Source organism: Duganella sp. HH101 (genome assembly GCF_001758795.1).
GTDB classification, from domain to species: domain Bacteria; phylum Pseudomonadota; class Gammaproteobacteria; order Burkholderiales; family Burkholderiaceae_D; genus Rugamonas; species Rugamonas rivuli.
Genome location: NZ_LRON01000012.1, coordinates 57,139 through 111,104, shown reverse-complemented (window position 1 = coordinate 111,104; position 53,966 = coordinate 57,139). Strand labels below are relative to the sequence as shown.

Sequence of the window (53,966 nt, the reverse complement as noted above, 5' to 3'; positions counted from 1 at the left end):
CGCCTACATGCAGGACGAGTTCGAGTCCAGGCTGCGCAACCGCCTGCGGATCAGCCGGGACGCGGGCTGGAAAACGCTGCGCCTGAAGCTGACGCTGACCGGCGCCAAGTCAAGCACGCGCTTCCTCAGCACGGTGACGCGCTTCGACCTGGTCGGCGGGCCGTACAACATCGTGCAGAGCATACGCGGCAAGGAGGGCACGTTCACCGGGTCGGTGAGCTACGCGGTGGAGCTGTACGACGCCAGCACCAACCTGCTGGTGAGCGCCTATGTCGCCAAGCAGTACCCCAGCCCGATGAATATCTCGGCCAGCCTGGGGCCGATGGACGCGTCCAAAGCCGGCATACAGAAAGGCGCGGACGAGTTGCTGGCCGCGTTCAATTGAAAACCACTATACTTGCCGTTTGAAAAATTGAGGACATCCGATGCCCATTTCCCCATCATTCCGCCTCTTCGCCGCCGCCGGCGCGCTGGGCCTGGCCATGCAGGCGAACGCCGACAGCTTCGTCTCGTCGGCGTCGAGCGCCGGTTCAGCATCCAGCGGCAGCATTTCCGATTCGCTGAACGGTTCGAGCAACAGCTCGCACGGCGACAAGCGCAAGGTCGCCGACGGCGAGTACCGCATCATCCAGATCGCCGCCACGCCGGACCGCGCCGACCGCACCCGCATCACCATGCAGGCCAATGATCCGCAGCAGCGCATCGTGCTCGATCTGCCGCAGATCACCTTCGACAAGCAGCAGCTCGTCGTCGGCGATGCGATGTATGCGCAGAACCGCTCATATGGCATCGAGTTCGGCCGCAGCGACAAGCATCAGCCGTTCTACCTGGTGCTGGCCGATGAGTGGTACGGCGAACTGGCTTCGCGCCCCGTCAGCCTTTGACGCCACACCGCGCGCTGGCACTGGCCGCGCTGACCTGCGCGGCGCTGGCGTCGTCGGGGGCGGCGCAGGCGGGCAGCGTGGCTGGGTCCTCCGGCGCCTCGCGCTTCTGCGACCGCGGCCAGCCGCTGACCGCCGCCGAGCAGGACCGCCTGCTACGCTTTGCCGCCGTGCTGCGCGAAGAACTGGCAGGCGTCGATGACGGCGTGGCGCTGGTCAGCCGTTCGGGGTTGGACTTGTCGCGTTTCGATATCCGTTACTCGCACGCGGCGCTGGCCTGGCGCTCGGAGACCGGCGCCTGGTCCGCGCGCCAGCTGTACTATGCCTGCGATGAAAGCCGGCCGCGCATCTTCGACCAGGGCCTGGCCGGTTTCGCGCTCGGCACCGACGATCCGGCCATGGGCTATGTCTCGGTGGTGCGCTTGCCGGCGGAGGCGATCGCCGCATTGCGTCCTGCGCTGCTCGATGGGCCGCGCGTGCAGCATCTGCTGGCGTCCCAATACAGCGCCAGCGCCTACGCGTTCAGCGTGCGCTACCAGAATTGCAATCAATGGGTGATGGAGATGCTGGCCGCCGGGTGGGGCGAGCTGCCCGACGGCGACGACCTGCGCGCACGCGCCCAGGCCTGGCTGCGCGATGCCCGCTACGCGCCGCAACCGGTGCAGGTAGGCTCGCGCTGGCTGATGCTGGCCTCGCACTTCGTGCCCTTGCTGCATCTGGACGACCATCCGGACGAGGACCGTGCCGCCATGCAGCTGCGTATCAGTCTTCCTTCAACGGTGGAGGCCTTTGTGTACCAGCGCTATCCGGCCAGCACACGCGTCGAGATGTGCCACGACGATGAGCGCATCGTCATCCATCGCGGCTGGACGCCCATCGCCGCTGGCTGCAAGCCGGGCGAGGGCGACCGTGTGGTGTCGCTGCGCGATTAAGCGATTTCGGTGATCAGGTTCTCGCGCGAACGGCGCACCTTCTTCAGGTTGACCAGCCAGTCGCCTTCAGGCTGGCGGTAGCCGATCGGCAGGATCACCACGCTGCGCAGGTTGCGCTCTTTCAGCGACAGGATCTCGTCGACGGCGGCCGGGTCGAAGCCTTCCATCGGCGTGGCGTCGACGCCTTCGAAGGCTGCTGCCACCATTGCCACACCCAGGGCGATGTAGGCCTGGCGCGCTGCGGAGTCGAAGTTGGCCTTTTCGCCCCGTGCGGCCACGATGCCCAGCAGCTGCTTGCGGTAGGCTTCCCAGCCTTCGTTGATGAAGCCGCGCTGTTCGTTGGTCAGGTCGAACATCATGTTGACGCGCGCTTCGGTGATGTTGTCCCAGGCCGCGAACACCAGCAGATGCGAGCTTTCCGTGATCTGCGCCTGGTTCCAGCCTACCGCCTGGATCTTGGCGCGCAGTTCTGGATTGGTGACGACGAAGACTTCGAACGGCTGCAGGCCGCTGGAGGTCGGCGCCAGGCGGATCGCTTCCAGGATGCGTTCCAGTTTTTCGGCGTCCACCTTCTTGGCGGTGTCGAACTTCTTGGTGGCGTAGCGCCAGTTAAGTTTGTCAATTACTTCGGTCATGGGTGAGCTCCAGTGAGAAATCGTTATGCGGCCCCGGTCAGCAAGCTCCAGGGTACCACTCTATAATAAGTTTCAAGTCAACTTGAGAGTCAAGGCAGAAAATGAAAATAGGTGAACTCGCCCGGAAATCGGGGTTGACCCCATCGGCTATACGGTTTTATGAGGAGCAGGGCCTGCTGGCGCCCATTTCGCGCACGGCTGCGGGTTATCGCGAATATTCCAACTATGCGATGGAGCGGCTGCATGTGATCCAGGTGTCGAAACGGCTGGGATTCTCGCTCGATGTCATCAAGGGCATGTTTGGCGAAAACGGCCAATGCCTCAAAACTGAGATATTGCAGCGTACGGAAACCCGCTTGCGTGAAGTCGAGGAGCAGCAGGAGGCGCTGGCACGCCAGCACCGGGAGTTGCTGGCGCTGCGTGCCATATTGCGCGACGAGAGTGTCAGCCGGCCGTTTTGCGAGAATCTTGCTGTGAACTGAGCGCCATCGCCAGCGCATCGTCGAGCCGGTCGTTCCCCCAGAACATGGCATCGCCGACCAGGAAGGTGGGCGCGCCGAAGATGCGATGGGCCTTGGCCTGTTCGGTGCGCGCGCGCAGCCTGGCCTTGTTGTCGTCCGCCTGTGCGGCGCGCAGGATGGCTTCTGCGTCCTGGCCCAGTGCGGACAGGATCTCCGACATGCATGGTTCGCTGCCGATATCGCGGTCGTCGGCGAAGTTGGCCAGCATGGTGCGTTCGCAGAAGTCGAGCATCCACGGCTGTTCCTCGCACAGGATGCCGATGCGCGCGGCCAGCAGCGAGTTGCGCGGGAAGCTGGACGGTTGCCGCCACGGCAGGCCGTACTTGGCGCACTGGCGCGGCATGTCCTGCCACACGTAGGCGCCTTTGTCCTTCTGCAAGACGAAGGGCGAGTTGTTCCAGCCGGCGTCCTTGAAGATGGGGCCGAGCAGGAAGGGGCGCCACACAACATCCGTTTGCCCCAGCTGGCGCAGGCGCATCACGCTCAGGTAGCTGTAGTTGCTGGCGAAGTCGAACCAGAATTCCAATTTCATTTTCATCTCCCCTTGTAAATCAACAGGCAGCGGATTTCGATGCTTTCCCTTGGCGGCGCGTCGGCCGGTGCGTCGGGATGTTCAAAGGCTGCGTGCGGCGTGTAGCGGGCCACCGGGCCTGGCGCGGAATCGAACTGCTTGAACACCAGCACCTCGTCGCGCATCATCGCCGGGAAGTAGGACCATGCATGGTCGCTATTGTGCACTGCCTGGTAGATTTCGCCGTTCCGGTCGGGATAAAAAATATCGCTGGCCACCAGGTCGGCGGGCGTTGCGCTGCGGGCGTCGCACACGGCCAGCGGCGCGTCGAGCACGGGGTGGCGGATCGAGCGCCACAAGTTGATGATGCTGTAGCGTTGTACGTGTTCGGTGTCGCCGTGCAGCTCAAGTTCCAGCCGCCGCCATGCCGATGCTGGCGTGAAGTCGCAATGCACGCGGCCTGCTGCGCCGGGACGCTGGCCTTCGATGCGGCCGAAGGCTTGCGGCACGCCCGGCATGCGCTTGCGCAGCAAGTGGTCGAACACGAAGGCCTGGCTGGCGCCGGTCAGCGCCAGGGCCAGTTCGGCTACTTCGGGGTAGTAGCGGCGGATGACTTCTTCCTTGTCGCTGAAGTCGCGCACCGCGCTGGGGGCGTGGCGCAGCAGATAGCCTTCGCGGTCCAGCGACAGGGCCGTGTCGGCGCGGGCGTCGCGTATCGTCACCGGCACGCGATGGTAGCTGGCGTTCTCCCATGGCTGGCCGTCGGGCGGCGGGTACATATAGGTGTGGGGCCGCTCCGGCGTCGGGCGCAGATACTCCAGCGCGGCGGTGGTGGTGTGTGTCATCGCTTCCTCCCTGAAAGCTCCATTGAACCCGATCGCCCTGCCGCGCTCAAACGATATCTCCGGTGGTTTCACATTCCCAATTCGCATGCGTGATACATTGACGCCATGGCTAATCGACTTCTGGATCTTCCTCCGCTGGACCTGCTGCGCAGCCTGGTCGCAGTCGGCAGGTGCATGAGTATCACGCTCGCCGCGCAGGACATGTGCGTGACGCAATCGGCGCTCAGCCGCCAGGTGCAGGCGCTGGAGGCGACGCTCGGCTATCGCGTGCTGGTGCGCGGACACCGCTCCGTCGAGTTCACGCCGGAAGGGCGGCGGCTGTTCCGCCACGCCGATGCGATGCTGGAGCAGCTGGGCGAAGTGGTCGCCAGCCTGCGGCCCGAGCGCGGCCATGCGCGCCAGGCGGTGACGATCAGCGCCAGTATCGGCGTGACGGCCTTGTGGATCCTGCCGCGCCTGAACGCCTTTCAGCAGGCGGCGCCGCATATCGATGTGCGCGTGGCGGCCAGCAACCGCTTCGTCGACCTGGAGCGCGAGCAGGTGGATCTGTCGTTGCGCTACTGCCGTCCGCAGGATGCACCCGACGGCGCGCTGCGCTTGTTCGGCGAGGCGCTGGTGCCGGTGGCCCATCCTTCACTGCTGGTGGATGCGATAGAAGATCCGGCGCAGCGCAAGCGCCAGGTGCTGCTGGAGTTCGACGACGTATCGCGCCCGTGGCTGCAATGGCCGGCGTGGCTGCGCAGCGCCGGTGCGGGGCGGGCAAAGCCGAAGGGCGTGCTGAGTTTCAATCAATACGATCAGGTGGTGCAGGCGGCGCTGGCGGGGCAGGGTGTGGCGCTGGGCCGGCTGGAACTGGTGCGGTCCTTGCTGGAGCAGGGACGGCTGGCGCTGGCCAGCGCGCTGCCGCCAACGGCCAGCGATTATGGGTACTGGCTGCTCACTTGCGAGGCGCTCAGCGCCGATGCGGCCGTCGTTCGCGATTGGATATGTGAGGAAGCGGCGCACAGCGGCGGTGCGCCGGATGCCCGTCGTGCCGCGCGTCGCAAGGCGCGCGCGGCGGCGGGCTAAGGATCAGGCGAAGCTCTGGCCTTCGAGCGGGAAGCCCTTGATGAACTCCGCCGCCGGCAGGCGCTTGCCGCCCGGTTTTTGCAGTTCCGTCAAACGCAGCGAACCGCTGCCGCAGGCGACCACGATGCCATGCTGCGCGTCGGCCGACAGTACGCGGCCCGCCGGCCCTTTGCTGTCGGCTTCCAGCACTTCGGCGCCCCACAGCTTGACGTTGACGCCGTTGACCGCCGCATGCGCGCCGGGGAAGGGATTGAAGGCGCGGATCTTGCGGCCGATCTCCACCGCCGATTGCGTGAAGTCCAGCGCTGCTTCTTCCTTGCTGATCTTGGCGGCGTAGTTGACGCCCGCTTCCGGCTGCACCACGGCTTCCAGCTGGCCGTGCTGCATCTTGCGCAGCGCTTCGACGATCATCTTGCCGCCCAGCGCGGCCAGCTTGTCGTGCACGATGCCGGTGGTGTCCTGCTCGCCGATGGCGATGCGTTCGATCAGCAGCATCGGGCCGGTGTCCAGGCCTTCTTCCATCTCCATGATGGTGATGCCGGTCTCGCTGTCGCCGGCCTCGATGGCGCGGTGGATCGGCGCGGCGCCGCGCCAGCGCGGCAGCAGCGAACCGTGGATGTTCAGGCAGGGCTTGATGTCCAGCGTGGCGCGCGGCAGGATCAGGCCATAGGCCGCCACCACCATCACGTCATATGGCGTGGACAGCAGGCGCGCATGTGCTTCCTTCGCCTGCTCGGCGCGCACCGGGTCTTTGCTGTCGGTGCGCAGCGACAGCGGCTGCAGCACCTCGATGCCCTGCGCCAGCGCGTACTGCTTCACGGCCGACGGTTGCAGATGCATGCCGCGTCCGGCCGGCCGGTCCGGCTGGGTCAGCACCAGCGGGATCTCGAAGCCCGCCTCGTGCAAGGCTTGCAGCGCCACGGCGGCAAATTCCGGCGTGCCGGCGAAGATGACTTTCATGCGGGTTCCCTGTGCGGCTTAGAAGCGGCGGCCGGCGGCGCGCAGCTGGGCTTCACGCGCCATGCCGCGTTCTTCCTTGACCAGCTTGGCCTTGATACGGTTGCGCTTCAGCGGCGACAGGTATTCGACGAAGACCTTGCCCAGCAGGTGATCCATTTCGTGCTGGATGCAGACTGCCAGCAGGCCGTCGGCTTCCACTTCGAAAGGCTGGCCCTTGACGTCCAGCGCGCGCACCTTGATCTGGGCGTGGCGTTCGACGCCGTCGTAGATGCCCGGCACCGACAGGCAGCCTTCATCGTAGACCTGCTTCTCTTCGCTGGCCCAGATGATTTCCGGATTGATGTAGGCGACCAGCGCGTCCTTGGTTTCGGAGATGTCGATCACGACCAGCTGTTCGTGCACGTCGACCTGCGACGCGGCCAGGCCGATGCCCGGCGCGTCGTACATGGTCTCGGCCATGTCGGCAACCAGCTTTTCCAGCTTGGCGTCGAAGACGGTGACTGGCGTGGCGACTTTGTGCAGACGCGGATCGGGGTAACGCAAAATATTTAAGATGGCCATATGCTGTAACTGTGTTGATAACTAAGTGAATGCCTTGATAACGCGGCCGCGCAGACTACGCTGCCGCCGTCATTTTCCCGATCAAAAATGCAACAACCGCGCGGGCTTCCGTTGCGCGGTTTCGCTTGCTAGTTCAGGGTTTTATGGGCAGAATTTGATTCAATTTAGCAAGCCTTTTCCATTGATAGGGCGCCTCTTGCTATGGTGTGCCTGCGCAATTTACGGCGCAATTACTGGATCTACTAATGAAAAATTTTAGCACAGTCGGCACCCGCTTAGTATTGGCGGCGCTTTTTTCGGGCTGGACGGCGGCCTCCGCGGCTCCGCTGAAATGTGAATTCCGTGCCGATGCGCCGGACCAGCATCTGGTGGTCAAGGGCGATACGCTGTGGGATATCTCCGGTAAATTCCTCGAACGCCCGTGGTGCTGGCCCACCGTCTGGGGCATGAACCGCGAGGAAATCGCCAATCCGCACTGGATTTATCCGGGACAGATCATCTGGTTCGACCGCGCCGCCGGCCGCCTGCGCCTGGGCAATAGGATCGAGGCCAGCGGCGAGGGCGGCGCCGGCAACCTGCGCCTGAAGCCGCAGCTGCGCACCGAGGGCCTGGGCAAGGACGCCGTGATGTCGATTCCGGCCGGCGTGATCGAACCCTTCCTGACCCAGCCGCTGATCATCGAAAACGACGAACTGGCCGGCGCTCCGCGCGTGGTGGCCACGCAGGATGGCCACGTGTTCCTCGGCAAGGACGACAAGGCCTATGTGCGCGGCGACCTCAAGGGCGGCAGCTCGTTCCAGGTGTTCCGCCCCGGCAGCCCGCTGAAGGATCCCGTCACCAAGGCTGTGATCGGCTACGAGGCGTTTTACCTGGGCACGCTGAAACTGCAGGCCGAGGCCCAGCCCGGCAGCGGCAGCGATGTCCACACCTTCCTGGTGGCCAGCGCCAAGGAGGAGATGGGCAAGGGCGACCAGCTGCGCGCGATACCGCCGATGCCGATGCAAAACTATGTGCCGCATCCGCCCGAGCAGAAGGTGGGCGCGCGCGTGGTGGCGATCTACGGCGGCGTCACCCACGCCGGGCAGAACCAGGTAGTGAGCATTAATCGCGGAAAGCTTGATGGACTCGACATCGGCTCCGTGCTCCAGTTGTACCATGCGGGGAAGACTGTCAGCGACGCCACGGCCGCCAAGAGCTGGATGGGCATGCGCGAACAGCAGGTCAAGCTGCCGGACGAGGAAGTGGGCAGCTTGTTTATCTTCCGCGTGTTTAAGCATATTTCCTACGGCTTGATCATGCAGGTGTCGGCGCCGGTGGAAGTGGGCGACGTCGCCAAGTCGCCGGAGTGAGCCGCGCCGTGCAAGCCACGGATATCCCCAACGTTCCCATCCAGCCAGTCGGCGCCGCCGCGCTGGCCGGCTGGCTGCGCTTGCAGATGACGGACGGCGTCGGCCTGATGACGGCGCACCGGCTGCTGCGGCGCTTCGGCACGCCCGAGGCGGTGTTCGGCGCCGACCGCGCGGCGCTGCTGCGCGAGGTCAAGCCCGGCCAGGCCGATGCGCTGCTGCAGGCGCCGCCGGACGCGCTGGCCGCCCTGGTCGACGCCACGCTGGCCTGGCAGCAGCAGCCCGGTAACTCCGTGCTGAGCTACGACGATCCCGCCTATCCGGAAGCGCTGCGCAACATCGCCGCCGCGCCGCTGATGCTCTACCTCAAGGGGCGGACCGAGCTGCTGGGACGAAAGTCGCTGGCCGTGGTGGGCTCGCGCAACGCCAGCGCCCAGGGCATGCTGAACGCCGACCGCATGGCGCAGGCGCTGTCGGAGGCGGGACTGACCATCGTCTCCGGCCTGGCGCTGGGCATCGACGCGGCGGCGCACGCGGGCGGCTTGAACGGTCCCGGCAGCACCATCGCCGTCATTGGCACCGGGCCGGACCGGATCTACCCGGCCCGCAACAAGCAGCTGGCCCGGCGCATCGCCGAGGAAGGCTGCATCGTCAGCGAGTACGCGCTGGGAACGCCGCCGCTGCGCGACAACTTCCCATGCCGCAATCGCGTCATCAGCGGCTTGGCGCGCGGGGTGCTGGTGGTGGAGGCTGCCGCCAAGTCCGGTTCGCTGATCACGGCGCGGCTGGCGGCGGCGCAGGGCAGGGAGCTGTACGCGGTGCCCGGCTCCATCCACGCCACGCTGGCCAAGGGCTGCCACACGCTGATCCGCGAGGGCGCCAAGCTGGTGGAAACCGCTGCCGATATCCTGGCCGACCTGGAACTGTTGTCGCCCGAGGCTCCCGGCGGGCGGCCGTCGCCGGACGACAGCTTCGTCGACCGCGTGCTGGAGGCGCTGGGCGAGGATCCGGCCGGGGCAGATGTGCTGGCGTTGCGGTTGCAGCAGTCCGCCGCCGAGCTGCAGGGCCAATTGCTGGCGCTGGAACTGGCCGGCCTGATCGAGCGTTTGCCCGGAGGCATGTTCCAGCGCTTGCGGGCTTAATCCTGTGAAAATTGCCTGAAAAACAGGCGATCTGTGCGGCACTTGTGCCCGATCTGTTTTAACTGATAGAGTAGAGCCATGTTCGACATCCTTGTTTACCTCTACGAGACTTACTACCGTCCCGATGCCTGCCCTGAACCGGCGGCCTTGGCCAAGAAACTGTCGGCTGTCGGTTTTGACGATGTCGAGATTTCCGAAGCCCTGGTGTGGTTGACCGACCTGACCGCCATGGCCGGGGTGGAACATACGCTGACCGCGTCCTCGACCGGCACGCGTTTCTACGTCGAAGAAGAACAGGATGTGCTGGGGCCGGGCGCGATCGGCTTCATCCAGTTCCTGGAGTCGGCCAAGGTGCTGTCGCCGTTGCAGCGCGAAATCGTCATCGAACGCGCGCTGGCGCTGGAAGAGGCGCCGGTGTCGCTGGGCAAGCTCAAGGTCATCGTCCTGATGTTGCTCTGGAGCCAAGGCAAGGAGCCGGACGCGCTGATGTTCGACGACCTGTTCGGCTCGGACGAAGACCAGGCGCCACGCCTGCTGCACTAATATATACAGGCCGCTGCGGCCTGTATTTCCCTTCGAGCATTTATTTAAGCAACATTCGGCGGCGTGATACGCTGTATTGTGCTGTTTGCTTGCAGTCTGGTCGGCAACGCGCTTATCATTGGCGCTTTGACAAGACTGTGACGCCTCGGCCTTGCCATCCGCATCGCAAAAGTGCAGACTGCGGCGCGATCCATGTATGATGCGCATGCTGCACCCATCCAAAGTGTTAAAAAACGAGATACAAAATATGACCAAAACCCTCATCATCGCCGAGAAGCCTTCTGTCGCGAACGACATCGCGAAGACGCTTGGCGGCTTTACCAAGCACGATGAGTACTTTGAATCCGACGAGTACGTGCTGTCCTCCGCCGTCGGCCACCTGCTGGAAATTGCCGTACCGGAAGAACACGACGTCAAGCGCGGCAAGTGGAGCTTCGCCCACCTGCCGATGATTCCGCCGTACTTCGCGCTGAACCCGATCGCCAAGACCGAGGCCCGCCTCAAGGTGCTCAACAAGCTGATCAAGCGTAAAGACGTCACCACCCTGATCAACGCATGTGACGCGGGCCGCGAAGGGGAACTGATTTTCCGGTTGATCGCGCAGAACGCCAAGGCCAAGCAACCGGTCAAGCGCCTGTGGCTGCAATCGATGACGCCGGGCGCGATCCGCGAAGGCTTCACCCAGCTGCGCAGCGACGAAGACATGATGCCGCTGGCCGACGCCGCCCGCTGCCGCTCGGAAGCCGACTGGCTGATCGGCATCAACGGCACCCGCGCGATGACCGCGTTCAACTCGAAAGAGGGCGGTTTCTACCTGACCACCGTGGGCCGCGTGCAGACGCCGACGCTGTCGATCGTGGTCGAGCGCGAAGAGAAGATCAAGAAATTCGTCTCGCGCGACTTCTGGGAAGTGCGCGCCGAGTTCGTGTGCGCCGCCGGCGTCTACGAAGGCCGCTGGCTGGACACCAAGTTCAAGAAGGACGAGACCGATCCGGAGAAACGCGCCGAGCGCCTGTGGAGCAAGGCCGCGGCCGACTCGATCGCGCTGGCCGTGCGCGGCAAGCAGGGCGCCGTCACCGAGGAAGCCAAGCCGACCACGTCGATGGCGCCCGCGCTGTTCGACCTGACCAGCCTGCAGCGCGAAGCCAACTCGCGCTTCGGTTTCTCGGCCAAGAACACGCTGGGCCTGGCCCAGGCGCTGTACGAAAAGCACAAGGTGCTGACCTACCCACGTACCGATTCGCGCCACCTGCCGGAAGATTACATTCCGACCGTGATGCAGGCGCTGGAAGTGGTCAAGGAAAACCCGAACTACCACCAGTTCGCCAAGCAGATCCTGGACAAGAAGTGGGTCAAGCCGAACAAGCGCATCTTCGACAACACCAAGATCTCGGATCACTTCGCGATCATTCCGACCACCATCGCGCCGAAGAACCTGTCCGAGCCCGAGCAGAAGCTGTACGACCTGGTTACGCGCCGCTTCATGGCCGTGTTCTTCCCGCCTGCGGAATTCCAGGTCACGACCCGCTACACCGAAGTGGCCGGCCATCAGTTCAAGACTGAAGGCAAGGTCATGACCAACCCGGGCTGGCTGGCGATCTACGGCAAGGAAGCCTCGTCGGACGACGACAAGGAAGGCAACGCCAACGGCAACCTGGTACCGGTCGCCAAGGGCGAGAAGGTGCTGACCGACACGGTCAACGCCAACGGCCTGGTGACGAAGCCGCCTGCGCGCTACACCGAGGCGACGCTGCTGTCGGCCATGGAAGGCGCGGGCAAGCTGGTCGAGGACGATGAGCTGCGCGATGCGATGGCCGGCAAGGGCCTGGGCACGCCAGCGACGCGCGCCGCCACCATCGAGGGTCTGCTGACCGAGCGCTACCTGCTGCGCGAAGGCCGCGAACTGATGCCGACCGCGAAAGCGTTCCAGCTGATGACGCTGCTGCGCGGCCTGGGCGTGAACGAACTGACCGCGCCGGAACTGACCGGCGAGTGGGAATACAAGCTGTCGCAAATGGAGAAGGGCAAGATCTCGCGTGACGAGTTCATGCGTGAGATCGCCCAGATGACGCAGGTCATCGTCAAGCGCGCCAAGGAATACGACAACGATACGATCCCGGGCGATTACCACACCCTGCACACGCCGTGCCCGAACTGCGGCAGCGTGGTCAAGGAAAACTATCGCCGCTTCGCCTGCACCAAGTGCGAATTCTCGATGAGCAAAACGCCGGGCAGCCGCCAGTTTGAAATCGAGGAAGTCGAGCAGCTGCTGAAGGACCGCACCATCGGCCCGCTGCAAGGTTTCCGCTCGAAGATGGGCCGTCCGTTCGCCGCCATCCTGCGCATCGTGCGTGACGAAGAGATCAAGAACTTCAAGCTGGAGTTCGACTTCGGCCAGAACGACGATTCGGAAGATGCGGAACCGGTCGACTTCACCGGCCAGACCGCTCTGGGCCCGTGCCCGAAGTGCGCCGGTGGCGTGTACGAGATGGGCCTGGCTTATGTGTGCGAGAACAGCGTCGCCAAGCCGAAGACTTGCGACTTCCGCAGCGGCCGCATCATTCTGCAGCAGGAGATTTTGCCTGAGCAGATGGCCAAGCTGCTCAACGACGGCAAGACCGATCTGCTGCCGGGCTTTGTGTCGCAGCGTACGCGCCGTCCGTTCAAGGCCTTCCTGACCAAGGGCAAGGACGGCAAGATCAGCTTCGAGTTCGAGGAGCGCAAGGCCAAGGCTCCGGCCAAGGGCAAAGCTGCCGCGGTAGCGGACGAGGGCGCGGAAGCTGCGGAAGGCGCGGCGCCGGCCAAGAAAGCGCCGGCCAAGAAGGCGGCGGCAGCCAAGGCTCCGGCCAAGGCGGCGGCAGCCAAGAAGCCTGCGGCCAAGAAAGCGCCAGCCAAGAAAGCGGCGCCTAAAAAAGCTGCCGCGACCGCCGAGTAGTCTTCGGCAGCGCCAACAAAAACGGGACCTTGATGGTCCCGTTTTTTTATTTCAGCCGGCGATGTCGGCATTTACGACACAGTCCAAACCGCGTGTTTCCATAGTCGCAGCCTTATGTTAATGCGTGCAGGGTTTTGGGCCGTATGGCGGCCGATGTGCCCGATTCCTCATTTTGACAATATTGTTTATTCTTTCGACAAGCGCTACGCTTTCCGGTTGAGCTTCCGGTTACGCTGCTGCATTCGCGGTGCGGCCGGAGCGATTGAGGAGAGCAATATGAACAGTACTTTTCGCAAGCTGACTTTGGGCGCCCTGATGGCCACCGCTTCCTTCGCCCAGGCGAGCACCTTCATCGACACGCCGGCGTTCAGCATTTCGTACGTGGATGGCAGCAAGCCATGGCAAGGGAACATCGGGCTGAGCAGCGCGACGACCGGCTCGGCCACCTTCGACCTGGCTACGCTGAACCGCCAGCTCGGCAATGTCTACGCCGGCCCGAACGGCACGCTTGAGAACGAAGCCACTGCCTACCACTACAGCGTCTTCCACATCGATGTGCACGCCGGCTACCAGATCAGCAATCTGACCTTCTCCGGCGTGGCGGACGGGCAGCACCATTCATATTGGCAGCCGGGCGAGCAACCGGGCTTTGCCGACAACAGCCTGGACCTGCGCTGGAACGTCACCGGCGCGGAAGGGGGCAACCGCGTCCTGCTGAGCGAGAAATCCCTCGACGGCAATCACGGCTTCGGTTCGCAGTTCGGCGCCATCAATTACGGCAACTCCTTCGATGTGTCGTTCAACGGCTGGACCTGGGCCTACGTTGTGCAAAGCGCGGACGGCAAATGGGGACCGACGTCGCTGGCGACGGCAGGCATACGCAATGCCGCGCTGCAGATCGACTACGCCGAAGTCAAGGCGCCGGTGCCGCTGCCGGTGCCGGAGCCGGGCGCCGGCGCGATGCTGTTGGCCGGCCTGGCGATCGTGGCGGCCGTCATGCGGCGCCGGGCCGTCGCGATGAGATAGAATCGCTGGTCGCCAACCAGAGTGGATTCCGTGTCCAGACGCGAGGAAATATCATGAGCTTGATGTACGCAGGCGCGCGTCCGCGCCGCTTCCTTGCCCTTATCGGTTTTGTCGCCGGGATGGCCGTCGCCACGGTTGCCGCCGCGGCGGACCCGGCGGCCGAAGTCGACCGTTATCTGGGCGTGCAGATGAAGCGGCTGGCCATCCCCGGCATGGCCGTGGCGGTCGTCAAGGACGGTCAGGTCGCGCTGGTCCGGACGTACGGCAGCGCGAGCGTGGAGTTCGGCATTCCCGTCGCGGACGACACGGTGTTTGCCATCAACTCGATCACCAAGGCCTTTACCGGCGTGGCGGCGATGCGCTTGGCCGAGCAGGGGCGGCTGGACCTGTCGGCGCCGGCGGGACGCTATCTGGCGGACTTGCCGGAAGCCTGGCGCAAGGTCACGCTGCGTCAGCTGCTGAGCCATATGTCCGGCTTGCCGGACATGATGCGCGCTCCGACCGTCGAAACCGATGCCGTCGCCGCCTGGGCCTGGGTCCAGGCGCAGCCCCTGCGCTTCCCACCAGGGACGCGCTTCGACTACTGCCAGACCAACTACACGCTGATTCAACGCATCGTCAACCAGATCGAAGGACGGCCGCTGGATGCGCCGCTTGCCGACGAACAGTTGCGGATGGCGGCCATGAACCGCACCGCCTACGGCGACGCCACCACCGTCATCCCCGGCAAGGCGCCCACCTATCGCTGGGCCCTGGGCGGGCCGATGATCGCCGGCTACCGCGCGGCGGCATCGACGACGCCGGGTACTTTGGCGGTCAGTGCGGAGCGCTTCCTGCCTTTCCGGCGGGCGTCCTCCGGCCTCAACAGCACGATCGGCGACATGGCGCGCTGGTTGATCGTGCTAGAGAGCGGCCGCCTGCTGAAGGCGGACAGTCTGGCGGCGCTGTGGACGCCGGTCGCTTTCAATGACGGGCGCCTCGGCCAGTGGGGGCTGGGATGGCAGGTGCTGACGCGGGGAACGCATCGCGCGGTGGGCATGACCGGCGGCGGGCGCGCGGCGGCTTATCTTTATCCCGAAGACAAGGTCGGCGTCGTCATCCTCACCAATCTGGCCGGCGCGTTCCCGGAGGACATGGTCGACAAGATCGCGTCCCTGTATGCGCCCGGGCTGGACCTGTCCGGGGTGCCGGCGCTGCGCATCGCACTGGAAGAGCAGGGCTATGAGCAGGTGCGGGCGGCGGCGGACAGCATCGAGCGCGCCCATCCGGGGATGACCTGGCCGGAGCTGGAGTTGAATGATTGGGGCTATCGTTTGCTCAGCACGGGCAGGGCGCGCGATGCGCTGTCGGTGTTGCGCTTCGTGGCCGAGCGCTTTCCCGACAGCGCCAACGCGCACGACAGCCTGGCGCAGGCGTCTCTGGTGAACGGCGATAAGGCGATGGCGATCCGGCACTACCGGCGTGCGCTGGCGCTGGACCCCGCTAACAGCGGCGCGGCGCGGCATCTGGCCGAACTGGTCGCGCCCGGCAAGTCGTAGGCAAGGGGGGGATGCTTGCTTTTTCGCATCACGGATGTGAGCGATCACGCGTGCGGCGTCGACTATGTATGATCGCCAGACAAAAGACTTATGGTAGGTTAAACCCGCCAGGCTACTCCCGGCGTCATGGGTGGCTCGACCAGATCGCCGGCCTGCCATTGCAGCACTTGTTCCTTGTCGAGTGCGACGGTGGGCGCTGGCGTGGAGAAGTTGCTGGCGATGGCGATCCATTGCCGCTGCTCGCGGCGATAGACGATGATCTCGCAAGCACCGTTCGGGTTGCCGCAGGCCCAGGCCATCCAGTCATCGCTGATCAGCAGGTAGGCCAGTTGCCCGCTGTGGGGATCCTCCAGTCGCACACCGTGCATGGGACCGCTTGGCTCGCGGTACCAGTCCTCGTCGTAGCTGTTGTCGAGGCCGGTTTCGTGGACGTGGTCGGCATCGTCGAAGCGCATCCAGCCGGCGTCGAGCTCGCCGCTGAGGGCGGGGTAGGCGATGGCCGGATGCCAGGTGCAGCGCGTGCCTTCCACCACGGTCTCGCCGGCGAAGCCGTTGATGCCGACGCGGTCGACCGGAATGCGCAAGTCGATGTGATAGCGCGCCGCCTGGAACCACCACACTTGCGTGCTCAGGTCGCTGCTGCCGTTGCTGCGCCAGATGCCGCTGCGGCGCCACAGGCCTTGGTATTCCGCTGGAACCATGTCACTTCAAATCGTCGGTGTAAAAGTAGACCGTACCACGAATCGCGCTGGCGGGCACGTGCAATGCGGCGGCCAGCGCCGCCGCCTGCGGTTGCCGCAGCGCCTGCTTGTTCAGCGTGACGGCGGCGGTCGATGCGCCAGCCGCCGCCGCGTAGGAAACAATGTGGTCGAAATCAGGCCGGCTGTCGATCTGCTTCACCAGATAGCGCTGACTGCCCGTGCCGATCTGCACGTAGCTGGCGTCGTTGCTGGTCTTCTGCGTTGGCGGCAGCTGGCGGAACATCAGCACCTTGTCGACCACGATGGTGGAAGCGGCGAACTGCGTCTTGCCGCCTTGCTCGAAGTGGCCCTGGACCAGGTCGGCCTTGAACTGCCGCAGCGGCGCCGCGCTGGCCGGCGCCAGGCGCGACAGTTCGAACTTATCCGGCGCGATGGTCCACAGCGCGGTCTTGCCGTCGAGGCGGCGGCGCAGCGCCGCATCGGTGGCGGCATCGGCCACGTGTACTTGCAGTATCACCTGGTAGTCATGCGGCGCATGGAACATCGGCAAGTGCGATGCATACAGCCCTTGCTGGCCGCCGAACAGCGCCATGCCGTGCTCGCCATAGGTGGCGTCGGCCGCAGCGGCGCCGCCCGCGATCAAGCTCAGGGCCAGCAGCGCGGTCCTCATGCCTTCACCAGCAGCTTGCCGCGATGCTCGCCGGTGAACAGCGCGTTCAGCGCGGCCGGCAATTGCGCGAAGCCGTCGATCACGGTTTCCTCGAACACGATCTCGCCCGCCTTCACCCATGGAGCGACGATGCGTATCATCTCGTCCATGCGGTGCAGGTAGTCGCGCGCCAGCATGCCCTGGATCGTGGCGCGCTGGTACAGCATGTGGTGCAGCAGGCGCGGCCCCAGTTCCGGCGTCTCCAGGCCGCCGCTGTACTGGCTGATCTGGCCGCAGATGACGATGCGCGCGCGGCGGTTGATGATGGGGATGATGGCGTCGGTCGCCATGCCGCCAACGTTGTCGAAGTACACGTCGACGCCGCCGGTCAGGCGCTTGATCTCGGCGCCCAGCGTGTCGGCGTCGGCGTAGGCCTTGTAGTCGATGGCCCAGTCGGCGTCCAGCGTGTTGCGCAGCCAGTCGCACTTGGCCGGGCCGCCGGCGATGCCGAGCACGCGCGCGCCGTGGCGCTTGGCGAACTGCACCACCAGCGAGCCCACCGCGCCGGCCGCGCCGGACACCACCACCACTTCGCCCGCATGCGGCTTGCCCGATTCGGTCAGGCCGAACCAAGCGGTGCGGCCTGGCATGCCGAGCACGCCGAGCGCGGTCGTCACCGGCGCCAGCGCCGGGTCGATGCGCTTCAGGCCGCTGGCGTGGACGCGCGCATGGGTCTGCCAGCCGGTGTAGCTCTGCACCCAGTCGCCCGCCGCGTAGCCGGGCGCGTTCGACGCCAGCACCTGCGCCACCACGGCGCCTTGCTGCACGGTGTTCAGCGGATGCGGCTCGGTGTCATAGGTCGGCTTGGTCGACTGGCCGATGCGCATGTAGGGATCGACGCTGAACCAGCGCGCTTCGATCAGCACCTCGCCATCGCCCAGCGTGGTCGACAGTTGTTGTTCGACGAGCTCGTAGTGCTCGGCCGTGATCTGCCCGACCGGCTGGCGGCGGTAGATCCATTGTTGTTGGGTGATGGTAGTCATGAGGCAGATGGTAAGATGCTCTTCGTATCCGGTAAAGCAACTTAAATTCACTATTCGTATCCTGTTGGGACATCATGAATCTTTCCGACCTGCGCGTCTTCGTCAGCGCCGCCCGCCGTCCATCGCTGGGCGCGGCCGCGCTGGAGCTGCATTTGACGCCGTCGGCGGTGTCCAAGGCGCTCAAGCGGCTGGAGGACAGCCTGGGCAAGCCGCTGTTCGACCGCAGCGCCAAGCAGCTGGTGCTGAACGACAGCGGCCAGTTGCTGCTGGCGCGCGCCCAGACCCTGCTGGCGCTGGCCGACCAGGCCAAGGCCGATCTGATGGGCGAGCGCGCCGCCGTCGACAGCCGCGTCGCCGGCCCGGCGATCCTGCTGTGGCGGCACGGGCAGATGCTGTCGCAGGCCTTGCGCGCCTATCCCGAAGCCAGCCTGCGCATGCAGGCCATGTTCGAGGATGAGGCGCTGGCGGCGCTGCTGCGCGGCGACATCAATGCGGCCATCGTCACCGGCGACGTCATCGAAGGGCGCGGCGAGCATTGGTCGGACGAGTGGCAGGTGACGCCGCTGGGCAGCGTCACCTTGCATCTGGTGGCGGGGCAGCGGCATCCGCTGGTGCGCTCGCTGCAGGTGGAGGGCATCGCGCCGCTGCTGGAGGCGGAGACGGCGCAAGTGCTGGCGCATGATTTCGCCTGTCCGTCGCGTTCGCTGTTCTGCGGCGTGCAGCGCGGCGCCCGCTCCGACGGCTGGCGCGACGACCAGCTGCCGCGCAAGATACGCTACTGGACCGACGACTTGCAGCTGCTGCTGTCGCTGGTCAAATCCGGCGAGGCGCTGGCCTATCTGCCGGACTTCGCGCTGGCCGATCCCGAGCTGCGCCGCATCCACGTCACCGACTGCGCGTTCGAATGCGTGGAGCAGGTGGCGCTGGTGTGGAACCACGTCAAGGCCAGCGCCTGGCAGCGTGAGTTGGCGGCTTCGCTTGCAGGATACAACTCGTAACTTTTCTTACGGAACTGTGGTCGTCTGCCTGTGGGGCGGTCGCGTTAATTGCTCAAGACGCTGATGAACAGCGATCTGCCAACCACTAGAAAAGGACACACCATCATGAAAACCAAATCCCTGATGATCGCCGGCGTGCTTTCCATGATCGGCGCCGCAGCCTTCGCGCAGACCAATCCAGTGGCACAAGTCCATCAGGACAATGCTCAGATCCGCCAGGACGTCAAACAAGTACATCAGGACACCCGCCAGATCCAGCGCGACAACGCGGTGATCGCCGCCAAGCAGGCCCAGGTAGCGGCAGGCCAGCAGCAGCTGCAGGCGGAACGCGGCGAACGCAATGCGCTGGCCCGCGCCGAGCATGCCGATGTGAAGAAGGGCGACCTGGCCGGCGCCCAGCAGCTGGACCAGGCGCGCCGCGCCGAGCAGCAAAACATCAAGGTGGAAAAGCAGGCCATCAAGCATGACGAAAAAGTGATCGCCCATCGCACTGCCGACAAGCATGTGGAACAGGTGGCGCGGCACGAAGCGAAAGTGGAGCGCCATGCGGACAAGGTCAAGCGCGACCATGACGCCGCCAAGATCTGATCGCTGAAGTTTCCAGAAAGCCGGGCGCCTCCAAACCGCCCGGCTTTTTGACGCTTGCGCCGGCCTGGTCGGCACCCTGCAGGCCACGGCCTGGCGACCTTTCAGCAATAAATTAATTGCCGTGGTACACTGGCGATTCTTTAGGGCAACTTTCATCCTTCTGCCCGATTCGCAGTTCCAACGGTAGCAACATTGAGCGGCAACGCTGCTTTATTTCCAATATTGCCTTAACGGCCACACATATCATGAAAAATTTGAAAATCGGCACGCGCCTTGCCGCGGGCTTTGGCTTGGTATTGGCGTTGATGACGCTGATGACCGCGATCGGCATCGGCCATATGCAAACCGTGGCCGAAGCCACCCGCGACATGATGCAGCAGCCGCTGGCCAAGGAACGCATGATCAGCGACTGGTATCGCCTGATCCACACCAGCGTGCGCCGGACGTCGGCGATTTCGAAGAGCAGCGATCCGTCGCTGGGGCCGTTCTTCTCCGAAGAGACCGCCGCGTCGACGGCCGAAGTCAACGGCCTGCAAAAGAAGGTCGAGCCGCTGCTGGAAACCGACAAGGAAAAAGCGCTGTTCGACGACATGAAGGCCAACCGCAAGCGCTACCTGGCGTCGCGCGACGCCATCGTCGCGCTGAAGAAGGAAGGCAAGCTGGACGAGGCCGCCGCCATGCTGGATCAGCATTTCACGCCGGACGGCAAGGCTTATCTGGAATCGCTGCGCGGCCTGCTGGAATTGCAGCGCAAGAGCATCGACGATAACGCGGCGGCGATTGAGTCGCTGTACGAGCGCAGCCGCCAGTTCATGATTGTGTTCGGGCTGGCGGTGCTGGCGCTGGGCATCGTCTGCGCGTGGCGTCTGACGCGCGGCATCACCGTGCCGCTCAGCCAGGCGGTGGATATCGCCGTCGCCGTGGCGAACAAGGATTTGACCACCCGCATCGTGGTCAGCAGCAAGGATGAGACCGGCCGGCTGCTGGAAGCGTTGCGCACCATGAACGATGGCTTGATCGGCATCGTCACCGAAGTGCGCAGCGGCACCGAGAGCATTTCCAGCGCGTCGAGCCAGATCGCGGCAGGCAACCTGGACCTGTCCTCACGCACCGAAGAGCAGGCTTCGAGCCTGGAAGAAACCGCCTCGTCGATGGAAGAGTTGACCGCGACCGTGAAGCAGAACGCGGACAACGCGCGCCAGGCCAACCAGCTGGCGGTGAAGGCGTCGGAAGTGGCGCAGCGGGGCGGCGGCGTGGTGTCGGACGTGGTGCAGACCATGGATGCGATCAACGGTTCCGCGCGCAAGATTGTCGACATCATCAGCGTGATCGACGGCATTGCTTTCCAGACCAATATCCTGGCCTTGAACGCGGCGGTGGAAGCGGCCCGTGCGGGTGAGCAGGGACGCGGTTTCGCGGTGGTGGCGACCGAGGTGCGCAGCCTGGCGCAGCGCAGCGCGACGGCGGCCAAGGAAATCAAGACGCTGATCGACGACTCGCTGGAAAAGGTCGATGCCGGCAGCATGCTGGTCACGCAGGCCGGCAACACGATGAGCGAAGTGGTGGAGAGCATCCAGCGCGTGACCGACATCATGGGCGAGATCACCACGGCCAGCATGGAGCAGAGCTCGGGCATCGAGCAGATCAACCAGGCGATCGGCCAGATGGATCAGGTCACGCAGCAGAACGCCGCGCTGGTGGAAGAAGCGGCCGCCGCGGCAGCCGCGCTGCACGATCAGGCTGATGCACTGACCGAAGTGGTCGCCGTCTTCAAGCTGGCGGCGTAAAAAAACGGGGGTCAAGTCTGACATTTGGACACGAGCTGAACTGTAGCCTGCGCTACAGTTCAGCTCGTGTCCAAATGTCAGACTTGACCCCCGTTGTGTTATTGAGCTTGCAGCTCGACGGGCATCATGTTGTCGTCGGGCTTGCGGTCGATGAGCTTGTTGTCAGGGTCGATGCCGGCGCGGCCCGGGCGGCCGTTGATGACCACGGTGTACAGATTGTCCTTGCGCTCGACCAGCATGCGCTCGCGGTACAGGCTGTTGCCGTCCTTGTCGTCGATGCCGATGTCGATCCAATCCTTCAACGGCGTATCCTTTTCCGCCCCTTGGTCGTCGGCCCGCACCTTGGCCGCGCTGACCGCGAACGTCACTTCATACTTGCCGTCCGCCAGCCTGCGCGCCGTGGCCGACACCGCATGGTTCTCGTACAGCACGATGTGGTTGAACAGGTCGTCGATCAGGTAAGCCTGCTCCGGCGGCGTGATCTTGCGCAGCGCGTCGACCAGCACCGTCACGCTCGGGTAGGGCCCGCTCTTGCGGCCGTACTGCGCCAGCATTTCCTTCAGCGCGCCGTTGACCTTGGCCTCGCCGACGATGTCCTGCAACTGGTACATCGCCAGGCTGCCCTTGCGGTACTGGATGTAGTTCTGGTTCTCATTCTCCGCCAGCGGCAGCTCCTTCTTGCGCTCCAGCGCGCGGCCCACCAGGTACTGGTCCAGGTCGTAGTGCAGGAAGCGGCGCATCTTGTCCGCGCCGAAATTCTTCTTCATCACCATCAGCGCCGAGTACTCGGCCAGCGTTTCGCTCAGCACCGTGCCGCCGCGCGTGTTGCCGCCGACCAGCTGGTGGCCCCACCACTGGTGCGCAACTTCATGCGCGGTGATGTAGAACGGATAGTCGATGTCCTTCGGGTTCTTGTCGTTGACCTTGGCGATGAAGCCCAGCGCCTCCGAATACGGCAAGGTCGTCGGGAACGATTGCGCGAACGTGGCGTAGCGCGGGAACTCGACGATGCGCACCAGCTTGTGCTGGTAGGGGCCAAAGTTGCGCGTGTAGTAGTCCAGCGATTCCTTGATGCCCTTGTCCATGCGGTCCAGGTTGTATTCGTGGCCGGGATGGTAGTACAGCTCGATGCCGACATCCTGCCACCAGTCGCGCTTGACCAGGTAGCGCGCCGACTGGAAGGCGTAGAAGTTGAGGATGGGCTGGTCCATCTTGTAGTGGTAGTAGTGCCGTCCCTGCTTGCTCCATTCCTTGACCAGCGTGCCCGGCGCGATGGCGATCTGGTCGGCGCTGGTGCTGACGGTGGCGTCGAAGGTCAGCCAGTCGGCGTCGCTGCTGGCGAAGTTGTTGGCCAGGCCGGCCGGGTCGTCGCGCGGCAGCATGCGCTCGCGCGCCGGCAGCTTGTGCTTCTTGCGGTCGCGCGCGTCGTTCAGTTCCATCGCCTGCTGGTAGCCGATGTGCGGCAGCACGTCGTTGTTGAAGAAGGTGCCGTTGCCGACCACCGGCGTGTCCTGGCCCATGCCCAGGATGCCCTTGGGGACGTAGGCGACGTCGAAGTCCATCGTCAGCTGCGCGCCCGGCGCCAGCGGCTTGGCCAGCTTGTAGCTGTAGAAGCCCAGCTCCTCATCCTGGAAGCCCGGCCGCACATCCTGGCTGAAGCGCACCTTGTACTGGGTGCTGGTGTTGTCCTGGTAGACCAGCACGTCGCTGATCGGCTGCGCGGTCTTGTTCTCCAGCAGGTAGCGGCCCTTGACGACCAGGCTGCGCCGCTCCGGCACGATGGCGACATCAAGCTTGACGTCGGTGATGCGCGGCTGCGGCACCACGGCGAACTTCTTGTACTTGCGCTCGTAATCGGCGCGCTCGCCATCCTTCTGGTACTGCGTCTTGTAGCACTGGACGATGTGGGTGTTATAGAACAACACGCTGCCGGCGCCGACGAAGATCAGCAGGCCGGCCGCCACCGTGGTCAGCACCGGCACGGTCAGCGCGTGGCGCGCCAGTTGCAGGCGCTGGCGCCAGCCGTCGTTGGTGCCGCGCGCCCAGAACAGCAGCGACAGCACCGCCAGCAGCAGCGCCGCGCCGCCCCAGTAGGCTTCGAACCAGCGCTCGCGCGGCAGGAAGTGGCCGTAGCCGTTCATGGCGGAATAGATGAAGCTCGGCACGTTGCCGTAGATGAGCATGGGGTCGTCGACGCCGACCGTGCCCAGCGTCAGGCTGGCCAGGTAGTAGACGATCATCGCGAAGTAGGCCAGGTATTTCTGGTTGATTAGCACCTGCAGCGTGATCGCCAGCACCGCCGACAGCGCATAGCCGGGCAGCTGGATCAGGAATAAGTGGTAAAGGTAAAGACCGGGCTCCAGGATGAAATAGCCTTTGACGATCTGGATCGCCATGCCGCACAACATCACCACGCCCATCAGCATCGCCTGCAGGCCGATCAGCGCGAACAGCTTGGCCAGCATCGGCAGCCAGCTCGGGATGGGCAGCGCGTCCAGCATCTGCCCCATGCGCGCCTCGCGTTCGCGCCACACCAGCTCGCCCGCGTAGAAGGTGGTGATGACGAACATGAACAGCGCGAAGGTTTCCGACACCGCTTCCAGCACCAGGTAGGTGACGGGGTAGGTGGTGGTGCCGAACATCGAACCCATGTCCAGCGCGCTGGCGAACATCATCAGCACGCCGGCCAGCACGATCACCAGGAAGTAGATGTTCTTGGTGGTTTCGCGCAGGTTCAGCCAGCTCATCTTGAACAGCAGCGCGGCCAGGCTGCGCGACGCGAAGTCGGGTTTTTCCTGGGTGCTGGTCGACTGCGCCGACAGGTGCAGCGGCGTTTCGCCTTCGCCGCGGCTGGTGCTGCCTGAGCCGCTGTCGATGGTGGCGATGAAGTGGAAGCGCCAGTAGCCCAGCAGCAGGCCGGCCAGCGCGAACGAACACCACAGCACGCGGTTCAGCAGGTACACGCCTTCCGGCACGAACATGCGGGTGTTGCGCTCGACGATGGGCCAGTACTCGGTCAGGCGGATCACGGCGGTGGTGCCGAAGGGATCGATCAGCGCGGCCAGCGTCTTGAAGTCGAGGTCACGCGCCAGGCCGGGGGCGACGATGTAGCCGATCAGCATGACCACGCTGGAAATGTACACCGGCAGCATGCGCCGCGTCAGCGCGGCCAGGATGAAGAACACGGCGCCGAAGATGAAGATGTTGGGCAGGATGACGATCAGGTAGGGGATCACATAGCCCAGCACGCCGGGCTGGCCCAGCCGCTCGGGGTCGATGCCGGGGATGAAGCTGCCCAGCCAGGTGCCCAGCACGATGCTGGTGAAGATGATGGCCAAGGTCAGGTAGGCGCCGAGGAAGCGGCCGAACATGTACTGGTGCTTCCTGATCGGTGCACTGAAGAAGAAGTGCTGCATGTCGTATTCGAAATCCTGCTGCACCGAGCGGCCCATCATGGCCGCCATCACCACCACGCCCAGCGAGCCGAGCAGGCTGGTGGTGAACATCAGCGAGCGGGGCGAATCGATAAACTGGGTGCCGAAGGTGACGGATGCGCCCTTGAAGACGCCGCCGGCGGCGGCCATCCACAGCAGCGACAGCGCGAGGAAACCGAGGAAATACACCCAGGTGGACAGCAGCTTGAGGCGCTGGCGCGCTTCAAAGTAGGCGATGGAAAACATGGGGCCGCCTTAATCGCAGCTGGCCGCAGCGCTGTGGCGGCCGGCGATGGTGGCGAAGTAGACGTCTTCCAGGTCGCCGATGGCTTCCTCGAAGCCGTCGCCGGGATCGCTGTCGCTGTAGACATGGATCAGGGTGCGGCCCGACAGCAGGCGCGACGAGATCACCGGATGGCGCAGCTGGAACGACGGCAGGTCGCGCTTGTCGATGAAGCGGGCCCAGATCTTGTCGCTCACTTCGTGGATCAGTTCCTGGGTCGGGCCGCACAGCAGCAGGTGGCCCTTGTTGATGATGGCCATGTTGGCGCACAGGTCGGCGACGTCGCTGACGATGTGGGTCGACAGGATCACGGTCTTGTCTTCGCCGATGTCGGACAGCAGGTTGTGGAAGCGTACGCGCTCCTGCGGGTCGAGGCCGGCGGTCGGCTCGTCGACGATGATCAGCTTGGGATCGCCCAGCAGCGCCTGGGCGATGCCGAAGCGCTGGCGCATGCCGCCGGAAAAGCCGCCGAGGCGCTGGTTGCGCACGTCGAACAGATTGGTTTGCTGCAACAGGCCGTCGACCACTTCGCGCCGGCGGTTGCGGTTGGACAGGCCCTTGAGCACGGCAAAATGGTCGAGCAGCTCGTAGGCGGTCACTTTCGGATACACGCCGAAGTCCTGCGGCAGGTAGCCCAGCAGGCGGCGCACTTCGTCTTTTTCGTCCAGCACGTCGATGTCGTCCAGGAAGACGGAACCGGAATCGCATTCCTGCAGCGTGGCCAGCGTGCGCATCAGCGTCGACTTGCCGGCGCCGTTGGGGCCGAGCAAACCGAACATCCCGGTCGGGATGGTGAGCGAAATATTGTCCAGCGCTACGACGCCATTGCCGTAGGTTTTAGACAAGTTGCTGATGCGTAATTCCATGCTAACTCCTGAATGATTCTGCCGGTGCCTGGCCGGCGTTTCTGCACGGCCATACACTTTTCACATGATGGCATTGTATTGGGTTTGCCCTATACATGGGGCCCCATTGCGACGGGCGGCGCAAAGCGCGCGCCAGAGTGCAAAAAAGGCCGACCAGACGGCGGCCTGAAGCGGGGACTTTCCGGGCTAGTTGAATAGACAACTTGTTCAATTTCTAAACAAAACCTGCTCGCGGTTGAACCACCAGCGGCACAAGGCCAGCAGGGCGCCGGCGGTCAGCGTGGTCGACAGCAGGATCACCGAGAACATGCTGTAGTCCATGGTGCCCTTGACCAGCTCCTTCATCGCCAGCGATACATTGGTCAGCGGCACCATCGCCCACTTCCAGTTCAGCTCCACGCCGGGCAGCAGCGCCACCAGGGTCGGCAGGATGGTGACGATGATCAGCGGCGAGATCAGGCCGGCCGCCTCCTTGTAGCTCTTGGCGTAGACCGAGATCGACAGCAGGATGGCGGCGAAGATGGCGGCGGTCGGCACCAGCATCAGCGCCACCATGGCCAGGTCCAGCAGGCCGATGGCGCGCACCATCTGCACCAGGTCGCCGCCTATCATGGGGCCGAAGAACGTCAGCAGCAGGCCCATGCTGCCTATCATCAGCAGCGCCGAGGTCAGGCCGACGGTGAACAGCATCAGGAACTTGGCCATCACCAGGGCGGTGCGCGAGACCGGCGCCAGCAGCAGGGTTTCCAGCGTGCCGCGCTCCTTCTCGCCGGCGCCGGTATCGATCGCCGGGTACATGGCCGCCATCACGCACACCATCAGCAGGATGTAGGGCAGCATGCCGCCGACCACCGCGCCCATCTGCTCGCGCTTGTCGGCGGTGGAATGGTCTTCCAGCGTGATCGGGTCGAGCGCGAAGCGCAGCTGCTCCTTGTTGAGGTTGAGCGCGGACAGCGCCTGCTCGCGCAGCACGCGGTTCTGGCCGCCGATCACCGACATCACGCGCTTGCGCGTCAGGTCGACGGTGACGGCGCTGTTGTAGTGCAGCGCGATCACGCCTTGCTGCTGCTGGGCCAGGCTCTGTTCGAAGCCGGCCGGGATCACTAGCGCGAACTTGATGCGGTCGTCGCCGATGGCGGTCTTGATGTCGGCCGGGCTGGCCAGCACCACTTCGCGGAAACCCTTCTCTTTCGCGAAGCGTTCGGCCAGGCGCGGCGCGTGGTCCTTGCCGAAGATGGAGTAGGTCATCTCGGCCTGGCTGGCCTGCTTGAACAGGCTTTGGGAGACGAAGCCGAAACCGGTGAAGATCAGCGGCATCGCGAACACGGGGATGAAGACGGTGAAGAAGAAGGTGCGGCGGTCGCGCGCCAGCTCCAGCAATTCCTTCAGATAGATGATCCACATGGCTCAGCCTCCCTGGTTGATGACGCCGACGAAAGCGTCGTACAGATCGGTGCTGCCGCCCAGGTGGCGCAGCTCGTCGACCGTGCCGTGGAAGGCGGTCTTGCCGTGGTTGATGATGCAGACGCGGTCGCACAACTTCTCCACCTCGTGCAGGTGGTGGGTGGAGAAGATCAGCGGCACGCGCAGCGCCTTGTAGCTGGCGATGAAATCGAGCAGGATCTTGGCCGACATCACGTCCAGACCGGTGGTCGGTTCGTCGAGGATGACGATCTGCGGCTCGTGCACGACGGTGCGGGCGATCGAGCATTTCTGCTTCATGCCGGTGGACAGCTGGTCGGCGCGCTTGTTGCCGTACTCGGTCATTTGCAGCAGCTCGAACAGTTCGTCGCAGCGGCGCTTCAGGTAGGCCGGGCTCATGCCGTGCAGGCGGCCGAAGTACTCGACGTTTTCGCGCGCGGTCAGGCGGCCGTACAAGCCGGTGGTGCCGGACAGGAAACCGATGTGCTGGCGGGCCGCGACCGGATCGTGCAGCAGGTCGACGCCGTTGGCGTGTATGCTGCCGGCATCGGGTTTCAGCGCCGTGGAGAGCAGGCGCAGCGTGGTGGTCTTGCCGGCGCCGTTGGGCCCAAGCAGGCCCAGCACCTCACCGGGCGCGCAGCGGAAACTGACATCGCGCACTGCATGGAACCAGCCGTCGTGGTCGCGCGGATCGCGCGCCGCCTGCGCGGGTTTGCCCCCGCGCGACGGCAGCCGAAAACGCTTGGCGAGACCCCTGACCTCGATCATTGCAGTGTCCTTGTTAAAAATATTTCAAGAGTAGCATGTAAAAATTCTCACACGCAAGCTACTAGCTGTACAAATGTCTTGCTATAGTCGGATATGGGAGAAGAATGAAAAATGAATCCTCAATTGCAGGAAAAAATACTGGCCGTGACGCACTGCGGCGTGGACCGTAACGAATCCACCGGCTTCTTCCGCGTGGCGTTGGGGCTGTATTACCTGTCGGGCCTGATGACCAAGGATACGCTGGACTTCAAGCAGCTGGACCGCGACTTCAACCGTTTCATCTACCACAGCATCGGCAAGGGCCACAGCATCACCAGCATCCTGCAATACATGAGCGGGGAAAAGGTGGTGCCGGTGGTGGAGTCCAAGCGCTTCCTGCGGGCGTTCGCGCAGCATTGCACCGAAGTGCCGGTGGAGAACATCCCCTTCCTGCTCGGCCTGAACCTGAGCGTGGCGAAGGATATTTCCAAGATGGACGTGCGCGGCCCGGTGGCAGACTACATCGAACGCCAGCGCCAGTTGCGCGAAGCGGCCGAGGCAAATTAAGGCGTGCGCGCCTATAATATTGCTTTCGTCCGAATTCGAGTCTGCACATGGCCGCACATCACCACACCCCGCTGGACCGTTTGATAGCCGGCGCCGACAAGGCGCTGCGCGTGATTACCGGCGTCGCCTCCGCCTCGCGCCCGACGCCGGCGCTGCACGCGGCCGACGCCGTGATGAGCGAAGCGGAAACCCGCCACAGCGCCGGCTTGATGCGGGTGAATCATGTGGGCGAGGTCTGCGCGCAGGCGCTGTACAACTCGCAGAGCCGCTTCGCCAAGACCGCGCAGATGCGCGCGCAGTTCGAGCAGGCGGGCAGGGAAGAGGAAGACCATCTGGCCTGGACCGCGCAGCGGCTGGGCGAATTGAATTCGCACATCAGCGTGCTCAATCCCTTGTTCTATGCGGGCGCGTATGCGCTGGGCACGGTGGCCGCGGTGCTGGGTGATGCGCGCAGCCTGGGCTTTGTGGTGGAAACGGAGCGGCAGGTGGAGGCGCATCTGGCCAGCCATCTGGACAAGCTGCCGCCGCAGGACGCCAAGTCGCGCGCCATCGTCGAGCAGATGCGCCTGGATGAGATCGAACACGGCGCCGCCGCGCAGGCGCTGGGCGCCGCGCAGACGCCGGCCCCGGTGCAGGCGGTGATGGCGGTGATGGGCAAGGTCATGACCAGCACCGCGTACTATATTTAGGCCTCGATAATCTCGAACGAGTGGGTGATCTCGGCGGTCTTGGCTAGCATGATGGACGCCGAGCAGTACTTGTCGTGCGACAGCGTGATCGCCCGTTCCACAGCCTCCGGCTTCAGATCCTTGCCGGTCACGGTGAAGTGGAAGTTAATCTTGGTGAACACTTTCGGCTCCGTGTCCGCGCGCTCTGCCGTCAGCGTGCATTCGCAGCCGCGGATGTCAGCGCGGCCCTTCTTCAAAATCAGCACCACGTCATACGCCGTGCAGCCGCCGGTGCCCAGCAACACCATCTCCATCGGCCGTGGCGCCAGGTTGTGACCGCCGCCCTCGGGCGCGCCATCCATGTTGACCATGTGGCCGGAACCGGTCGTGGCCAAGAAACTCATGCCCGACGGGCCATTCCAGCTGACTTTGCATTCCATCATTCTCTCCGTTAAAAAGCGTTGCGCATATTGTAAAGGAGTCCGGCCGGACTGGCTTGCATGAGGTTTTATTGCTTGCTGTTGCCTCGAACGAATCGCATACTTTATGACTTAGATCAAGGAGGCTCTGATGACTCATGCTATCAAGTACCTTTGTTCCTATGGCGATTTGACCGAGCCGGGCAGCACGCAGCCAGGTCCGTTGGCCGACGATTTCACGCTCAATTCCCCGGTCGGCGTGCATGCCGATAGTTACGGCAGGCTGTGGGTGTGCGATACCGGCAACAGCCGCGTGCTGATCTTCGACGCCGACCTGTCCGCGCTGCTGCACGTGATCGAAGGCCCGGGCGAGGACACGCCCGACGCGCCGCGTCTGCTGATGCCCTTCCATGTCTGCCCCCATCCCACCCACCAGCTGATGTACTGCACCGACATGGGTCATGGCCGCGTGGTCGCCTTCGCCTACGACGAGGCGGACGTGTGGTTCAGCTACGCCTTCGGCGAGGGCGACGACCACTACCTGCCGCTGTCCGACCCGAACGGCATCGCCGTGGTGCGCGAGCGCGACGGCGTCGACTACCTGTACGTCTGCGACGAGTTCTTCCACACGGCCGACGATCTGGCCAGCCGCTGCGTCAAGTTCACACTGGAAGGCGACTTCGTCAGCCAGTTCCGCCACGTCGCCGGCCCCGGCGCCAGGCATGAACTACTGTGGCCGCAAGGCCTGGCCAGCGATACGCAAGGCAACCTCTACCTCGCCAACACCGGCCACTACGAAGTGCTGAAGATCAGCACCGACTGGCCCATCGTCGACGAATGCGTGCAGGCGCCGCACGACGCGGTGATGCTGCACCAGCATGGCAAGCCCACCGGCATCGGCAAGTTCAACGTGATGCGCTCGGTGTGCGTGATCGGCGACCGCGTGTTCGTGCCGGGGCACGTCGAGAACGCCATCACGGTGTACGACCTGGCCGGCAACGAGGTCAGCGAGGTCAACGGCCTGCTGCCCTTGTGGAATCACACGCCGGAGCCGGTGCACAGCCTGTCCGACTTCGTCTACGGCGCGCTGGAGGACGTGGTGTTCGTCGGCCCTTACCAGGTCTGCGCGGCGGAAGGCGAAGCGGATGTGTATTTCATCAGCGAGCCCTTCGCCTCCAGCGTGATCAAGGTGCGCATCCCGCGCATGACGGGCAACGGCGGCGACGAGGATGCTTTGCTGATCGAGTCGGTCGGCCACCGGCGCGACGACCAGAACCGGCTGCGCGACAGCTCGCAGTTCAATTGCATGACCTCGGTGATCGGCTTCAATCGCGAGCGCCGCACCGTGCCGCGCGAGCCCCAGGCCGCCGGCAACTGGATCGACCAGTGGGCCACGGCCACGACCAACATCTACAAATATTGGTACGACCAGTTCCGCACCCACATGGGCATCGATCCGCTGGCGCGCATGGCGAACGCATCGCTGAACATCGATTCCGGCAACTGGTGCATGAAGACCTTCAACACCGAGAGCGATCCCTACCATCAGTTGCAGGACATGATGCGCGGCTTCTTCGTGCCTGGCGACCTGGCGATGGACGTCTATTATCCGCACACGCCGCCGCTGGGACAGATATGTCCCGGCACGCCCATCGTGTTCGTCACCAACTTCAATCTGTGCACGGTGACGATGTACCAGTTCAATCCGGCAGGCTACCTGATCAACTACGGCATGCCGTTCGGCCGCGAGGGCATAGGCGGCGACGGCACGCTGAAGGCGCCGCAGGGCATCGCCATCAACAGCCGGGGCGAGATCTATATCGCCGATTCGCTCAACAACCGGATTTCGATGTGGCAGCTGCAGCCGACCGGCTACGTGGCGTTCCGCAAGAACTTCCGCTGGCAGTCCGACGACGACTTCACGCCCTGCGACATCGCCATCGACGCCGAGGACCGCCTGTTCGTCTGCGACCAGTTCAACAACTGCCTGCGCGTGTTCGACCGCGACGGCAACAGCCTGTGGAGCTACGGCTATCTCGGCTATTGCGATGATGTCAATGTTGACTACGAAAAGTTCATGCTGCCGGCCAGCGTCTGCATCGACGGCGAGCGCCTGATCGTCAACGACCTGGTCAACCGCGCGCTCAAAGTGTTCCGCATCGGCGAGCACACGCTGCACTACGAAACCGGCATTTCCGTGTTCAAGAAGTACCCGGACGCGGGCGGCGTCTGGATGCCGTACTTCATCTACGCCGACCGCGGCCGCCTGTACGTGCCCGACACGACTTTCAATGTGGTCAATGTTTTCCGCTACGGGGCCGCGGAGCCTGATTCCGCCGGCATTGCGGCTTGACGCGGCGGGGCTTTCCCGCTTATACTTGTCGGCTTTCCGTTCGCTCAGGAAAGTAAATAAGAAGGCCGAGTCCGCTGAAGCAATGGCGGAACCACCATTTGAGCGTGTTTTATTATTTAGGAAGTCAACATGAAAACTTTTTCCGCTAAGGGCCATGAAGTCCAGCGTGATTGGTTCGTGATTGACGCGACGGACAAAGTCCTCGGACGTGTTGCCAGCGAAGTGGCACTCCGACTGCGCGGCAAACACAAGCCAGAATTTACTCCTCACGTCGATACCGGCGATTTCATCGTCATCGTCAATGCAGGCAAACTGCGCGTGACCGGCACCAAAGCAACCGAGAAGACCTACTACCGTCACTCGGGCTACCCAGGTGGCATCTATGAGACCAACTTCCTGAAAATGCAACAGCGTTTCCCAGGCCGTGCTCTGGAAAAAGCCGTCAAAGGCATGCTGCCGAAGGGCCCACTGGGCTACGCAATGATCAAGAAGCTGAAAGTGTACGCTGAAGGTTCGCACCCGCACGCTGCTCAGCAACCTAAAGCACTCGAAATCTAAGGAACTGACATGATCGGTAACTACAATTACGGCACCGGCCGTCGCAAGAGTGCAGTAGCTCGTGTGTTTATCAAAGTTGGCACTGGCCAAATCATCGTTAACGGCAAGCCAGCGGCTGAGTACTTCTCCCGCGAAACCGGCCTGATGGTTATTCGTCAACCACTGGAACTGACCGGCAACGTTGAGCGTTTTGACATCAAGGTCAACGTTCACGGCGGCGGCGAGTCCGGCCAGGCAGGTGCTGTGCGTCACGGCATCACCCGCGCCCTGATCGACTACGATGCAGCGCTGAAGGGCGATCTGGCACGCGCCGGCTTCGTTACCCGCGATGCACGTGAAGTTGAACGTAAAAAAGTTGGTCTGCGCAAAGCACGTCGCGCAAAACAATTCTCGAAGCGTTAATTTTTACGCTGTGGTGCGCTGCTTGCGGCGCATCCTCAAAAAAGCCGCCGGCCCTGTGTCGGGCGGCTTTTTTGCTATCTGGCAGGCGCGGTTTGCAGCGTAACGCGTCTGTCGCATATGCCTGATAAAATGGCAGTCCCCTCCACGCATTACCTCATTCAAGGAAAGAACATGATCAAAGTTGGCATCGTCGGCGGCACCGGATACACCGGAGTGGAATTGCTGCGACTGTTGGCAGTCCACCCTGATGTGCAGCTGACGGCGATCACGTCGCGCAAGGAAGATGGCTTGCCCGTTGCCGATATGTTCCCTTCGCTGCGCGGCCGCGTGAACATCGCCTTCTCGTCGCCGGACAAGGCCGACCTGAGCAAGTGCGACGTGGTGTTCTTCGCCACCCCGCACGGTGTCGCCATGGCGCAGGCGCCGGCGCTGCTGGCGGCCGGCGTCAAGGTGATCGACCTGGCGGCGGACTTCCGCATCAAGGACAAGGCCGTCTTTGAAAAATGGTACAAGATCGACCACACTTGCCCGGAGCTGCTGGAAGAAGCCGCCTACGGCCTGGCTGAACTGAACCGCGAAGCCATCAAGGGCGCGCGCCTGGTCGCCAATCCGGGCTGCTACCCGACCACCATGCAGCTGGGCTACTACCCGCTGCTGAAGGGCGGCCTGATCGATGCCGGTGCGCTGATCGCCGACTGCAAGTCGGGCGTGTCCGGCGCCGGCCGCAAGGCCGAGATCGCCACGCTGTTCTCGGAATCGAGCGACAACTTCAAGGCCTACGGCGTGGCCGGCCACCGCCACACGCCGGAAACCTCGGCGCAGCTGCAGAAGTTCACCGCCGACAAGGTCGGCCTGGTGTTCACGCCGCACCTGGTGCCGATGATACGCGGCATGCACTCGACGCTGTACGGCCGCCTGACCAAGGACGTCAGCAACGAGGAACTGCAGGCGCTGTTCGAAGCGCAGTACCAGGACTCGCCGTTCGTCGACGTGATGCCGTTCGGCTCGCATCCGGAAACCCGTTCCACCCGTGGCTCCAATATGCTGCGCCTGGCGCTGCATCGCCCGGACAACGGCAACACCGTGATCGTGCTGGTGGTGCAGGACAACCTGGTCAAGGGCGCGTCCGGCCAGGCGGTGCAGTGCATGAATCTGATGTTCGGCCTGGAAGAAACCACCGGCCTGACCCAGATCGCGCTGCTGCCGTAAATCAAAGTGCGGCAGGGCGGGGATAGTAGATTGAAGATTCCCGCCCACCTCGCCAGCAGAGAGCCGCAGATGATAGCCATGGACAGCCTGATCGGCTCCGCCACCCGCGTGCAAGGCAATGTGCTGTTCCGGGGCGGCTTGCGCATCGACGGCGAGGTCATCGGCAATGTTGTCGGGGAGGCAGGACATCCCAGCTATCTGGTCATCGCCGAGCACGCCCGTGTGGAAGGGGAGATACGCTGCGACCACCTGGTGGTCAACGGCGAGGTCCGGGGTTGCGTTTTCAGTAGCGACCTGCTTGAAATCCAGCCCAGTGCCCGTATCATTGGGGATGTAAGCTACAAAGTCCTGGAAATGCACGGCGGCGCGCAGGTGTTGGGCACCTTGACCCATCGCGACAGCTCCGGCGCGGAGCCGTTTTTGGCGGTCTCCGGAGCATAATTTACGCCAACGGTCTATAATGGATCAAATGTTTTCACGTAGGAGTCTGAAATGAATGCTGTCGCCGAATCGCTCGATGTAATCCCGTCGCCTATTATCTTCACCGACAGCGCGGCGGAGAAGGTCGCCCAACTGATCGAGGAAGAGGGTAATCCAGATCTCAAACTGCGCGTGTTCGTGCAGGGTGGCGGCTGCTCCGGCTTCCAGTACGGCTTCACGTTTGACGAAATCGTCAACGAAGACGACACCACCATGGTCAAGAACGGCGTCCAGCTGTTGATCGATTCGATGAGCTACCAGTACCTGGTCGGCGCGGAAATCGACTACAAGGACGACCTGGAAGGCGCGCAGTTCGTGATCAAGAATCCGACCGCCACCTCGACCTGCGGCTGCGGCTCGTCGTTCTCGGTCTAAATTAGTTTGCCCCATCAACGGCGGACAACTCCGGTTGTACCGCCGTTTTTGTTTTAACGAGGGTAGAGCGCGCCCAGTACGCGATCGCCCCTGGCGCCCGTCACCGACGGCAGGTTGCCCGCCGTGCGCTCGGTGAAACGGTAGCCCAGCCAGGCGAAGGCCATCGCCTCGACCCGGTTCGGCGCCACGCCCAGCGCCTGCGTCGACGCCAGCGCCACCTGCGGGCCCAGCGCCGCGCCCAGCTCATCCATCAGCACGCCGTTGCAGGCGCCGCCTCCGCACACGTAGACCGCCTGCGCGCCCGCGCCATGGGCCTGGATCGCCTGCGCCAGCGTCAGCGCCGTCAGCCGCGTCAGCGTGCGCTGGACGTCGGCCGGCGCCGCGTCCGGGAAGGCCGCCAGGTGCCGGTCCAGCCAATTGATGTGGAACAGGTCGCGGCCGGTGCTCTTGGGCGCCGGCAGCGCGAAGTACGGTTCGGCCAGCATGGCCGCCAACAGGCCGGGAATGGCCTGGCCGCTGGCCGCCCAGGCGCCGTCCTGGTCGAACTCCTTGCCCTGGTGGCGCGCGATCCACGCATCCATCAGCACGTTGCCGGGGCCGGTATCGAAACCGGTGACGGTGCCATCTGCCAGCACGCTGATGTTCGAGATGCCGCCGATATTGGCCACCACCCGCGTCTGCCCGGCCTTGCCGAACAGCGCCTGGTGGAAGGCCGGCACCAGCGGCGCGCCCTGGCCGCCGGCGGCGATGTCGCGGCTGCGGAAATCGGCGATGACGTCGATGCCGCACAGCTCGGCCAGCAGGGCGGGATTGTTGGTCTGGCGCGTGAAGCCCAGTTCAGGACGGTGGCGGATGGTCTGGCCGTGCACCGCCACCGCGCGGATATCCTGCGCCTGCAGCGAGGCGTCGGCCAGCAGCGCCTGCACGCACTCGGCGTAATAGCGCGCCAGCTGGTTGGCGGCCAGCGCCTCGCGCTCGATCTCGTTGTGGCCGGCGGCCTGCAAGGCCATCAGCTCGGCGCGCAGCGCCGGCGGGAAGGGCACGTAGGCGGCCGCCAGCGTGTCGATGGCGTCGTCGCTGAAGCGCGCCAGCGCGCCGTCCACGCCGTCCAGGCTGGTGCCGGACATCAAACCGATATACAAAGACATTGCCGCATCCCGAAACTGAAAAGCGTATTTTGCCTGAGTATGCGTGTGCTGTCGCACGGAAGAAGCGGCCCCGTCGGCGCATGATGATAAAAAAACAGGCCGCAAAGGCGGCCTGTTTCGGAGTGCTTGATTTGCCGCGCTTATTTCGCCGCGACGCGGGTGCCGCCGGAGCCGCCCGGCTGCAGCAGCGCGAAGCGGTGCGACATATCGGAGGCGTAGGCCTTGAAGCGCGACATCTCGGCGGCGGTCAGCGGCGCCTGGGCCTGCACGTTCATCGTGCTCGGATCCTTGGCTTCGCCGCCGACGCGGAATTCGTAGTGCAAGTGCGCGCCGGTCGACCAGCCGGTGGTGCCGACGTAGCCGATCACGTCACCCTGGCTGACCTTGCTGCCTTTTTTGATGCCAGGCGCAAAGCGGCTCATGTGGGCGTAAGCCGTGGTGTAGTTGGCCCAGTGCTTGATCATGACGAAATTGCCGTAGCCGTTTTGCGTGCCGGCGAAATCGATCACGCCATCGCCCGATGCGCGGATGGGGGTGCCGGTCGGAGCAGGGAAGTCGATACCTTTGTGGGCTTTCCACTGGCCGGAAATCGGATGCACGCGCATCGCGAAGCCTGAGGAAATACGGGAGAATTCGACCGGGGACTTGAGGAAGGCTTTCTTGAGGGCTTTGCCGTCGAAGCTGTAGTAGCCGCCGCCCTGTTTGCTTTGCGGGTCTTCGAACCAGACCGACTGATACGTCGTGCCCTTGTTGGTGAACTCGCCGGCCAGGATGCGGCCCGCTCGCACAAACTCGCCATCCTGCCAGAAGGTTTCATAGACCACGTTGAAATGGTCGCCGCGCTTCAGGTCGCCGCGGAAGTCGATGCTGGTCGAGAACATCTCGACGATCTGCTTGACGATGGTGTCCGGCAGCTTGGCGCCGTCTTCGCTCGAATCGGTCGCCGCATACAGCGTCGAGCTGATGGTACGCGCATGCATTTCCACGCGCCGTTCCAGCTTGGCCGCCACTTCTTCCGCGATAAAGCCGTCACCCTTGCGGCTGATCTTGATGTTCTTGACCGGAATATCCTTGCCATCCACCACGACCGCGCGCAGCCATTGCAGATTGCCCTCGTCGTCCGTCTGCGCCTGGACGCGCTTGCCGGTCTTGAGCTGCATGACGCCTTTCGCCACCTTGTCTTTTTTGATAAAGTTCTCGGCCGCGTCGTCGTCGACGCCGAGGCGGGTCAGCAGCGCTGCCAGCGTATCGCCGGCGCGGATTTTTTCTTCGTGGACGAAGTGTTCGGTGGAGGATTGCTGTTCAAGCGCGGAGATCTGGGAGCTGAGGTCTGGCAGTGCTACCGATTCCTGGACCGATTTGACCGGCAGGTCGGACGCGTCAGGGGCGAGCGGCGCTACGCCGGCGGCACCAAAAGCACACACTGCAAGAAACAATGCAGACGCGCTGATGATGCGCGCCTTGCGCGTAGAACCTAGCAGACTGAACAAGCGTGAGCTCGTGAATTTATGTATTTGGTTCATGCAATCAGTTAAAATTTGCCGCTTGAACTATTCAGGAACGTTTTATTTCTTCTAATTGTTATTAAAGTTCGTTTTCGTACGGCAAGATTGATGGATCGAGGATTATATCAAACTCCTGAAGCTGCCCCTCTTTTTCTGAAAAATACCTGCACAAAATTATGACTACCTCTTCTTCGACACCCGTGGCTCCCTCTAAAGCGTTGCCGTTGACCGACAAGGTTCTGGAGGCTCTCGCCATCACCAAACGCGGTGTCGACGAGTTGCTGATTGAAAGCGAGTTCGCCCAAAAGCTGGCGCGCTCCGAACAAAGCGGCGTGCCGCTGCGTATCAAGCTGGGCCTGGATCCTACCGCACCCGACCTGCACCTTGGCCACACCGTTGTATTGAACAAGATGCGCCAGCTGCAAGACCTGGGCCACCAGGTGATCTTCCTGATCGGCGATTTCACGTCGATGATCGGCGATCCGTCCGGCCGCAACGCCACCCGTCCGCCGCTGACGCGCGAGCAGGTCGAGCAAAACGCCATGACCTACTTCAAGCAGGCTTCGCTGGTGCTGGACCCGGCCAAGACCGAAATCCGCTACAACTCCGAATGGTGCGACCCGCTGGGCGCGCGCGGCCTGATCAAGCTGGCCTCGCACTACACGGTGGCCCGCATGATGGAGCGCGACGATTTCAGTAAGCGCTTCAAGAGTGGGACCCCGATTGCGGTCCACGAGTTCCTTTATCCTTTGATGCAGGGCTACGATTCGGTCGCTTTGAAGGCCGACCTTGAGCTGGGCGGCACCGACCAGAAATTCAACCTGCTGGTCGGCCGCGAGCTGCAGAAGGACTACGACCAGGAACCGCAGTGCATCCTGACCATGCCGCTGCTGGAAGGCCTGGACGGCGTCGACAAGATGTCCAAGTCGAAGAACAACTACATCGGCATCACCGAACCGGCCAACACCATGTTCGCCAAGATCATGAGCATCTCCGACTTGATGATGTGGAAATATTACGAACTGCTGTCGTTCCGCTCGCTCGCCGACCTGGCCGCGCTGAAGGCCACCGTCGACGGCGGCGCCAACCCGCGCGACGCCAAAGTGGCGCTGGCGCAGGAAATCGTCGCCCGCTTCCACTCGCAGGGCGCGGCGGAAGAGGCACTGAACGACTTCGTCAACCGCTCCAAGGGCGGCATTCCGGACGACGTGCCTGAAATCACGCTGCCGGGCGCTCCGGCCGGCATCCAGCAGCTGCTGAAGTCGGCGAACCTGTGCGCCTCGGTGTCGGAAGCGGGCCGTATGATAGACCAGGGCGGTGTGCGCATAGACGGCACGGTGATCAGCGACAAGACGGTCAAGATCGAGGCCGGCACCTTCGTGCTGCAAGTGGGCAAGCGCAAGTTCGCGCGCGTCACGCTGACGGCATGATAGGGCTGCTGCAACGCGTCAGCAGCGCCAGCGTGGTGGTCGACGGCGCCACCATCGGCGCCATCGACGCCGGCTTGATGGTGCTGGTGTGCGCCGAACGCAACGACACCGAGAAGGAAGCCGATGCGCTGCTGGCCAAATTGCTGGGCTACCGCGTCTTCGCGGACGAGACCGGCAAGATGAACCGCAGCGTCACCGACGTCGAAGGCGGCCTGCTGCTGGTGCCGCAGTTCACGCTGGCGGCGGACACCAAGTCCGGCACGCGGCCGTCGTTCACGCCGGCCGCCGCGCCGGCCGACGGCCTGCGTCTGTTCAACTATTTTGTCGAGCAGGCGCGTCTGAAGCATCAAGTGGTGCAAACCGGCCAGTTTGGCGCGGACATGAAGGTTGCGCTGACCAACGATGGTCCCGTAACGTTCTGGCTGCAAACGAACGCCAGGTAAAACCGTGGTTGGGAGACGGGCATGAAACTTTCAAGCGACAGCTTCCGCGACGGCGGCGCCATTCCGGCGCACAACGCTTTCGCGGCCCTGGATGCCGCCGGCCGGCAGGTCGGCCTGGCCGCCAACCGCAATCCCCAGCTGGCCTGGCGCGACGTGCCGGCCGGCACCGAATCGCTGGTGCTGCTGTGCATAGACGGCGACGCGCCGCAGGATGAGTCCGACGTCAACCGCGCCGGCCGCATGCTGCCGGCCAGCCTGCCGCGCGGCGATTTCTTCCACTGGAGCCTGGTCGATATCCCGCCCAGCCTGCAGGCGATCGCCGAGGGCGCGCTGGCGGACGGCGTGACCGCGCGCGGCAAGCCGGGGCCGGAGGTGCTGCTGGACGGCATGCCGCTGCGCCAGGGCGTCAACGACTACAGCGCCTGGTTTTCGGCCGACCCGGCCATGGCCGGCGACTATTACGGGTATGATGGCCCCTGTCCGCCGTTTAACGATGAGCGTGTGCACCATTACATTTTCCGCATCTACGCGCTGGACATCCCGCGCCTGGCACTGGGCGCGCGTTTCGGCTGCGCCGAGGTGCTCGGCGCCATGTACGGCCACATCATCGACGAAGCCCAACTAATCGGCACCTACACCCTGAACCCGGCCCTGGCCGCCAGGCCGCGCCGGTCCAGAAAAAAGATTGAATGAAGAACACCACTATTTTTCTGATCCGCCACGGCGAGACCTCCTGGAACGCCGTGCGCCGCCTGCAGGGCCACACCGATATCGGGTTGAATGAAGAGGGCGCGCGCCAGGCCGGCGCGCTGGCGCAGGCGCTGGCCGCCGAGCAGGTCGACGTGCTGGTCTCCAGCGACCTGCAGCGGGCGATGCAAACGGCGCAGGCCGTGGCCGACCAGTACGACGGCCTGGCCGTGCACACCGACGACCAGCTGCGCGAACGCTGCTACGGCGTGTTCGAAGGCATGCTGTACGCCGAGATCGAACGGCAATACCCGGCCGAGTACGCACTGTGGCAGGCGCGCGATATCGACGCCGTGATGCCGTCCGGCGTGCGCGAGGCGGAAAGTTTCCGCCAGTTCTACCAGCGCTCGACCGCGGGCATCGCCGCCTGGGCCGAGCGCCATCCGGGCCGCACCATCGCCATCGTCGCCCATGGCGGCGTGCTGGAGTGCGCTTACCGGGAAGCGGTCGGCATGTCGCTCGACAGTCCGCGAGACTTCCAGGTCAAGAACGCCAGCATCAACCGTTTCACTTGGTCCGACGGTAAGTTGGCGCTCACCAGCTGGGGCGAAGTCGATCACCTGAGCCTGGCAGCCATGGACGATATTATCTGACGACCGTGCTTATAGTTTATGCACGGAAATGTTCGTTCATAACGGCAAGGCTGCACATTTGCCGAATACATAAAAAATAGTGCTTATTATTTGAGCACCCCTTCGGTTAAAATAGAGGGTTCCTTCTTCACGTTCAGGTATCGCCAGTGCAAATCGGCCCTCATTTACTGCGCAACAACGTTTTCGTCGCCCCCATGGCCGGCGTCACCGACCGCCCCTTCCGCCAGCTGTGCAAACAGCTCGGAGCCGGCTATGCGGTGTCCGAAATGGCGGCCTCGAATCCGCGCTTGTGGGCGACCGAAAAAAGCTCGCGCCGTACCGACCACACCGGCGAGATGGAGCCGAAAGCGGTGCAGATCGCCGGCGCCGATCCGCAGGACCTGGCCGATTGCGCCCGCTTCAACGTCGAGCGCGGCGCCCAGATCATCGATATCAACATGGGTTGCCCGGTCAAGAAAGTCTGCAACGCCTGGTGCGGTTCCGCGCTGTTGCAGGACGAAGTGCTGGTCAAGCAGATCCTCGACGCCGTGGTGGGGGCGGTCGACGTGCCCGTCACGCTCAAGTTCCGCACCGGCTGGGATCGTTCCCACAAAAACGCGCTGAACATCGCGCGCATCGCCGAGGACGCCGGCATCGCCATGCTGACGCTGCACGGCCGCACCCGGGCCGACGGTTACACCGGCGACGCCGAGTACGACACCATCGCGGCGGTCAAGCGCTCGGTTGCTATTCCGGTGGTGGCCAACGGCGACATCACTACGCCCGAAAAGGCCAGGTTCGTGCTCGACTACACCGGCGCCGACGCCGTCATGGTGGGCCGCGCCGCCCAGGGCCGTCCGTGGATCTTCCGCGAGATCGACCATTACCTGCGCACCGGCACCCATCTGCCGGCGCCGTATGTGGACGAAGTGCGCGCCCTGATGGATGAACACCTGCGCGCCCACTATGCTTTCTACGGCGACTATCTGGGCGTGCGCACGGCGCGCAAGCACATCGGCTGGTATGTGCGCGACCTGCAGGGCGGCGAGGAATTCCGCCAGCGGATGAACCTGCTGGAATCCACCGAGGAACAACTGATTGCCGTCGATCAATTCTTCGAATCCCAGTGGAGTTACGGCGAGCGGTTACAATACCGCCTCCCCGAAGAATTGGAAGCGGCGTAAGACGGCGTAGAGAGCCTAAAAAAGTCGGATCAGAAGGGTAAGCGCCCGGGCCACAAGCCCTAGGAGCGATTTACCAGCGTCAACAGATTAAAACAGCGAACGATATAAAATGAGCAAAGAAAGCATCCAGGAAGTAGTCCAGAAGAGCCTCGAAGATTACTTCAACGACCTGGGCGAGCAGCAGGCATCGAACATCTACGACATGGTCGTGCTGACCGTGGAAAAACCGATCCTGGAAGTGGTCATGACGCGCGCCGACGGCAACCAGTCGCATGCCGCGCAGATGCTGGGCATCAACCGCAATACCTTGCGCAAAAAACTGCAAGAACACGGCCTGCTGTAACAGCGCGCGTTTTTCCGGCATGAGTGGCTGGGGACGGCCGCGATGCCGCACCCGCAATACCGAATACGTTTTACCTCATATTCAACCACTAGCCCCTCTCAAGCCATGATTAAACAAGCTCTCATCTCCGTCTCCGACAAAACCGGCGTGCTGGACTTCGCCCGCGCGCTGTCCGCCATGGGCGTTAACATCCTGTCGACCGGCGGCACCGCCAAACTGCTGGCCGACAACGGCGTCGCTGTGACCGAAGTGGCCGACTACACCGGCTTCCCGGAGATGCTCGATGGCCGCGTCAAGACGCTGCACCCGAAAGTCCACGGCGGCATCCTGGCCCGTCGCGATTTCCCGGAGCACATGGCCAAGCTGGCAGAGCACAACATCCCGACCATCGACATGGTGGTGGTCAACCTGTACCCGTTCCAGGCCACCGTGGCCAAGGATACCTGCACGCTGGAAGACGCGATCGAGAACATCGACATCGGCGGCCCGGCCATGCTGCGTTCGTCCGCCAAGAACCACAAGGACGTGGTCGTCATCTGCGACCCTGCCGACTACGGCGTGGTGCTGGCTGAAATGAAGGCCTCCGACAACGCCCCGGGCTACGTCAGCTACGACACCCGCTTCACGCTGGCCACCAAGGTCTACGCGCACACCGCGCAGTACGACGGCGCCATCGCCAACTACCTGACCAGCCTGGACGCCAGCCGCGCCCACGCCAGCCGTAACACCTATCCGAAGACGCTGAACGTGGCCTTCGAAAAAGTGCAGGACATGCGCTACGGCGAAAACCCGCACCAGTCGGCCGCGTTCTACCGTGACGTCGCCCCGACCGAAGGCGCGCTGGCCAACTACCGCCAGCTGCAGGGCAAGGAACTGTCGTTCAACAACATCGCCGATGCGGACGCCGCATGGGAATGCGTGAAGAGCATGGGCAGCTTCGACCAGAGCGCCGCCTGCGTGATCGTCAAGCACGCCAATCCGTGCGGCGTGGCGCTGGGCGCCAATGCTGCCGATGCGTACAAGCGCGCGCTGCAGACCGATCCGACCTCGGCGTTCGGCGGCATCATCGCCTTCAACGTGGAAGTGGACGCCGCCGCCGCGACCGAGCTGGCCAAGCTGTTCGTCGAAGTGCTGATCGCACCGAGCTTCACCGCTGAAGCCAAGCAGATCCTGTCGGCCAAGCAGAACGTGCGCCTGCTGGAAATCCCGCTGGGTAACGGCGTCAACGCCATGGACTTCAAGCGCGTCGGCGGCGGTTTGCTGGTGCAGTCGGCCGATTCGAAGAACGTGCTGATCGCCGACCTGAAAGTGGTCAGCAAGCTGCAGCCTACGCCGCAGCAACTGCAAGACATGATGTTCGCCTGGCGCGTGGCCAAGTACGTCAAGTCCAACGCCATCGTCTTCTGCGGTAACAACATGACCCTGGGCGTGGGCGCAGGCCAGATGAGCCGTATCGACTCGGCCCGCATCGCCTCGATCAAGGCGCAGAACGCCGGCCTGTCGCTGACCGGTTCGGTCGTGGCGTCGGATGCCTTCTTCCCGTTCCGCGACGGCCTGGACGTGGTGGTCGATGCGGGCGCGACCTGCGTGATCCATCCGGGCGGCTCGATGCGCGACCAGGAAGTGATCGACGCGGCCGATGAGCGCGGCGTGGTCATGCTGTACACCGGCACCCGCCACTTCCGCCACTAATCGGTCGCTGAAACGCGGCCGCAGCTTCGTTGCGGCCCCTTGCCGTGCTAGCGCACTGTCTTCGGCGCCGCGCCTCGCTGCGACCACGTTTCAGCAACCTCATTTAGCACTAGAAGGCCCGCAAGCTTGCACAGTGCGGCGGATCTGTGGATCCGCCGCACTGTTTTTATATACAGCATTCAATGTTCCCGGTTACAATCCGGGAATGATTATTCTCGGCATCGACCCCGGCTTGCGCACGACCGGCTTTGGCGTCATCCACAAGCAGGGCGCCAAGCTGCGCTACATCGCTTCCGGCACCATCAAGAGTGGCGAGGGGGATCTGCCCACCCGCCTCAAGGTGATCCTGGATGGCGTGGCCGAGGTGGCCCGCACCTACCAACCCGACTACGCCGCCATCGAGCAGGTGTTCGTCAACGTCAATCCGCAATCGACTTTGCTGCTGGGCCAGGCGCGCGGCGCGGCCATTTGCGCGCTGGTGTCGGCCGAGCTGAGCGTGGCCGAGTATTCGCCGACGCAGGTCAAGCAGGCGGTGGTGGGCACGGGGCGCGCGGTCAAGGCGCAGGTGCAGGACATGGTGGCGCGGCTGCTGTCGCTGCCCGGCCTGCCCGGCACCGATGCCGCCGATGCGCTCGGCGTCGCCATCTGCCACGCGCACAGTCGCGAAACGCTGACCCTGATCGCCGGCGCCGGCCAGGGCACGACCACGGCCGCGCGCGGCCCGCTGGCCGGCCTGCGCATGAAAAACGGCCGCCTGGTCGGCTAAACCTTCCTCTTTAAAGGCAATCACACGATGATCGGTCGTCTCTCCGGTATTCTGCTTGAAAAAAATCCGCCGCAACTGCTTGTTGACTGCGGCGGTGTCGGCTACGAAGTCGATGTGCCGATGAGCACTTTCTACAACCTGCCCGGCGTGGGCGAGAAAGTGGTGCTGTTCACGCACCAGGCGATCCGCGAGGATGCCCATCTGCTGTTCGGCTTCGGCAACGCCGAGGAGCGGGCGGTGTTCCGCCAGCTGATCAAGATCACCGGCGTCGGCGCGCGCACCGCGTTGTCGATTTTGTCGGGCATGTCGATCGCCGACCTGGCGCAGGCGGTGACGTTGCAGGAATCGGGCCGCCTGGTCAAGGTGCCGGGCATAGGCAAGAAGACGGCCGAGCGGTTGCTGCTGGAGCTGAAGGGCAAGCTGGGCGCGGACATCGGCGCCGGCGGCGCGCACGCCGTGCCGGACTCGCAATCCGACATCCTGAACGCGCTGCTGGCGCTGGGCTACTCCGACAAGGAAGCCTTGCTGGCACTGAAGACCGTGCCGGCCGGCAGCGGCGTCTCGGACGGCATCAAGCAGGCGCTGAAGGCGCTGTCCAAAGGCTGATACGGCTCAATCGAATCCATGGCACTCCGTCTAAGCTCGAAAGTCGAGCTTAGACGGAGTGCCAGCGATGAGCCAGCCAACAAGATTTCCTTGGGGCGATTTCCCGGACGTCTTCATACATGCTTCGGAAAGTTTGGTTAAGCGCCATCGTGCTTATGCCTCTGCAAAATCTGGCGTTCAGGCGAACAAGGTCAACCATACTGGCGCCAATGGCTACGCACGCTTGCAAAGGCAAGCAATTTTCAGTGGGGTGGCCTCACTTGGCCTAAACTACGTTCTGGTAGACGATTTTATCGGCCAAGGTGGCACGCTTGCTAACCTTCGCGGTCATATTCTTGCGCAGGGCGGGCATGTGCTCGGCGCCACCGCCCTGACCGGCAAGGACTATTCGGCGAAGCTGGCGCCGACCGATCTGCAAACCGCCGCACTAAGGAGGCAACATGGACACATTGAAGACTGGTGGCGTCAACGTTTCGGATTCGGATTCAACTGCCTCACGGCCTCAGAAACCCGATATCTCTGCCGAACTTCAACGAGCGAAAGAATCATTGAACGCCTGGAAGAGGTTGCTGGCTGAAGGCAAGGTAGAATCGCTGGTGGTCAAGCTCGATACCCCGCCTGATTTGGCGGCTGAAGCTAGAATGCTGTCGGCCGAAGAGCAGGATCAACTGCGAGCCGCCAAACAAGGCATCAAAGAATACATGCAGCGCATACTGCAAACCGCACCAATTAAAAAGAAATAGATTGCATGAGCATCCAGACCGACAGCTTCACCGAACAGCGCATCATCGACGCGGCGCCGTCGTCGCCGAATGAGGAGGCGATCGAGCGCGCCTTGCGCCCCAAGCATCTCGATGAATACGTCGGCCAGTCCAAGATCCGCGACCAACTGGAAATCTTCATCGCCGCCGCCCGCAACCGCAAGGAAGCGCTGGACCACACCCTGCTGTTCGGCCCGCCCGGCCTGGGCAAGACCACGCTGGCCAACATCATCGCCCGCGAGATGGGCGTCAACCTGCGCCAGACTTCCGGCCCGGTGCTGGAACGCCCCGGCGACCTGGCCGCCATCCTGACCAACCTGGAAGCCAACGACGTCCTGTTCATCGATGAGATCCACCGCCTGTCGCCGGTGGTCGAAGAGATTCTGTACCCGGCGCTGGAGGACTACCAGATCGACATCATGATCGGCGAAGGCCCGGCCGCGCGCTCCGTCAAGCTGGACCTGCAACCGTTCACGCTGGTCGGCGCCACCACCCGCGCCGGCATGCTGACCAATCCGCTGCGCGACCGTTTCGGCATCGTCGCCCGGCTGGAGTTCTACAACACCGAGGAACTGACCAAGATCGTCACCCGCAGCGCCGCGCTGTTGAAGGCCAACATCGCTCCCGACGGCGCGGTGGAGATAGCCCGCCGCGCGCGCGGCACGCCGCGTATCGCCAACCGCCTGCTGCGCCGCGTGCGCGACTACGCCGAGGTCAAAGGCAACGGCGACATCACCAAGACCGTGGCCGACGCCGCGCTGGTCATGCTCGACGTCGACACCGTCGGCTTCGACGTCATGGACCGCAAGCTGCTCGAAGCGGTGCTGTACAAATTCGGCGGCGGCCCGGTCGGCATCGGCAACCTGGCGGCGGCCATCGGCGAAGCGGCCGACACCATCGAGGACGTATTGGAACCCTATCTGATCCAGCAAGGCTTCCTGCAACGCACGCCGCGCGGCCGCGTCGCCACGCCTGCCGCGTACAAGCACTTCGGCGTGACGCCGCCGCGCACCAATCCCAACGGCGAACTGTGGGATCTGTGATGCAGATCTGGGTCGACGCCGACGCCTGCCCGGCGGTCATCAAGGACATCCTTTATCGCGTGGCCGACCGCGTGCCGCTGCAGGTCACGCTGGTGGCCAACCAGCTGCTGCGGGTGCCGCCGTCGCGCCACATCCGCTCGGTGCAAGTGCCGTCCGGCGCCGACGTGGCGGACCAGGAAATCGTGCGCCTGCTGGCGCCGGGCGACCTGGTCGTCACCGGCGACATCCCGCTGGCCTCGGATGTGCTGAAGAAGGGCGGCTACGCGCTCAATCCGCGCGGCGAGTTCTACACCAACGACAACATCGCGCAGATGCTGACCATGCGCGCCTTCATGGACGAGCTGCGCGGCAGCGGCGTCGACACCGGCGGCCCGGCCGCCTTCAGCCAGGGCGACCGGCAGAACTTCGCCAACAGCCTGGACCGGCACATCAGCAAGGTCCAGCGCGCGTCGAACGGGGCGTGATTATTTGGGGAGGCGCATGGTGGGCACGAAGCGGGTCAGGTAGATGGTCACGCCGACACCGATGGCCACCAGCATGATCTGCAACGGCAGCTTGCCCACGCGCCATATCGAGTAGCCCAGCGAGGCCCACATGAAGATCAACACCCAGACCTTGCCGCGCAACGGGATGCCTTGGCCGTTCTCGTAGTCGCGCAGGTATTTGCCGAAGACGCGGTTGGTCTGCAGCCAGTGGTGCATGCGGGTCGAGCCGCGCGCGAAGCAGGCCGAGGCCAGCAGCAGGAAGGGTGTGGTCGGCAGCAGCGGCAAAAAAATGCCGAGGATGCCCAGCGCGACGGCCAGGCAGCCGACCAGGTTCAGGAATATTTTCATGCAATCAGCCTGGTGGGGGACCGCCCCATTATCCACGCTCTGCCACGGCGTGGATAGTAGGGGCGTCCCGCCCTGGCCGACTTACTTGGCGACAGTACGGGTGCCGACCACTTCAACCGTCACGCGGCGGTTCTTGGCGCGGCCTTCCGCTGTGCGGTTGTCGGCCAGCGGCTGGGTTTCGCCCTTGCCCTCGGTGTAGATGCGCGTAGCGTCCACGCCCTTGCTCACCAGGTAGGCCTTGACCGCCTCGGCGCGGCGCAGCGACAGCTTCTGGTTGTAGTCGCTGGCGCCCACCGAGTCGGTGTGGCCGACCGTCACCATCACCTCGGTGTCCATGCCTCGCAGCTTGAGCAGCAAGTCGTCCAGTGCGGCCTTGCCGTCCGGCTTGACGGCCGACTTGTCGAAATCGAACAGCGCTTCAGCGGCGAACGATACTTTCTCCGATGTCGGCTGGGGCGCTTTCGGCGGTGGCGGCGGCGGCAGCGGCGTCACCACCGGCGCCGGTGCTGGCGCCGCTTCGGTCATCGGCGGCGGCACGTAGACCGGTGCGCTGTGCGCCGGCCGGCCCAGTTTGTAGACCAGGCTGACCGACAACAGGTCGACATCGCCACGGTTGCCGACGGCGTCGTTGACGCGATAGCGTTCCACTTCGCCGCGCAGCGCCAGGGCTTCGCTCAGTTTGTATTCCAGGCCCAGGCCGGCCTTGGCGTTGAGCTTGCGCTCGCTATGATCGGGGCCGGTCACGCCCGCCAGGCGGTTGCCGCCGAAATGCGTGCTGGTCTTGGCGTAGTTCGCGCCGACCCGGCCCAGCAGCGACAGCCGCTCGGTCAGCGGCAGTTGCGCCAGCAAGTCCAGGTTGGCGCCACGGAAGCCGGCCTCGCCGTTGAGCGTGCCGTTGCCTGACGTGGTGGCGTCGAAGCCGAACTTGCCCAGGTCGAAGTAGCCCAGCTCCAGCGCCAGGTAGCGGTTCAGCTGCTTGCCGACAAACAGCTTGTAGCCGGTGTCGCGCTGGTCCGTGTTGAAGGCGGTGACGGTGGCGCCGTTCGCCTGCAGGCTGTTGGTCAGGCGCTGCTGGTCGATGTTGGCGCGCGAGCGGCCGACGCCGGCGCCCAGGTACCAGGCGCTGTTGGCCCAGTCCGGGTTGACGAAGGGTTCTTCCGCTTGCGCCGCTTGCATGGCGAGCATGGCGCACGCGAGCGCGCTCAGTGTTCCGATTTTTTTGGCGATGGTCATGATGGTGTCCGTAAGAGGTGGGCGTTTATTTGGCGATCTGGTTGTTGCGCAGCGTGACGGCGGCGGCGGTCAGCACGCGGCCGTTGAGCAGCGTGGTGTTGTCGCCGACGGTGATCGCCGCCGACTGGCCGAGGATCGTGCCTTTGAAGACGCTGTTGGCGCCCAGCGTGGTCGGACCGACCGGCAGCCAGTTCACATTGGCCGCGGTGGCGCCGTTGCTCAGGGCGACGATGGAATTGGCGGTCGAGTTCAGCGTCAGCGCGGTGCGGAAGATGTACACGCCGGGACCGCTCAGCGTCATGGTGCCGGTGATGTTGATGGCGCCGGCGTAGCAGTACACGCCCGGTGCGAAGGTCTGGCCGCCGAGGTCGACGCCGCCGGCAAAGCTGACGTCGCAGCTGCGGCCGTTGGCATTGCTGATCGCGGTTTGCAGATCGGCCAGCGCGCCGGACAGGATGGCGCCGGATTTGTAGTTGGTGTAGCCGGCGGCCAGCGTCGGATCGGTGGTTTGCGATGGCGAGCCGACGTCGCCGGTGATCAGCGTGGTGCCGCCGGCGTTATTGGTCAGCGAGGTGCCGGCCAGTACCGCGAAGCTGGCGGCGCCGCCCAGTGGAACCGGCAGGGCGACCGGCGGCAGCACGATGGCGGACACCGTCAGCGCGGCGCTGCCCGATTTGGCGCCGACGGTGGCGGTGATCGTGGCGGTGCCGGCGGCGACGCCGCTTGCCATGCCGGTGCCGGCGATGGTGGCGATCGCCGGGCTGGCCGAGGTCCAGGTGGCGCTGCCGGTGACGAAGGCGGTGCTGTTATCCGAGTAGGTGGCGGTGGCGACGAATTGCTGCTGGCCGCCGATCAGGACGGTGGCGGCGGCCGGCGTGACGGCGATGCTGGTCAGCGTGGCGGCGGGTACCGTGACGGTGGTCGCGGCGCTCTTGCCGTTGCTGGTGGCGGTGATCACCGAAGTGCCGAGCGCGACACCGGAGACCAGGCCGCCGGTGCTGACGGTGGCGCTGGCCGGCGTAGCCGACACGAAGGTCGAGCTGGCGGTCAGGTCCAGCGTGGTGTTGTCCGAATAGGTGCCGACCACCGCCAGCTGGCGCGTGGCGGCGATCTGCACGGTCGGCGTTTGCGGCGTGACGGCGATCGACAGCAGCACGGCCGGCGTGACGGTCAGCGTGGCCGATGCGGTCTTGCCGTTGTAGGCGGCGCTGATGACGGCGCTGCCGACACCGGTGCCGGTGGCCTGGCCGGTGGCGGCGGCGACGGTGGCGACGGCCGGCGTGGCGGAGCTCCAGGCGGCGACGACCGTTTGCGTGGAGCCGTCGCTAAAGGTGGCGTTGGCGTTGAACTGCTGCGTCGCGCCGAGCGCGATGCCGGGCGCCGGCGGCGTGACGGCCAGCGACACCAGCGTGGCGGCCGGCAGGCCGAGGATGGGATCGCGTCCCTGGTCGCCACCGCCGCCGCATCCGGCCAGCAGGGCGACGGCAAGCAGGCCGACGGAACAGACCAGGGTCTGGGTATATCTTTTCAGGAATTTCATGATGTTTCCTTTGTGCTGAAACAGTGGACCAACAAGCGGCCTTCGCGCTGTGCGAAAGGCAAGTGGTCCACGATGTCATGCCAGGCCGGGCCGGTATGTGCGCTTGCGCGCATAGCACCTTGATAGTAGGAAACTTTGTGAGAATAAAACATCGGCGCGCTTAGTCGGCGCCGCGCCGTATTCCTTACAGCGGATACAAAAAATATAAAAATGAAATCATTGTAATGATGGCGCGATGTCATGTGACCAACACGGGCCGCGCGGCTGCGCGGCATTCCGTTCACATTCCACCAGGAGACATCAGATGAAACCTTACCCTCTCGCCAAGGCCTTGCTGGCCGCTTGCGTCGGCCTGTCGGCCTGCGCCGCCCAGGCGGCCGACGTGACCTTCACGTTCACCAACACCGCGCCCGCCGGCGGCGTCGGCGTCGCGCCGTTGTGGCTGGGGCTGCACAACGGCAGCTTCGACAGCTTCGATGTCGGCAGCGCCGCGTCGGTGGCGATCGAGCGCGCCGCCGAGGACGGCAACGCTGGCGTGCTGACCTCCAACTTCGCCAGCCAGGTCGCGGGCGGCTTGCAGACCACGCTGCCGAACGGCCCGCGCTTCCCTGGCGCGAGCAGCACGTTTACGTTGCACAACGTCGACTTGAGCGGCGCCAACCGCTATCTGAGCTACGCCGCGATGGTCGTGCTCAGCAATGATTTCTTCATCGGCAATGACAACGCCAAGGCGATCGACCTGGCGTCGCTGGCGGGGGGCGGCAGCCTGTCGCTGGCGCTGGGCGGCGCCGGCCATGTGTACGACGCCGGCACCGAGCAGAACAACTTCGCCTACTCGCTGGCCAACGGCGCCTACGGCATCGGCGGCGGCCAGAGCGGGCCGAACCAGGGGATAGACGAGCACGGGGTGGTGCACGTCGTCACCGGCAATCCTTATGCGGACTTTGTCGACGGCGGCAACTACGTGCCGGCCAATTTCGACTGGGCCGCGCTGAACTTCAACAACCAGCAATCCATCGGCCGCCTCGATATTTCGGTGACGGCCGTGCCTGAGCCGGAAACCTATGCGATGCTGCTCGCCGGCCTGGGCCTGCTGGGTGTTGTTGCGCGCCGTCGGCAGACTGCTGCGTAACAGTCTGACTGAACGCGGTGCGTCGCTTATTGGCGTGCCGCGCGGCGGCGCCAGGCCAGCAGGGGCAGGCCGGCCAAGAACATCAGATAAGTGCCAGGCTCCGGCACGGCGCTGACCGATACCAGGTTCAGCGAGGTGATGGCGCCTTTTGCAATAATGGCTGCAAACTCGTGATCCGGATGCCAGAAGAGCTTATATTCAAACGTGCGTTCACCCAAGCCCGATAGTGATGTTGGTATGTCGGTACCACTCAACGCTGCACCACTGGCATCGGAAAACGCAAGCGTGATCTCGTGGATGCGATCGGGGGATGAGAAACCGCTGTGAAAAATGACGGTGTCTGTGCCGTTACCGGTTGAGCTGTTGCCAACCCAGGCGGTTGGAGTGAGTTCAGGGAACGATGTGGAATTTAACTTGAAGCCGTCGCTGCCGCTGCCGAAATTGGCAGTAAGCTGATTCTGCATTGAGGGCTTGTAGCTTACGGAAGAAAAGCCGTCCTCGTGAGCCTCGGGAGCGTGTGCGGCCAAGGCATCGATAGAAAAACGTCCGGTGACTGTATCACCGAAGTTGATACGACCGCCTGCCAGAGTCGTGGTTGCGATCGGGTCTTGTGTACTCGCCCAGTGGTAAATGGTCAAGTAGCTGATTTGAGCCGTGTATTCGTAGGTGAGCACATCGGCGTGGGCGCCGGAGGCGAGGGTCAGGCTTGCCAGTAGCGCGGCGATGGAAATCTTCATGTGGGTGTGTTTTCTGATGTAAATTGCAATTGAAACATATGCATGTCAATCAGTCAACTTCTGCGATGAAAAGCCGGCGAGTACCGGCTTTTCTGCTGGCTGGCGCTTATTCCTGGCGCACCCACACCTGCGAGCGGCCCAGCATCGGCACGCCGATGTAGCCGCGCACGCTCAGCTTCTTGCCGCTGTCGGTCAGGTGCATCTTGCTGCGGTAGACCTTGCCGTTGTCCGGGTCCAGGATCTCGCCGCCGTTGTATTCGTCGCCGTCTTTTTTCAGGCCGGTCATGATCACCAGGCCGACGACCGGCTGATCCTTGCGCGCGCCTTCGCACTTTTCGCATTTCGGATTCTGGTCTTCGTTCGGCGCGCGGAACAGTTGTTCGATCTTGCCTTGCAGCGCGCCATTGCTTTCGGTGATGCGGATCAGCGCTTTCGGCTTGCCGCTGACGTCGTCGATGTTTTTCCACAGGCCGACCGGGGAGGCGTCGTCGGCAAAGGCCGGCGCGATCGACAGCGCGGCGGTGATGATGAAGGCGAGGTATTTCATTTGGTGTCTCCAGGGTGATTTTTTGTCCAAAGAGTGTAGCAAATAAATGACCGGTCGTACTATTTTTGCGGGTTTTACACAAAATATCTAAAACAAGATAATATGTGTAAATGACGAAAACACCCGAACAGCAAAACCTGCTCGAACAGATGCAGCAAGTCGCCGACGGCCTGGGCAGGACCCTGGCGCCGTTCTGCGAAGTGGTGCTGCACGACCTGACCGATCCCGAGCACGCCATTTTAGCGATCCACAACAACCTGTCCGGCCGCAGCATCGGCGCGCCGGCGACGGAGCTGGGCCTGGCGCGCGCCGCCGATCCCGATATCGCCCAGGTCATCGCCAACTATCCCAACACCTTCGCCGACGGCCGCCGCGCCAAGAGCACCTCGATCGGCATCAAGGACAGCAGCGGCCAGTATGTCGCCGCGCTGTGCATGAATGTCGACCTGACGGTGTTCCGCAGCCTGAACACCTTGCTGACGCAGTTCAGCTCGGTGGACAACGATTCCGCCATCCGTGAGACGCTGGAGCCGGCCGGCGCCGACGCGCTGCGCGCCCGCATCGACCAGTTTGCCGCGCGCCTGGCCACCACGCCGCGCGCGCTCAAGGCCGACGAGCGCAAGGCGCTGATGCGCGAACTCAAGGAATCCGGCCTGAGCGACGTGCGCCGCGCCATGGACATCGTCGCCAACTACCTCAACGTCTCGCGCG

Annotated in this window: 57 protein-coding genes (2 of these 57 only partly in view); 37 read left to right on the top strand and 20 right to left on the bottom strand. The window is 63.9% G+C overall.

The window, feature by feature from the left end; translation table 11 throughout:
* The 3 genes in view from DUGA2_RS19525 to DUGA2_RS19515 are tightly spaced (at most 40 nt apart) and all read left to right on the top strand, a layout consistent with a single transcriptional unit that may run on beyond the window.
* A protein-coding gene (locus tag DUGA2_RS19525; RefSeq protein WP_070271160.1) for a DUF3313 domain-containing protein crosses the window boundary here: on the top strand, positions 1 to 385 show its 3' portion. It extends 278 nt beyond the left edge of the window; only the last 385 of its 663 coding nucleotides appear in the window; its start codon lies beyond the left edge, outside the window; its stop codon occupies positions 383 to 385.
* A 40-nt stretch (positions 386 to 425) separates the two neighbouring features.
* Entirely contained in the window at positions 426 to 884 is a 459-nt protein-coding gene (locus DUGA2_RS19520) for a hypothetical protein (RefSeq protein ID WP_070271159.1), read from the top strand.
* Positions 881 to 1,813 (top strand): DUF2145 domain-containing protein, encoded by a 933-nt coding sequence (locus DUGA2_RS19515; RefSeq protein ID WP_070271158.1) that lies wholly within the window; start codon positions 881 to 883, stop codon positions 1,811 to 1,813. Before DUGA2_RS19520 ends, DUGA2_RS19515 begins: the two co-directional genes overlap by 4 nt.
* Here DUGA2_RS19515 and DUGA2_RS19510 read toward each other — a convergent pair.
* The gene (locus tag DUGA2_RS19510) at positions 1,810 to 2,448 is read right to left on the bottom strand and encodes an NAD(P)H-dependent oxidoreductase (RefSeq protein ID WP_070271157.1); all 639 of its coding nucleotides are present in this window, start codon (positions 2,446 to 2,448) and stop codon (positions 1,810 to 1,812) included. The two genes, DUGA2_RS19515 and DUGA2_RS19510, sit on opposite strands and share 4 nt — an antisense overlap.
* Before the next feature lie 101 nt (positions 2,449 to 2,549).
* On the opposite strand from DUGA2_RS19510, the gene DUGA2_RS19505 reads away from it, so the two are divergent.
* The gene (locus DUGA2_RS19505) at positions 2,550 to 2,930 is read left to right on the top strand and encodes a MerR family transcriptional regulator (RefSeq protein WP_070271156.1); all 381 of its coding nucleotides are present in this window, start codon (positions 2,550 to 2,552) and stop codon (positions 2,928 to 2,930) included.
* Here the strand turns inward: DUGA2_RS19505 and DUGA2_RS19500 are convergent.
* Together DUGA2_RS19500 and DUGA2_RS19495 are read right to left on the bottom strand one after the other, a co-directional pair.
* Positions 2,893 to 3,501, bottom strand: a complete 609-nt coding sequence (locus tag DUGA2_RS19500) for a 2-hydroxychromene-2-carboxylate isomerase (RefSeq protein WP_083296379.1) — start codon at positions 3,499 to 3,501, stop codon at positions 2,893 to 2,895. The two genes, DUGA2_RS19505 and DUGA2_RS19500, sit on opposite strands and share 38 nt — an antisense overlap.
* A 2-nt stretch (positions 3,502 to 3,503) precedes the next feature.
* Entirely contained in the window at positions 3,504 to 4,325 is an 822-nt protein-coding gene (locus tag DUGA2_RS19495; protein WP_070271154.1) for a CmcJ/NvfI family oxidoreductase, read from the bottom strand.
* 105 nt (positions 4,326 to 4,430) lie between these two features.
* On the opposite strand from DUGA2_RS19495, the gene DUGA2_RS19490 reads away from it, so the two are divergent.
* Positions 4,431 to 5,393, top strand: coding sequence for a LysR substrate-binding domain-containing protein (locus DUGA2_RS19490; RefSeq protein ID WP_070271153.1), 963 nt, complete (start codon positions 4,431 to 4,433; stop codon positions 5,391 to 5,393).
* 3 nt (positions 5,394 to 5,396) lie between these two features.
* Here the strand turns inward: DUGA2_RS19490 and fmt are convergent, their stop codons facing one another.
* Entirely contained in the window at positions 5,397 to 6,353 is a 957-nt protein-coding gene (gene fmt / locus DUGA2_RS19485; RefSeq protein ID WP_070271152.1) for a methionyl-tRNA formyltransferase, read from the bottom strand.
* Positions 6,354 to 6,371: 18 nt separating this feature from the next.
* The gene (gene def / locus DUGA2_RS19480; protein ID WP_008445085.1) at positions 6,372 to 6,914 is read right to left on the bottom strand and encodes a peptide deformylase; all 543 of its coding nucleotides are present in this window, start codon (positions 6,912 to 6,914) and stop codon (positions 6,372 to 6,374) included.
* Between the two features lie 245 nt (positions 6,915 to 7,159).
* Between def and DUGA2_RS19475 the strand changes: the two genes are divergently transcribed.
* The 6 genes from DUGA2_RS19475 (at position 7,160) to DUGA2_RS19450 (ending at position 15,444) form a co-directional block, all read left to right on the top strand.
* Positions 7,160 to 8,263, top strand: a complete 1,104-nt coding sequence (locus DUGA2_RS19475) for a LysM peptidoglycan-binding domain-containing protein (protein ID WP_070271151.1) — start codon at positions 7,160 to 7,162, stop codon at positions 8,261 to 8,263.
* Positions 8,260 to 9,402, top strand: coding sequence for a DNA-processing protein DprA (gene dprA / locus DUGA2_RS19470; protein WP_083296378.1), 1,143 nt, complete (start codon positions 8,260 to 8,262; stop codon positions 9,400 to 9,402). The genes DUGA2_RS19475 and dprA overlap by 4 nt, the downstream gene beginning before the upstream one ends.
* Positions 9,403 to 9,480: 78 nt before the next feature.
* Entirely contained in the window at positions 9,481 to 9,945 is a 465-nt protein-coding gene (locus tag DUGA2_RS19465) for a DUF494 family protein (protein ID WP_008445092.1), read from the top strand.
* Positions 9,946 to 10,192: 247 nt separating this feature from the next.
* Entirely contained in the window at positions 10,193 to 12,880 is a 2,688-nt protein-coding gene (locus DUGA2_RS19460) for a DNA topoisomerase III (protein ID WP_070271234.1), read from the top strand.
* Between the two features lie 276 nt (positions 12,881 to 13,156).
* Positions 13,157 to 13,906 (top strand): PEP-CTERM sorting domain-containing protein, encoded by a 750-nt coding sequence (locus tag DUGA2_RS19455; RefSeq protein ID WP_070271150.1) that lies wholly within the window; start codon positions 13,157 to 13,159, stop codon positions 13,904 to 13,906.
* Between the two features lie 53 nt (positions 13,907 to 13,959).
* A complete protein-coding gene (locus DUGA2_RS19450) occupies positions 13,960 to 15,444 on the top strand; it encodes a serine hydrolase domain-containing protein (RefSeq protein WP_210402583.1) in 1,485 nt (494 codons plus the stop codon).
* Between the two features lie 98 nt (positions 15,445 to 15,542).
* Here the strand turns inward: DUGA2_RS19450 and DUGA2_RS19445 are convergent, their stop codons facing one another.
* The 3 genes from DUGA2_RS19445 to DUGA2_RS19435 are packed head-to-tail and all read right to left on the bottom strand — an operon-like array spanning position 15,543 to position 17,837.
* On the bottom strand, positions 15,543 to 16,145 hold the full coding sequence (locus DUGA2_RS19445; RefSeq protein ID WP_070271149.1) for a hypothetical protein: 603 nt from the start codon (positions 16,143 to 16,145) through the stop codon (positions 15,543 to 15,545).
* Between the two features lies 1 nt (position 16,146).
* Positions 16,147 to 16,815 (bottom strand): hypothetical protein, encoded by a 669-nt coding sequence (locus DUGA2_RS19440; protein ID WP_070271148.1) that lies wholly within the window; start codon positions 16,813 to 16,815, stop codon positions 16,147 to 16,149.
* On the bottom strand, positions 16,812 to 17,837 hold the full coding sequence (locus tag DUGA2_RS19435) for an NADP-dependent oxidoreductase (RefSeq protein WP_070271147.1): 1,026 nt from the start codon (positions 17,835 to 17,837) through the stop codon (positions 16,812 to 16,814). Before DUGA2_RS19435 ends, DUGA2_RS19440 begins: the two co-directional genes overlap by 4 nt.
* 74 nt (positions 17,838 to 17,911) lie before the next feature.
* Here DUGA2_RS19435 and DUGA2_RS19430 point away from each other — a divergent pair, with 74 nt between their 5' ends.
* The 3 genes from DUGA2_RS19430 to DUGA2_RS19420 all read left to right on the top strand — a co-directional run bounded on the left by DUGA2_RS19430 (position 17,912) and on the right by DUGA2_RS19420 (position 21,210).
* On the top strand, positions 17,912 to 18,835 hold the full coding sequence (locus tag DUGA2_RS19430) for a LysR family transcriptional regulator (RefSeq protein ID WP_070271146.1): 924 nt from the start codon (positions 17,912 to 17,914) through the stop codon (positions 18,833 to 18,835).
* Positions 18,836 to 18,940: 105 nt separating this feature from the next.
* Positions 18,941 to 19,423, top strand: coding sequence for a hypothetical protein (locus tag DUGA2_RS19425; RefSeq protein WP_070271145.1), 483 nt, complete (start codon positions 18,941 to 18,943; stop codon positions 19,421 to 19,423).
* A 245-nt stretch (positions 19,424 to 19,668) separates the two neighbouring features.
* Positions 19,669 to 21,210 carry a methyl-accepting chemotaxis protein gene (locus tag DUGA2_RS19420; RefSeq protein WP_070271144.1) on the top strand — a complete coding sequence of 514 codons (1,542 nt, stop codon included), beginning with the start codon at positions 19,669 to 19,671 and terminating at the stop codon, positions 21,208 to 21,210.
* 98 nt (positions 21,211 to 21,308) lie between these two features.
* Here the strand turns inward: DUGA2_RS19420 and DUGA2_RS19415 are convergent, their stop codons facing one another.
* The 4 genes from DUGA2_RS19415 to DUGA2_RS19400 all read right to left on the bottom strand — a co-directional run bounded on the left by DUGA2_RS19415 (position 21,309) and on the right by DUGA2_RS19400 (position 27,983).
* On the bottom strand, positions 21,309 to 24,890 hold the full coding sequence (locus DUGA2_RS19415; RefSeq protein ID WP_070271143.1) for a M1 family aminopeptidase: 3,582 nt from the start codon (positions 24,888 to 24,890) through the stop codon (positions 21,309 to 21,311).
* Between the two features lie 9 nt (positions 24,891 to 24,899).
* A complete protein-coding gene (locus DUGA2_RS19410) occupies positions 24,900 to 25,793 on the bottom strand; it encodes an ABC transporter ATP-binding protein (RefSeq protein ID WP_070271142.1) in 894 nt (297 codons plus the stop codon).
* A gap of 207 nt (positions 25,794 to 26,000) precedes the next feature.
* Complete coding sequence (locus DUGA2_RS19405) at positions 26,001 to 27,197, bottom strand: ABC transporter permease (protein WP_070271141.1); 1,197 nt, start codon at positions 27,195 to 27,197, stop codon at positions 26,001 to 26,003.
* A 3-nt stretch (positions 27,198 to 27,200) separates the two neighbouring features.
* On the bottom strand, positions 27,201 to 27,983 hold the full coding sequence (locus DUGA2_RS19400; protein ID WP_070271140.1) for an ATP-binding cassette domain-containing protein: 783 nt from the start codon (positions 27,981 to 27,983) through the stop codon (positions 27,201 to 27,203).
* A gap of 111 nt (positions 27,984 to 28,094) precedes the next feature.
* Between DUGA2_RS19400 and DUGA2_RS19395 the strand changes: the two genes are divergently transcribed.
* Complete coding sequence (locus DUGA2_RS19395) at positions 28,095 to 28,529, top strand: hypothetical protein (protein WP_070271139.1); 435 nt, start codon at positions 28,095 to 28,097, stop codon at positions 28,527 to 28,529.
* A gap of 47 nt (positions 28,530 to 28,576) precedes the next feature.
* A complete protein-coding gene (coq7, locus tag DUGA2_RS19390) occupies positions 28,577 to 29,218 on the top strand; it encodes a 2-polyprenyl-3-methyl-6-methoxy-1,4-benzoquinone monooxygenase (RefSeq protein WP_070271138.1) in 642 nt (213 codons plus the stop codon).
* Here coq7 and DUGA2_RS19385 read toward each other — a convergent pair.
* Entirely contained in the window at positions 29,215 to 29,637 is a 423-nt protein-coding gene (locus DUGA2_RS19385; protein WP_070271137.1) for an OsmC family protein, read from the bottom strand. The genes coq7 and DUGA2_RS19385 overlap by 4 nt on opposite strands.
* Before the next feature lie 130 nt (positions 29,638 to 29,767).
* Here DUGA2_RS19385 and DUGA2_RS19380 point away from each other — a divergent pair, with 130 nt between their 5' ends.
* The 6 genes from DUGA2_RS19380 (at position 29,768) to erpA (ending at position 34,993) form a co-directional block, all read left to right on the top strand.
* Positions 29,768 to 31,969, top strand: a complete 2,202-nt coding sequence (locus DUGA2_RS19380) for an NHL repeat-containing protein (protein ID WP_141753319.1) — start codon at positions 29,768 to 29,770, stop codon at positions 31,967 to 31,969.
* Between the two features lie 129 nt (positions 31,970 to 32,098).
* Positions 32,099 to 32,527: a 50S ribosomal protein L13 gene (rplM, locus tag DUGA2_RS19375; protein ID WP_008445136.1), complete on the top strand. Its 429-nt coding sequence runs from the start codon at positions 32,099 to 32,101 to the stop codon at positions 32,525 to 32,527.
* Positions 32,528 to 32,536: 9 nt separating this feature from the next.
* Positions 32,537 to 32,929, top strand: coding sequence for a 30S ribosomal protein S9 (gene rpsI, locus DUGA2_RS19370; protein WP_008445137.1), 393 nt, complete (start codon positions 32,537 to 32,539; stop codon positions 32,927 to 32,929).
* Positions 32,930 to 33,100: 171 nt separating this feature from the next.
* Entirely contained in the window at positions 33,101 to 34,138 is a 1,038-nt protein-coding gene (argC, locus tag DUGA2_RS19365) for an N-acetyl-gamma-glutamyl-phosphate reductase (protein WP_070271135.1), read from the top strand.
* A 69-nt stretch (positions 34,139 to 34,207) separates the two neighbouring features.
* Positions 34,208 to 34,579: a polymer-forming cytoskeletal protein gene (locus tag DUGA2_RS19360; protein ID WP_070271232.1), complete on the top strand. Its 372-nt coding sequence runs from the start codon at positions 34,208 to 34,210 to the stop codon at positions 34,577 to 34,579.
* Positions 34,580 to 34,630: 51 nt separating this feature from the next.
* Complete coding sequence (erpA, locus tag DUGA2_RS19355) at positions 34,631 to 34,993, top strand: iron-sulfur cluster insertion protein ErpA (protein WP_008445143.1); 363 nt, start codon at positions 34,631 to 34,633, stop codon at positions 34,991 to 34,993.
* Positions 34,994 to 35,046: 53 nt separating this feature from the next.
* Here the strand turns inward: erpA and DUGA2_RS19350 are convergent, their stop codons facing one another.
* Positions 35,047 to 36,141 carry an anhydro-N-acetylmuramic acid kinase gene (locus tag DUGA2_RS19350; protein WP_070271134.1) on the bottom strand — a complete coding sequence of 365 codons (1,095 nt, stop codon included), beginning with the start codon at positions 36,139 to 36,141 and terminating at the stop codon, positions 35,047 to 35,049.
* A 140-nt stretch (positions 36,142 to 36,281) separates the two neighbouring features.
* A complete protein-coding gene (locus DUGA2_RS19345) occupies positions 36,282 to 37,664 on the bottom strand; it encodes a peptidoglycan DD-metalloendopeptidase family protein (protein ID WP_043479745.1) in 1,383 nt (460 codons plus the stop codon).
* Positions 37,665 to 37,822: 158 nt separating this feature from the next.
* Here DUGA2_RS19345 and tyrS point away from each other — a divergent pair, with 158 nt between their 5' ends.
* From tyrS to DUGA2_RS19290, 13 genes are all read left to right on the top strand, one after another.
* On the top strand, positions 37,823 to 39,076 hold the full coding sequence (tyrS, locus tag DUGA2_RS19340) for a tyrosine--tRNA ligase (protein ID WP_070271133.1): 1,254 nt from the start codon (positions 37,823 to 37,825) through the stop codon (positions 39,074 to 39,076).
* Entirely contained in the window at positions 39,073 to 39,519 is a 447-nt protein-coding gene (dtd, locus tag DUGA2_RS19335) for a D-aminoacyl-tRNA deacylase (RefSeq protein ID WP_070271132.1), read from the top strand. Before tyrS ends, dtd begins: the two co-directional genes overlap by 4 nt.
* Before the next feature lie 21 nt (positions 39,520 to 39,540).
* Complete coding sequence (locus tag DUGA2_RS19330) at positions 39,541 to 40,212, top strand: YbhB/YbcL family Raf kinase inhibitor-like protein (RefSeq protein WP_070271131.1); 672 nt, start codon at positions 39,541 to 39,543, stop codon at positions 40,210 to 40,212.
* Positions 40,209 to 40,859 (top strand): histidine phosphatase family protein, encoded by a 651-nt coding sequence (locus DUGA2_RS19325; protein WP_070271130.1) that lies wholly within the window; start codon positions 40,209 to 40,211, stop codon positions 40,857 to 40,859. Before DUGA2_RS19330 ends, DUGA2_RS19325 begins: the two co-directional genes overlap by 4 nt.
* A 146-nt stretch (positions 40,860 to 41,005) precedes the next feature.
* Positions 41,006 to 42,022 (top strand): tRNA dihydrouridine synthase DusB, encoded by a 1,017-nt coding sequence (dusB, locus tag DUGA2_RS19320; RefSeq protein WP_071658950.1) that lies wholly within the window; start codon positions 41,006 to 41,008, stop codon positions 42,020 to 42,022.
* A gap of 109 nt (positions 42,023 to 42,131) precedes the next feature.
* Positions 42,132 to 42,365: a helix-turn-helix domain-containing protein gene (locus DUGA2_RS19315; RefSeq protein ID WP_008445162.1), complete on the top strand. Its 234-nt coding sequence runs from the start codon at positions 42,132 to 42,134 to the stop codon at positions 42,363 to 42,365.
* Between the two features lie 105 nt (positions 42,366 to 42,470).
* Positions 42,471 to 44,057, top strand: coding sequence for a bifunctional phosphoribosylaminoimidazolecarboxamide formyltransferase/IMP cyclohydrolase (purH, locus tag DUGA2_RS19310; RefSeq protein ID WP_070271128.1), 1,587 nt, complete (start codon positions 42,471 to 42,473; stop codon positions 44,055 to 44,057).
* Between the two features lie 205 nt (positions 44,058 to 44,262).
* The gene (gene ruvC, locus DUGA2_RS19305; protein WP_070271127.1) at positions 44,263 to 44,823 is read left to right on the top strand and encodes a crossover junction endodeoxyribonuclease RuvC; all 561 of its coding nucleotides are present in this window, start codon (positions 44,263 to 44,265) and stop codon (positions 44,821 to 44,823) included.
* 27 nt (positions 44,824 to 44,850) lie between these two features.
* Complete coding sequence (gene ruvA, locus DUGA2_RS19300; RefSeq protein WP_070271126.1) at positions 44,851 to 45,429, top strand: Holliday junction branch migration protein RuvA; 579 nt, start codon at positions 44,851 to 44,853, stop codon at positions 45,427 to 45,429.
* A 67-nt stretch (positions 45,430 to 45,496) separates the two neighbouring features.
* The gene (locus DUGA2_RS32830; RefSeq protein WP_071658949.1) at positions 45,497 to 46,006 is read left to right on the top strand and encodes a phosphoribosyltransferase; all 510 of its coding nucleotides are present in this window, start codon (positions 45,497 to 45,499) and stop codon (positions 46,004 to 46,006) included.
* Positions 45,978 to 46,172, top strand: a complete 195-nt coding sequence (locus DUGA2_RS33640; protein ID WP_141753318.1) for a hypothetical protein — start codon at positions 45,978 to 45,980, stop codon at positions 46,170 to 46,172. The genes DUGA2_RS32830 and DUGA2_RS33640 overlap by 29 nt, the downstream gene beginning before the upstream one ends.
* 5 nt (positions 46,173 to 46,177) lie before the next feature.
* Positions 46,178 to 47,233 carry a Holliday junction branch migration DNA helicase RuvB gene (gene ruvB, locus DUGA2_RS19295; RefSeq protein ID WP_008445167.1) on the top strand — a complete coding sequence of 352 codons (1,056 nt, stop codon included), beginning with the start codon at positions 46,178 to 46,180 and terminating at the stop codon, positions 47,231 to 47,233.
* Positions 47,233 to 47,697, top strand: a complete 465-nt coding sequence (locus tag DUGA2_RS19290; protein ID WP_070271125.1) for a YaiI/YqxD family protein — start codon at positions 47,233 to 47,235, stop codon at positions 47,695 to 47,697. Before ruvB ends, DUGA2_RS19290 begins: the two co-directional genes overlap by 1 nt.
* On the opposite strand, the gene DUGA2_RS19285 is transcribed toward DUGA2_RS19290, so the two are convergent.
* The 3 genes from DUGA2_RS19285 to DUGA2_RS19275 all read right to left on the bottom strand — a co-directional run bounded on the left by DUGA2_RS19285 (position 47,698) and on the right by DUGA2_RS19275 (position 50,839).
* Positions 47,698 to 48,066 carry a YbaN family protein gene (locus DUGA2_RS19285; protein ID WP_070271124.1) on the bottom strand — a complete coding sequence of 123 codons (369 nt, stop codon included), beginning with the start codon at positions 48,064 to 48,066 and terminating at the stop codon, positions 47,698 to 47,700.
* A gap of 81 nt (positions 48,067 to 48,147) precedes the next feature.
* Positions 48,148 to 49,299, bottom strand: a complete 1,152-nt coding sequence (locus DUGA2_RS19280) for an OmpA family protein (protein WP_070271123.1) — start codon at positions 49,297 to 49,299, stop codon at positions 48,148 to 48,150.
* A 25-nt stretch (positions 49,300 to 49,324) separates the two neighbouring features.
* A complete protein-coding gene (locus DUGA2_RS19275) occupies positions 49,325 to 50,839 on the bottom strand; it encodes an ice-binding family protein (protein WP_070271122.1) in 1,515 nt (504 codons plus the stop codon).
* A 304-nt stretch (positions 50,840 to 51,143) separates the two neighbouring features.
* Here DUGA2_RS19275 and DUGA2_RS19270 point away from each other — a divergent pair, with 304 nt between their 5' ends.
* Entirely contained in the window at positions 51,144 to 51,971 is an 828-nt protein-coding gene (locus tag DUGA2_RS19270) for an FxDxF family PEP-CTERM protein (protein WP_070271121.1), read from the top strand.
* 26 nt (positions 51,972 to 51,997) lie between these two features.
* Here DUGA2_RS19270 and DUGA2_RS19265 read toward each other — a convergent pair whose 3' ends face one another.
* Both DUGA2_RS19265 and DUGA2_RS19260 read right to left on the bottom strand, forming a co-directional pair.
* Positions 51,998 to 52,708 (bottom strand): PEP-CTERM sorting domain-containing protein, encoded by a 711-nt coding sequence (locus DUGA2_RS19265; RefSeq protein ID WP_070271120.1) that lies wholly within the window; start codon positions 52,706 to 52,708, stop codon positions 51,998 to 52,000.
* A gap of 106 nt (positions 52,709 to 52,814) precedes the next feature.
* Positions 52,815 to 53,255, bottom strand: coding sequence for a DUF2147 domain-containing protein (locus DUGA2_RS19260; protein WP_008445177.1), 441 nt, complete (start codon positions 53,253 to 53,255; stop codon positions 52,815 to 52,817).
* 110 nt (positions 53,256 to 53,365) lie between these two features.
* Here DUGA2_RS19260 and DUGA2_RS19255 point away from each other — a divergent pair, with 110 nt between their 5' ends.
* On the top strand, positions 53,366 to 53,966 hold the 5' portion of the coding sequence (locus DUGA2_RS19255; protein WP_070271119.1) for a transcriptional regulator. The gene runs 26 nt beyond the window's last position; the window shows 601 of its 627 coding nt (coding positions 1-601); the start codon lies at positions 53,366 to 53,368; its stop codon lies beyond the right edge, outside the window.

Excerpts from the sequence above, each read along its gene's own strand:
- DUGA2_RS19520 (WP_070271159.1), top strand. The coding sequence starts at position 426 with ATGCCCATTTCCCCATCATTCCGCCTCTTCGCCGCCGCCGGCGCGCTG.
- tyrS (WP_070271133.1), top strand. The coding sequence starts at position 37,823 with ATGACTACCTCTTCTTCGACACCCGTGGCTCCCTCTAAAGCGTTGCCG.
- DUGA2_RS19475 (WP_070271151.1), top strand. The coding sequence starts at position 7,160 with ATGAAAAATTTTAGCACAGTCGGCACCCGCTTAGTATTGGCGGCGCTT.
- DUGA2_RS19270 (WP_070271121.1), top strand. The coding sequence starts at position 51,144 with ATGAAACCTTACCCTCTCGCCAAGGCCTTGCTGGCCGCTTGCGTCGGC.
- DUGA2_RS19400 (WP_070271140.1), bottom strand. The coding sequence starts at position 27,983 with ATGATCGAGGTCAGGGGTCTCGCCAAGCGTTTTCGGCTGCCGTCGCGC.
- DUGA2_RS19425 (WP_070271145.1), top strand. The coding sequence starts at position 18,941 with ATGAAAACCAAATCCCTGATGATCGCCGGCGTGCTTTCCATGATCGGC.
- DUGA2_RS19290 (WP_070271125.1), top strand. The coding sequence starts at position 47,233 with ATGCAGATCTGGGTCGACGCCGACGCCTGCCCGGCGGTCATCAAGGAC.
- ruvB (WP_008445167.1), top strand. The coding sequence starts at position 46,178 with ATGAGCATCCAGACCGACAGCTTCACCGAACAGCGCATCATCGACGCG.
- DUGA2_RS19430 (WP_070271146.1), top strand. The coding sequence starts at position 17,912 with ATGAATCTTTCCGACCTGCGCGTCTTCGTCAGCGCCGCCCGCCGTCCA.
- ruvA (WP_070271126.1), top strand. The coding sequence starts at position 44,851 with ATGATCGGTCGTCTCTCCGGTATTCTGCTTGAAAAAAATCCGCCGCAA.
- DUGA2_RS19465 (WP_008445092.1), top strand. The coding sequence starts at position 9,481 with ATGTTCGACATCCTTGTTTACCTCTACGAGACTTACTACCGTCCCGAT.
- DUGA2_RS19500 (WP_083296379.1), bottom strand. The coding sequence starts at position 3,501 with ATGAAATTGGAATTCTGGTTCGACTTCGCCAGCAACTACAGCTACCTG.
- DUGA2_RS19360 (WP_070271232.1), top strand. The coding sequence starts at position 34,208 with ATGATAGCCATGGACAGCCTGATCGGCTCCGCCACCCGCGTGCAAGGC.
- DUGA2_RS19285 (WP_070271124.1), bottom strand. The coding sequence starts at position 48,066 with ATGAAAATATTCCTGAACCTGGTCGGCTGCCTGGCCGTCGCGCTGGGC.
- def (WP_008445085.1), bottom strand. The coding sequence starts at position 6,914 with ATGGCCATCTTAAATATTTTGCGTTACCCCGATCCGCGTCTGCACAAA.
- DUGA2_RS19510 (WP_070271157.1), bottom strand. The coding sequence starts at position 2,448 with ATGACCGAAGTAATTGACAAACTTAACTGGCGCTACGCCACCAAGAAG.
- rplM (WP_008445136.1), top strand. The coding sequence starts at position 32,099 with ATGAAAACTTTTTCCGCTAAGGGCCATGAAGTCCAGCGTGATTGGTTC.
- DUGA2_RS19330 (WP_070271131.1), top strand. The coding sequence starts at position 39,541 with ATGAAACTTTCAAGCGACAGCTTCCGCGACGGCGGCGCCATTCCGGCG.
- DUGA2_RS19490 (WP_070271153.1), top strand. The coding sequence starts at position 4,431 with ATGGCTAATCGACTTCTGGATCTTCCTCCGCTGGACCTGCTGCGCAGC.
- DUGA2_RS19395 (WP_070271139.1), top strand. The coding sequence starts at position 28,095 with ATGAATCCTCAATTGCAGGAAAAAATACTGGCCGTGACGCACTGCGGC.
- DUGA2_RS32830 (WP_071658949.1), top strand. The coding sequence starts at position 45,497 with ATGAGCCAGCCAACAAGATTTCCTTGGGGCGATTTCCCGGACGTCTTC.
- argC (WP_070271135.1), top strand. The coding sequence starts at position 33,101 with ATGATCAAAGTTGGCATCGTCGGCGGCACCGGATACACCGGAGTGGAA.
- DUGA2_RS19350 (WP_070271134.1), bottom strand. The coding sequence starts at position 36,141 with ATGTCTTTGTATATCGGTTTGATGTCCGGCACCAGCCTGGACGGCGTG.
- DUGA2_RS19495 (WP_070271154.1), bottom strand. The coding sequence starts at position 4,325 with ATGACACACACCACCACCGCCGCGCTGGAGTATCTGCGCCCGACGCCG.
- DUGA2_RS19325 (WP_070271130.1), top strand. The coding sequence starts at position 40,209 with ATGAAGAACACCACTATTTTTCTGATCCGCCACGGCGAGACCTCCTGG.
- DUGA2_RS19445 (WP_070271149.1), bottom strand. The coding sequence starts at position 16,145 with ATGGTTCCAGCGGAATACCAAGGCCTGTGGCGCCGCAGCGGCATCTGG.
- DUGA2_RS19450 (WP_210402583.1), top strand. The coding sequence starts at position 13,960 with ATGAGCTTGATGTACGCAGGCGCGCGTCCGCGCCGCTTCCTTGCCCTT.
- DUGA2_RS19415 (WP_070271143.1), bottom strand. The coding sequence starts at position 24,890 with ATGTTTTCCATCGCCTACTTTGAAGCGCGCCAGCGCCTCAAGCTGCTG.
- DUGA2_RS19405 (WP_070271141.1), bottom strand. The coding sequence starts at position 27,197 with ATGTGGATCATCTATCTGAAGGAATTGCTGGAGCTGGCGCGCGACCGC.
- purH (WP_070271128.1), top strand. The coding sequence starts at position 42,471 with ATGATTAAACAAGCTCTCATCTCCGTCTCCGACAAAACCGGCGTGCTG.
- DUGA2_RS19460 (WP_070271234.1), top strand. The coding sequence starts at position 10,193 with ATGACCAAAACCCTCATCATCGCCGAGAAGCCTTCTGTCGCGAACGAC.
- DUGA2_RS19420 (WP_070271144.1), top strand. The coding sequence starts at position 19,669 with ATGAAAAATTTGAAAATCGGCACGCGCCTTGCCGCGGGCTTTGGCTTG.
- rpsI (WP_008445137.1), top strand. The coding sequence starts at position 32,537 with ATGATCGGTAACTACAATTACGGCACCGGCCGTCGCAAGAGTGCAGTA.
- DUGA2_RS19315 (WP_008445162.1), top strand. The coding sequence starts at position 42,132 with ATGAGCAAAGAAAGCATCCAGGAAGTAGTCCAGAAGAGCCTCGAAGAT.
- DUGA2_RS19345 (WP_043479745.1), bottom strand. The coding sequence starts at position 37,664 with ATGAACCAAATACATAAATTCACGAGCTCACGCTTGTTCAGTCTGCTA.
- DUGA2_RS19435 (WP_070271147.1), bottom strand. The coding sequence starts at position 17,837 with ATGACTACCATCACCCAACAACAATGGATCTACCGCCGCCAGCCGGTC.
- DUGA2_RS19385 (WP_070271137.1), bottom strand. The coding sequence starts at position 29,637 with ATGGAATGCAAAGTCAGCTGGAATGGCCCGTCGGGCATGAGTTTCTTG.
- DUGA2_RS19265 (WP_070271120.1), bottom strand. The coding sequence starts at position 52,708 with ATGAAGATTTCCATCGCCGCGCTACTGGCAAGCCTGACCCTCGCCTCC.
- fmt (WP_070271152.1), bottom strand. The coding sequence starts at position 6,353 with ATGAAAGTCATCTTCGCCGGCACGCCGGAATTTGCCGCCGTGGCGCTG.
- DUGA2_RS19505 (WP_070271156.1), top strand. The coding sequence starts at position 2,550 with ATGAAAATAGGTGAACTCGCCCGGAAATCGGGGTTGACCCCATCGGCT.
- DUGA2_RS19260 (WP_008445177.1), bottom strand. The coding sequence starts at position 53,255 with ATGAAATACCTCGCCTTCATCATCACCGCCGCGCTGTCGATCGCGCCG.
- DUGA2_RS19275 (WP_070271122.1), bottom strand. The coding sequence starts at position 50,839 with ATGAAATTCCTGAAAAGATATACCCAGACCCTGGTCTGTTCCGTCGGC.
- DUGA2_RS19280 (WP_070271123.1), bottom strand. The coding sequence starts at position 49,299 with ATGACCATCGCCAAAAAAATCGGAACACTGAGCGCGCTCGCGTGCGCC.
- DUGA2_RS19440 (WP_070271148.1), bottom strand. The coding sequence starts at position 16,815 with ATGAGGACCGCGCTGCTGGCCCTGAGCTTGATCGCGGGCGGCGCCGCT.
- DUGA2_RS19410 (WP_070271142.1), bottom strand. The coding sequence starts at position 25,793 with ATGGAATTACGCATCAGCAACTTGTCTAAAACCTACGGCAATGGCGTC.
- erpA (WP_008445143.1), top strand. The coding sequence starts at position 34,631 with ATGAATGCTGTCGCCGAATCGCTCGATGTAATCCCGTCGCCTATTATC.
- ruvC (WP_070271127.1), top strand. The coding sequence starts at position 44,263 with ATGATTATTCTCGGCATCGACCCCGGCTTGCGCACGACCGGCTTTGGC.
- DUGA2_RS19380 (WP_141753319.1), top strand. The coding sequence starts at position 29,768 with ATGACTCATGCTATCAAGTACCTTTGTTCCTATGGCGATTTGACCGAG.
- DUGA2_RS19455 (WP_070271150.1), top strand. The coding sequence starts at position 13,157 with ATGAACAGTACTTTTCGCAAGCTGACTTTGGGCGCCCTGATGGCCACC.
- dtd (WP_070271132.1), top strand. The coding sequence starts at position 39,073 with ATGATAGGGCTGCTGCAACGCGTCAGCAGCGCCAGCGTGGTGGTCGAC.
- coq7 (WP_070271138.1), top strand. The coding sequence starts at position 28,577 with ATGGCCGCACATCACCACACCCCGCTGGACCGTTTGATAGCCGGCGCC.